A 56,715-nucleotide genomic window follows, 5' to 3' on the forward strand; every position below is an offset into this window, starting at 1 on the left:
ACGGGCCAACCCCCGGCACGGATGCCGTAACCCCAGCCGCAGCGACACCCGCCGGCCCGCGACGCACCCGCCACCACCACCGCGCCGCCCACCCGGCGCTCTGACCGCAGCGGTTCTCCGGACAGGTATCGACGACGAACTGGCGGGCCCAGAGGCGAACTTCACTGCCTAACCGACAGACGGCAGACGGCAGTCAACGGACGGCAGGCACGGACGACAGACTGCAGACATTCGGCGGCAGTTGACCACGGCGATCGGCTTCGACAGCCAGTGATCCGATGACCAAGTTCGCTGTGCTATCCGCTCAGCGGCCGTGGGTGCTCCGTATGCCCCAGCCCTGCCCGGCCGGCACCAGATCCGGAGATGAGCCAGGTCGTTTTCCGCCCGCCTGGCATACCGTCTGGCCTGCTGCCTGCTGCCTGCTGCCTGCTGCTGCCGCCTTACTGCTGCCGCCTGCCGCGACCCATCGGCCCGCCATGACCGTCCGCCGACACCCGGTCAACCGTCCGCCAGCCGCTCGTCAACCGTCCGCCGACCGATCTACCGGCCCGTCTGTCGGCGGTGTCCCGTCGGTCGCCCTCTCCGCTCCGCACCACGCGGCTCCGCACCACGCCGCTCTCGCACCTCGCCGCTCCGCACCACGCCGCTTCCCGATGCCGTGGCAGCGTCTCCTACCGTCGGCGCGTGTTCGCCAGCCTCTGCCTCATCCATGGCGTCAACGGCCGTTCCACCCAGTGGTGCAGCAGCCACGCCAGCATCAGCATCCCGGCGAGCGTTCCGGCGAACGTCGCGGCCGACGGCACTCCCCATGTCCGGTGCAGCACCTGCACCGTCACCCAGCCCAGATGCTCGTGCACCAGATAGAACGGATAGGTCAGCGCGCCCGCGACGGTCAGCCACCTCCAGTTCGCCCACCGGAGGTATCCCAGCGCAATCAGGCCGACCGCCACGAAACCGGCTGTGACGATCAGAACGATGACCAGTGACGACCGGTATGAGAAGGCCGGCACGTCCGCAGGGTGCCAGAGGTTGTCCACCGCGTACTTCTGGCCGATCAGCCAGCTGATGCCCACGACGCCCCACGCGACGGTGTCGCGACGGTCCCGGTACAGCAGGTACAGGCCGATGCCGCCGATGAAGAAGGCCGAGTGCTCCGGCATCAGCACGATGGCCGGCAAGGGCTCCCCGCTTGCCTCGGCCATCGCGGCCGCCAGCGTCCACGCGGCGCAGAACATCAGCACGCGTCCCCTCGTCGCCCCGGGCACCACCACGAACAGCGCGAAGAGGACGTAGAACCTCAGCTCCACCCAGAGAGTCCAGTCCACGCCCAGAACCCGCTCGGAGCCCAGCGGCTCCTGCAGCATCGTCATATTGACCAGCGCGTCACTGGGCGATACGGCGTCGTACCCCACCCACGGCAGCGCGAAGACCAGCGTGACGAGCACGACCGCCGCCCAGTAGGCCGGGTAGAGCCGGGCGACGCGGGAGGCGAAGAACGAGCGCAGGGGGCGCCCCCAGCCGCTCATGCAGATCACGAAGCCGCTGATGACGAAGAAGACCTGCACGCCGAGACTGCCGTACGCGAAGACCTGTGAGGCGCTGGGGAACTGCTCGGCGGGCGAGGTTCCCCAGGCGCGGCCGATGTCGCCGTCCCGGCCGCCGTAGTGGTAGCAGGCGACCATCAGGGCGGCGACGAGCCGCAGTCCGTCGAGGGCGCGCAGCCGGGGTTGCGGCCGTCCGCGCGCCCCCGCCCCGCCGCCCTCCAGTCCTGCGCCGGGCAGGGCGGCTTCGCCGGAGGCGCTGGGCCTGCCGGAGGCACAGGGCGTGCCGGAAGCGCTGGGCGTGCCTGAAATACCGCGCAGGCCGGACGGATCCGGGATGCCCGACGTGTTGGGGCTGCCGGGGGAATCCGGGCTGTCCGGCACCGCCGCCGGCCACGGGCTGTCCGGCACCGCCGCCGGCGCGGACGGCGCGGACGGCCCGTCCGCCGTCGGCGGCAGTGGTGCCGGGCGCAAGGCGCCGTTGTCGGTGCCTGTCACGTGCGCCCCGTCATCGAGCCCTGCCCCGCTTGCCCGTGATCCGGCGCTGCACCGTGCGTGCCCGCCGGACGGCCCGCCGGACCGCCGGATTGCGCGGGAGGAAGGCGAGTTGTGACGGGACCGCGCCGGGGAGCCCGAGCGCGGTGAGGCGGCGCCGTTTGAAGTACCGCCAGGTGTAACCGTCCAGGTGATCGCGGAGGTAGCGTTCCGCCACCGGCCGCAGTCCGGGGTGGAGCTGTGCCTGCATGGCGTATCCGACGGCCGTGACCAGATCGGTCAGCTGTTCTCCCGAGCGCAGCAGCGCGGGCGTGGTGGCACCGCGGAGCACGGCGCTGTCGGCGTCCAGGTCGGGCAGCAGCGCGTCAACGATGGTGACGGGCACCCGGTTGCTGTTCTGGTACGGGCTGAGCCGCTCCAGCAGCAGCTCCGTACCGGTGCGGGCGACCGGTAGCCGGTAGAAGGCCGCGGCGGTCAGCAGCGCGGTGGAGAAGCAGCCGGCGACGAGCGCGGGCCGCATGCGCTCGTAGAGCACCTCGGCGAGCACCGGGGTGTCCAGGACGGTCAGTTCCAGGCCGAGTTCACCGGCCTCCTTCTCCAGCATCCTCGACCAGCGCGCGGGCGCGGTCGGGTGCGGTTTGAAGACGACGTGGTGGTGGCCGAGTGCGGCCACCCCGCGCAGCATCCGCACGTGGAGCCGCTCCTCCTCCTCGGCGGTGAGGATGTCCAGCGCGGAGAGGTATTGCCCCAGCAGCAGAGCCGGACCACCGGCCTTCCCGGTCTCCCCGGCCTTCCCGGCCTTCCCGGTCTCCCCGGCCTTCCCGGCCTTCCCGGGGACAGCGCCGGAGAGCCGCAGGGGCAGCACATCGTCGTCCACGGCGGCGGCCACTTCGGCGAGTACGGAGGTGAAGGCCGCGGTGGGGACGATCCGCTGTTCGACCCCGAACTCGGTGAGCAGCAGCGGCCGCAGGCCCGGCACGAGGTCGAGGTGGAGCAGCCGGCGGATGCGGGTGCCGACGAGGGCGTCGATCTTGTTGCGGGTGGGCCCGTAGCTCATGAGACCGTCGGCGTACACGTCGACGGCGGCGTCCGGGAACAGTTGCGCCAGTGCCAGGGCGGGGTTCACCTGGATGGACTCGACCACGACCTCCACGTCGTCGTCGCCCAGGCCCCACAGCAGCCGCAACTGCCGCTCCCACAGCGGTACGTCGTCGGGGCGCGGGGCCCAACCGCTGGGGTGATAGGGGCTGATGGTGTCGTTCCAGGACAGCACCCGGTCGAAGCGGGACCGCAGGGGCTGGAAGCCGGGCATGGTGTCGAGCGGTGGGGCGGTCTCCGGGGTGGCGGCGTTGTTGCTGACGAGCAGCAGCCGGCGTCCGGACGGCTGGAAGCAGCCCGCGTCGAGGGCGGCGGCGAGCGTGGCGGCTCCGTAGAGGGTGGAGGCGACGAAGATCTGCGTCCGGCCCCGGGGGGAGGAGGCGCGGGGCGTGGTGCCGGCGTTCGCCGTGGTGGTGCCGGCCGGGGCGTCCGGGGCGTGTGTGCTGTACTCGGCGTCCGTGCCGCCATGGGCGTCCGTGCCGCCCATGGCGTCTGCGCCGCCCGTGGTGTCCGTAACGTCCTGGGCGTCCGTGCCGCCCGGGCTCCCGGAGGCGTCGCCGGAGCTGCCGGGGCCGGGGGCGGTCTCGTCGTGGTCGGCGGGGCCGGGCATCAGGCCGCCACCTCCGCGCCGGAGAGGGCGGCCCGCCGGCGCAGCCGCCGGAGCCGCGAGCCGCGCCGCAGGTCCATCGAGTCGAGGGCGTCCTTGAGGACGTCCTGCGGCATGCGCCGCAGGGCTGCGGCGCTCATCGAGCGCAACTTACGTGCCACGGCCGGTTCAAACCTCTCCATATTGCCGAGATGGTGGGCGATGATCGCGCAGTACGTCCGTACCGCCTTCGGGAGCAGCAGGTCCGCGTCCCGGTCCCGCGAGGTCTCCTCGACGACCTGGTCGAGCGCGCGGATGAAGTCCAGTTGCCGGACGTCCCCGATCTGCGTCAGGGAGGTGGCGATGCCGCGCCGGTAGAAGACGCCGTGCAGTCCGACGACGGCGAAGGACTCCGCCTCCCGGTGCAGCCGCCAGATCCACGGCCGGTCCTCGGCGGTGCGCAGGCCGTCATGGAAGCGGAGCACGCCGTTGTCCGCGAGGCGCCGGTGGTAGATGCCGGCCCACGCGTAGGCGTAGTCCACGGAGGTGGAGCGCTCCGCGGGCAGGATGGCGTCGCGCGGGTTCATGACGACGTGGCGCGGACCGTGCGGCACCCGGCGGAGGGAGCGGCTCCGGCCGGTGTTCTCGACATGGTCGGTGCGAACGAAGTCGCAGCCGAAGTCCTCGATGGCGGCGACGAGTTCCGCGTAGTGGCCGGGGGCGAGCCAGTCGTCGCCGTCGAGGAAGGTCAGGTACTCGCCGTGCGCCGCGTCGATACCCGTATTGCGTGCGGTGGCGAGCCCGCTGTTCTTTTCGTGCCGCAGCACCACGGAACCGGGAAGCTCGCGCTCGGCGCGGGCCAGGATTTCCGGCGTTCCGTCCGTCGAGCAGTCGTCGACGAGGATGAATTCGAAATCCTGTCGCGCGTTGGCGTGCAGACTTCTGAGTGCGTCGGGTGCGAACGCCTGGACGTTGTAAAAGGGCACGATGACGGAGAGCTTGACCACCCGGGCGACGTTAGGCGGAGGCCAGTCATTCGTCTTGTCCATCGGTGGGAATTCTGGTGAACGAAGCATGGCGGAACGGTTAACTCGACTTCTGTGCAGGCTGATTCGCCGTCCGGCGACTTCTTGTTAACCCTTTGTTGAGATGGCGTTGGGCCGGGAAACGAAAAGCCTTCCTAGCGTTTTCGACGTGCCAGCCAGTACCAGTCCTCGTCCGCGGGTCGCCGTACTCGCCGATTCCGATACGCGATGGAAATGGGGCGCGCTCACCGCGCACCGCATCGCGCCGGATCACCGGCTTGACGGCTTTCTCCTGCGCGGACGAGCCACGCCGACCGCCCGTCAACTCGACGAGGTGGGAGTCCGCGCGGACTCCCTCCGCGAGGTGACCACCGCCGGGTTCCTCCGCGCGGTCACCGGCGAGCCGTACGACGTGGTCGTCCTGGCGTGCGTCGGCGGGGCAGTCCAGGCGATGCTGCACGGCCTGGCCCGCGCCACGGCCGGCGCCGGCGAGGTGGAACGCGGCGAGGCCGGCCCGGGTGCCGCGGCCAACGGCACCACCCCAGCCCTCGGCACCGTCCCCGCCCCCGGCACACCCGCCCCCGGCACACCCGCCCCCGGGCCGGCTCCGGGGGAGCGGCCCCACACCGTCTGCTTCGCCGTCCAGCCGTCCGTACCGGACAACCGCGCGGGACGCGATTACCTGCTGCGCCGGGCCGCCGGGCACGCGCGGCTGCACCCCGACCGCGAGGTGCTGATCAAGCTGCGCAGCAAGCCCGGCGAGCACACCACGCACATCGAGGAACTGCCGTACCAGAAGCTGGTGTCCAGGCTGCCCGGCGGCCTGCCCGCCAACTGCCGCCTGGTCTACGGGCACATGGGCGAAGTGCTGGACCGCACGGACCTGCTGGTCACGGTCAGCTCCACGGCCGCCCTGGAGGCCCTGCACCGCGGGATCCCCACGGCCGTCCTCACCGACCTGGGCATCCGCGAGGCACTCGGCAACCACCATTTCCTGGGCTCCGGCTGCCTGGCCTCCTGGGACGAGCTGGACGCCGGGCACCGGCCGGAGCCGGACCGCTCCTGGCTCGCACGGCAGGGGGTGGCCGCCGACGGCCACTACGAGCACGCCTTCGACGCCGCCCGCGAGCGGATCGCCGAGCTGCTGGCCCGGCCCGCCCTGCCGCCCATCGCGCCGTACTACACCACCTTCACCGCGCCCGGTTACCTGCCCGGCATCCTCGCCCGTTACGGGCTGGACGTCCGCGGCGAGCCGACGGGCTCCGGCGCCGAGGACGACACGGCCGCCCGCGGCGTCCGGCAGGTCGTCAGGAGCGCCGTACGGGACGCGGCGCGCGGTGCCTACCGCCACGGGGTGCAGCGCGTGGCGCCCGTCATCCGCCGGCTGGGGGAGCTGTGAGCGGCCGCCGGGACACGGCCGCCGGCCCGCGCCCGCCCTCGTCGGGACCTGCCGAAGCCGCGTCCGCGCCTTCCGCACCCGCATCCGTGTACGCACCCGCACCCGCTCCCGGGGACCGGCGGCAGCCGCCGCACCGGAGCGAGCAGACCGGGGCCCCAGGGCCCTCCGAAGGAGCCACCATGCCGCAGCCCGGAGCCGAGGCCGCGGGCCGGCCCGCGAGCCGCCCCGGGAAGGACGGGCCGTCCGTACTGGCCGTCATCCCGGCCCGGGGCGGGTCGAAGGGCGTACCCGGCAAGAACCTCGCCGCGGTCGGCGGCGTGCCGCTGGTCGTGCGCGCCGTCCGGGAGTGCCTGGCGAGCCGTCATGTGACGGACGTCGTCGTCTCCACCGACGACGACGCCATCGCCGCGGCGGCTCTCGGCGCCGGGGCCGAGGTGGTGCGCCGCCCGGCCGGCATCGCGGGTGACACCGCCACGAGCGAGGCGGCCGTGCTGCACGCCATGGACGCCCACGAGGCGCGGCACGGCCGCGGTACGGACGTCGTCCTGCTCGTGCAGTGCACCAGCCCGTTCCTGCTCCGTGAGGACATCGACGGGGTGGCGGCGGCGGTGGCCGAGGAGGGGGCCGACAGCGCGCTGACCGTCGCGCCGTTCCACGGCTTCGTCTGGCGCGAGACCGGGGGAGCCGGCGGAGCCGGGGGAGCGGACGGCACCGGCGCTACGGACGGCACCGGCGACGAGACCGGCGCCGGCGGCATCGACGGCGTCGGCGTCAACCACGACAAGGCGCACCGCCCCCGCCGCCAGGACCGCCCGCAGGACTTCCTGGAGACCGGGGCCGCGTACGCCATGGACGCCGCGGGCTTCCGCGAGGTGGGCCACCGCTTCTTCGGCCGCACCGTGCCCGTGCGCACCGACCCGGCCCGGGTCCTGGAGATCGACGACCCGCACGACCTGGCCCGCGCCCGCGCCCTCGCGCCCCTGCTGGACGCCCCCTCGGGCACCGGCGAGGACGCCGCGACCCGGCCCCGGGCGCTTCCCACCCGCGACGACATCGACGCGGTGGTACTCGACTTCGACGGCACCCAGACCGACGACAGGGTGTACGTCGACTCCGACGGACGGGAGATGGTCGCCGTGCACCGCGGCGACGGGCTCGGCATCGCCGCACTCCGCCGCACCGACGGCCTGAAGCTGCTGATCCTGTCCACGGAGCAGAACCCGGTCGTGGCCGCCCGGGCCCGCAAGCTGCGGGTCCCGGTACTCCACGGCATCGACCGGAAAGACCTCGCGCTCAAACAGTGGTGCGAGGAGGAGGGCATCGCGCCCGAACGTGTGCTCTACGTCGGCAATGACGTGAACGACCTGCCCTGCTTCGGCCTCGTCGGCTGGCCCGTGGCGGTCGCGAACGCCCACGACGTCGTCCGCGGCGCAGCCCGCGCGGTGACGACGACCCGCGGGGGCGACGGCGCGATCCGCGAGATCGCCGGATGGGTCCTCGGCCCCACGCTCTGACTCCCACGCTCCCAACTGCCCACGCTCCCAACTGCCCACGCTCCGACTGCCCCACGACCCGCAGACCGCCCCGGGCAGACCGCCCCACGGCAGACCGCCCCACCGACCATCCCGCACAGCCCACCGCACAGCCCACCGCACGAACCCCGACCGAACACCCCGCAGACCACAGCCGAACAGCCCATCCCGGGCCGGCCGCCCGCTCGGGGTCCGCACCGGAACGCGCCACCCGGCCAACGCGCCACAGAGCACCGGAACGTTCCGCAGCACCCCAACACCGCGAGAACCCCGAGAACCCCCGAGAACCCCGAAAAAGAGGATCTTCCTGATGAGCACCACGTCCCGTCTTCGCACCCTCGGTGACCGCCTCGCCGGACCGGGCCAGCCCGTGTACATCACCGGCGAGATCGGCATCAACCACAACGGTGACCTGGAGAACGCGTTCGCGCTGATCGACGCCGCCGCCGACGCCGGCTGCGACGCCGTCAAGTTCCAGAAGCGGACCCCCGAGGTCTGCACCCCGCGCGACCAGTGGGAGATCGAGCGCGACACCCCCTGGGGCCGCATGACGTACATCGACTACCGGCACCGCGTCGAGTTCGACGAGGACGGCTACCGGCAGATCGACGAGCACTGCAAGAAGCGGAACATCGCCTGGTTCGCCTCCCCGTGGGACGAGGAGTCCGTCGCCTTCCTGGAGAAGTTCGACGTCCCCTGCTACAAGGTGGCCTCCGCCTCGCTGACCGACGACGGCCTGCTGCGCGCCATGCGCGCCACCGGCCGCACCGTCATCCTCTCGACGGGCATGTCCACCCCGAAGCAGATCCGGCACGCGGTAGAGGTGCTCGGCAGCGACAACATCCTGCTCTGCCACGCCACCAGCACCTACCCGGCGAAGGCCGAGGAGCTCAACCTGCGCGTGATCAACACGCTCCAGGCCGAGTACCCGAACGTGCCGATCGGCTACTCCGGCCACGAGACCGGTCTGCAGACGACCCTCGCCGCCGTCGCCCTCGGCGCCGCCTTCGTCGAGCGCCACATCACCCTCGACCGCGCCATGTGGGGCTCCGACCAGGCCGCCTCCGTCGAGCCGCAGGGCCTGCAGCGCCTGGTCCGCGACATCCGGGTCGTGGAGGAGGCGCTCGGGGACGGCGTCAAGAAGGTCTACGAGAGCGAGCTCGGTCCCATGAAGAAGCTGCGCCGGGTCGCCGGGGTCGTCGCCGAGGGCGCCGACCGCGAGCCCGCGGCGGTCTGAGACCGGGAGGCCAGCCGCTGTGAGCAGATCCCGTACGGACGGTGGGACGGACGGGGCGGCGGACGGCGTACCGGGTGGTGCGGCGGACGGCGTGACGGGCGGCAGGACGGGCGGCATGACGGCCGGCCCCACGGGCGGCGGCAGCGGCGCCCGTGACGGCCGGCCGGACCCGGCGGCGGAGCGCCCGCGCGGCCTCCGCCGCCGGTCCGCCCGGCGCGCCGCCACGGAGCCGGCCGGGCCCGGCAGCGGGGACACGCTCGCCTTCGTCGAAAGCCCCGTCCAGCTCCTGAACGTCCTGGAGTGGCTGTACGCGCACATCGGCCGGGGTGCCGGGGGGCCGGCCGAGGTCACGGTGGTGGTCCTGTCCAACAACGACCCCATGACCCGGGGTCAGCTGCGGCGGATGGCCGAACTCGCCCGCGAGGAAGGGGTCGGCGTCCGCTGGGAGGACGCGCGCGGCGGCGCCTCCGCCCCGCTGCGCACCGTGGGGTCGCTCTCCGGCGCGCTCCGGCGCGCGCGCCGGGTCGTCATCGGCGATCCGTTCTCGCGCTACGTGCAACTGCTGCTGACGCTCACCCGCGCGCCGGAGATCGTGGTCGTGGACGATGGGACGGCCACCATGGAGTTCGTCGCCCAACTGGCCCGCGGTGAGCGCCTGGTGCGCTGGCACCGGAGCGGCAGGGGCGGCATCGGGGGAGCGCGCGACGCCGTGTACGCGCCCGTCTCGGCCGCCGCCCGGCGGCGGCTCACCCCGGGCGCGGGCCGGTCCGTCGAGGTGTTCAGCTCGATGCCCGTCGAGGCGCCGGACGGGATGACGCTCCGCGCCAACGACTTCGCCTGGACGCGGCGCCGTTTCGGTCCGCCCGCGCTCACCCGGGGGGCCGACCTGGTCGGCACCAACCTGGCCGAGACGGGTGTGGTCGACACGGAGCACTACATCCGTGCCGTCACGGCCCTGGCCCGCGAACACGGCGCCACCCGCTACTTCGCCCACCGCCGGGAGAGCACGGAGAAACTGCACCGGCTGGCGGAGGAGGCGGGGCTGGAGATCGTCCGTCCCGAGCTGCCGCTGGAGCTGATAGCGCGCCGGGGTCCCATCGGGCGCAGCGTCGTCAGCTTCCCCTCCACGGTGCTGCACACCTTGCCGCTCGCGCTCGCGGGTACGGAGGTGCAGGTGTCGGCCTGCGACATCGACCCCGCGTGGCTGACGGAGGGCGCCTCGCCCCGGGCGGAGGGGTTCCTCGCCGTGGTCACCGGCACGGCCCGCGACGTGCACCGGCTGCGATCGGCTCCGTCGACCGGGCGGTGAACCGGGCGGGCGGTGAACCGGGCGGTGAGTGTGCCGGACGGCAGTGAGCCGATCCGGCAGTGAGCCGATCCGGCAGTGAGCCGATCCGGCAGTCAGCCGGGGCCGGGCGCCGGCCGGACACTGAGCCGGGCCCGGAAGGCCGACCGGGCCGCGGCGGCCGGCCGCGCCGTGCGGGCCGGTCGGACGAGGCCGGCGGCAGCCGGTGACGCACCTGATGCCGCACCGGGTGCCGTACCCGGTGCCGCACCGGGCCTCCGTTCACCCGCCCGGTCTCATATGCCGGGCAGCCGCCGCAGATGGGTATCAAAGCTGGCTACCCCCCAGACGCTGCGGTTATGCGGCGGAGACCCGGTTTTTCTTCGCCTGACGGGTGGAACTTTTGTTGATCGACAGGCGTCGGCGGGTCCAACAGCCGTACCCTGCACAGGGTGAACCACGTGATGTCCCCCGAGCCCGACGCCGAGCTGTCCGCGGACCACACCGCGGAACCCCACGCTCCGGGATCCGGAACGGTATCCACCGCGGCGGCCGTGTCCGCCCGGATCGCCGCCGGCGGCCCCCGGATGCCCGGCGCGCTGCCCGACTCCCTCTTCGCCGAGCTCGTCGCGTTCCGCCGGGACCTCCACATGCACCCGGAGCTGGGCAACCAGGAGTTCCGCACCACGGCCGCGATCAAGGCGCGGCTGGAGCACGCGGGTCTCGCCCCGAGAGTGCTCCCGGCCGGCACGGGGCTCGTCTGCGACATCGGTTCCGTCCCCCTTCCGGCCACCGCCCCGGCACCGGGCGGGGACGCCGCCGGAGCCGCGGCCGCCCGGGCGGCCGCGGACCGCCCCGTGCTGGCGCTCCGGGCGGACATCGACGCGCTGCCCATCCCGGACACCAAGACGGTGTCCTACCGTTCGACGATCCCCCACCGCGCCCACGCCTGCGGCCACGACGTGCACACCACGGTCGTCCTCGGCACCGGCCTGGTCCTCGCCGAGCTGGCCCGGGAGGGCCGGCTGCCGCACCCGGTCCGGCTGATCTTCCAGCCCGCCGAGGAGGTGCTGCCCGGCGGCGCCCCCGACGTCATCGAGTCGGGCGTCCTGGACGGGGTCGGCCGCATCCTCGCGGTGCACTGCGATCCCCGGGTGGACGTGGGCCGGATCGGTCTGCGCACCGGCCCGATCACCTCGGCCTGCGACCGGCTGGAGGTCTCCCTCGACGGCCCGGGCGGGCACACCGCCCGTCCGCATCTCACCACCGATCTGGTGACGGCCGCCGCGAAGGTCGCCACCGAGGTGCCCGCGCTGCTCTCGCGCCGGGTCGACACCCGCTCCGGGCTCGTCGTGACCTGGGGCCGGCTGGAGACGGGGCACGCCTGCAACGTCATCCCGCAGCACGCGGAGCTGTCCGGCACCGTCCGCTGCCTCGATCTGCCGGCCTGGCGGGCGGCGCCCGACCTGGTGCACGCCGCGATCGACGAGATCGCCACCCTCGGCGGGGCCAAGTCGGAGATCAACTACGTCCGCGGGGTGCCGCCGGTGGTCAACGAGCACGGCGCCACCGAGCTGCTGGCCGACGCGATGACCGCGCGGCGCGGGGCGGACGCGGTGGAGGACACCGAACAGAGCCTGGGCGGCGAGGACTTCTCCTGGTACCTGGAGCGGGTCCCGGGCGCCATGGCCCGGCTCGGGGTGCGCAAGATCGGGGACACCTCGCGCCGCGATCTGCACTGCGGCGACTTCGACGTCGACGAAGAGGCGATCCGGGTCGGCGTCGAGCTCTTCACGGCCGCGGCGCTCCTGGACGGCCACCGTCCGTAGCTGTGCGGGGCTGTGCGCGACCCGGGCGGTGCCACGCGGCCCGCACCCCTTCGCGGCGCCCCGTGCCCGGCCGCGGTGCTGCCGGACGGCCACCGTCCGTAGCCGGGCGGACGGCTGTGCGCACAGGGGCCCGCACCGCTTCGCGTCGATCCGATAACGGCTGCGGAAGAGGGGTTTTCCCGGCATCTACGCGCGTTACGATGCGAAAAAGCCAGCGCCGCTGCCAGGCGCTCGTCCTACACAGCGCCGCACAACTGCGCTCGTCCTAAGGGGAAGTCCTCGTGCGCCGGGTAACCAAGATCGCTGCCGCGGGTATGGCCTCCGCGGCCCTCATGCTCACCACCGCCGCCTGCGGTGAGTCCTCGACGGAGTCGGGTGGCAAGGAGAAGGGCGTCGGCCTCGCCTTCGACGTGGGCGGCCGTGACGACCACTCGTTCAACGAGTCGGCGGCCCGCGGTGTCGACAAGGCCAAGGACGAGCTGGGCGTCGACGCCAAGATGATGACGGCCAAGAACAACGAGACCGAGGCCGACCGCGAGCAGCGGCTGTCCTCCCTCGCGGAGGCGGGCTACAACCCGGTCATCGGTGTCGGCTTCAACTACGGCAAGTCGATCGAGAAGGTCGCCAAGCAGTTCCCGGACACCACCTTCGGCGTCGTCGACTCCGTGTCCGAGGGCAAGAACATCGACAGCATGGTCTTCTCCGAGCACGAGGGCTCCTACCTCGCCGGAGTCGCGGCCGCGCTCAAGTCCAAGACCGGCAAGGTCGGCTTCATCGGCGGCGTGAACAACGCGCTGATCCAGAAGTTCGAGGCCGGCTTCGTCCAGGGCGCGCAGGACACCAAGAAGGACATCGAGGTCTTCCCGGAGTACCTCTACCCGAACAACGACAAGGGCTTCAACGACCCGGCCGCCGCCAAGGCGAAGGCCAAGGGCATGCTCGACCGCGGCATCGACGTGATCTACACCGCGGCCGGCCAGTCCGGCGCCGGCTCGATCGAGGCCATCGCGGGCAAGAAGGGCACCTGGGCGATCGGCGTCGACTCCGACCAGTACCAGCAGCCCGGTCTGGCGAAGTACAAGGACTCGATCATGACCTCCGTGGTCAAGAACGTGGACGTGGCGGTCTTCGACCTCATCAAGAGCGTCGAGGACGGCAAGCCCCTGACCGGCGTCAACGCCTACACCCTGAAGAAGGACGGCGTCAGCCTCGCCACCTCCGGCGGGTTCATCGACGACATCCAGCCGAAGATCGACGCCGCCAAGGAGAAGATCGTCAGCGGCGAGGTCAAGGTCGACGAGCAGCCGAAGCGCTGACACCGGTTCCCGCCGCGGAACCCCGGGCCCGGGGAAGGTCCTCCTTCTCCGGGCCCGTGTACGGACCGGATGCTACGCGCGTAGCATGGAGGGGCGGGGTAGCTTCGCTACTGTCCCCCAGAACGCTTGTGTCCCTCCCATCTCGTCCGGCCGGTTCCGGCCGGCGCCCCCGTCCCGCTCCCTTCTCCGAGGAGAGTGCGCCATCAAAGCGTCCAGCAGCAGTTCACGTGCGGACAGCGCCCCCGCGGTCGAACTGCACGGCATCACCAAACGGTTCCCCGGCGTCGTCGCCAACCACGACATCGACATCACCGTCGGCCGCGGCACCGTCCACGCGCTCGTGGGTGAGAACGGCGCCGGCAAGTCCACCCTGATGAAGATCCTCTACGGCATGCAGAAGCCGGACGAGGGGACCATCACCGTCGACGGCGAGCAGGTGTCGTTCGGCAGCCCCGGCGACGCCATCGCCCGCGGCATCGGCATGGTGCACCAGCACTTCATGCTGGCCGACAACCTGACCGTCCTGGAGAACGTCGTCCTCGGCGCCGAGAAGCTGCACGGCATCTCCGGCCGGGCCCGCGCCCGGATCATGGAGATCTCGGACGCCTACGGCCTGGGCGCCCGCCCGGACGTCCTCGTCGAGGACCTCGGCGTCGCCGACCGCCAGCGCGTGGAGATCCTCAAGGTCCTCTACCGCGGCGCCCGCACGCTCATCCTCGACGAACCCACGGCCGTCCTCGTGCCGCAGGAGGTCGACGCGCTGTTCGACAACCTCCGCGAACTCAAGGCCGAGGGACTGACCGTCATCTTCATCTCCCACAAGCTGGGCGAGGTGCTGTCCGTCGCCGACGACATCACCGTCATCCGGCGCGGCACCACCGTCGCCTCGGTCAAGCCGGCCGACGTGACGCGGAAGCAGCTCGCCGAGCTCATGGTCGGCAGCGAACTCCCCTCGCCGGAGACCCGCGAGTCCACGGTCACCGAGGTCCCGATGCTGACGGTGGACTCCCTCAGCCTCTCGGCCACCGACCCCGACGGCGTGGTGCGGGCGGTGCTCGACGACGTCTCCTTCACCATTCACCGGGGCGAGGTGCTGGGCATCGCCGGAGTGGAGGGCAACGGCCAGGCCGAACTGGTCGAGGCCGTCATGGGGATGCGGATACCCGACGGCGGCACCGTCGTGCTGGACGGGGACGACCTCACCCACACCGCCACCCGCAAGCGCCGCGAGGGCGGCATCGGCTACATCCCCGAGGACCGGCAGCGGCACGGCCTGCTGCTGGAGGCCCCGCTCTGGGAGAACCGCATCCTCGGCCATGTGACCGAACGCCCCAACAGCAAGGGCGGCCTGCTCGACATCAAGGCCGCCCGCGCCGACACCCAGCGGATCGTCCGGGAGTACGACGTCCGCACCCCCGGCATCGACGTCACCGCGGCCAGCCTCTCCGGCGGCAACCAGCAGAAGCTGATCGTCGGCCGCGAGATGAGCCACGGCCCCAAGCTGCTGATCGCCGCGCACCCCACCCGGGGCGTGGACGTCGGCGCCCAGGCGCAGATCTGGGACGCGATCCGGGCCGCGCGCCGCGAGGGCCTGGCCGTGCTGCTGGTCTCGGCCGACCTCGACGAGCTGATCGGCCTCTCCGACACCCTGCGGGTGATGTTCCGCGGCCGCCTGGTCGCCGACGCCGACCCCGCGACCATCACCCCCGAGGAGTTGGGCTCGGCCATGACCGGCGCCGCCAGCGGCACCCTGCAGCCGTCCGCCGACCGTTCCGACCGTGACGGCGCACCGCACGAGACCCGTGGGGAGGAAGAGGCATGAGCACCACGACTCCCGCCCCGCAGGGGCCCGGAGGGACCGCCCCGGAGGCCGGACGGCGGGCCGCCGTCGACTGGCACCGGGTGGGCCTCGGCATCGCCGCCCCGCTGCTCGCCATCGTCGCGGCCCTGGTCATCACCTCGCTGATCTTCCTGACGACCGGTGACAACCCGTTCCGGGCCTTCTCGATCATGGTCGAGTACGGTTCCAAGAGCGACAGCCAGATCGTCATCATCAACAAGGCGATCCCGTACTTCCTGTCCGCGCTGGCCGTCGCCATCGGCTTCCGGATGAACCTCTTCAACATCGGCGTGGACGGCCAGTACCGCATCGCCGCGTTCTTCGCCGCGGTCGTCGGCGGGGCGCTGGCGCTGCCGGGCATCGTCCAGATCCCGGTGATCATGATCGTCGCGATGATGGTCGGCGCGCTCTGGTCCGGCATCGCCGGCCTGCTGAAGACCACCCGCGGCGTCAGCGAGGTCATCAGCACCATCATGCTGAACGCCATCGCCGGCGCGATCATCGGCTACTTCCTCCAGGACGGCCGGCTCGCGGTCCGCGACGGCAACATCATCCACACCGAGCCGATCCCCGAGTCCGCGCACTTCTTCGAGATCCCGACCGGGCAGGCCCCGGTCAACGGCTTCATCGTCGTCGCGGTGATCGTCGGAGTCCTGTACTGGTTCCTGCTGAACCGCACCCGGTTCGGCTTCGACCTGCGCACCGTCGGCCGCTCCGAGTCGGCCGCGCAGGCCGGCGGCGTCAGCGTCGGCCGCATGGTCGTCACCAGCATGCTCCTCTCCGGCCTCGTGGCCGGCCTGGTCGGCATGCCGACCCTGCTGGGCGAGTCGTACAACTACGGCACCGACTTCCCCAACGGCATCGGCTTCACCGGCATCGCCATCGCCCTGCTCGGCCGGAACCACCCGGTGGGCATCGCGCTCGGCGCGCTGCTCTGGGGCTTCCTGGAGCGCACCGGCGGCCGGCTCGAATTCGAGGGCTACGCCCAGGAGATCGTCGGCGTGATGCAGGGCGTGATCGTCCTCTGCGTCGTCATCGCCTATGAAGTCGTCCGCCGCTACGGCCTGCGGACCCAGCAGCGCAAGGTCGGCGAACGCCTCGCCGCCGAGGCCCGGAACAACGGGAAGACCGAGAAGGCGGAGGTGTCCGCATGAGCACGAACCTCACAGCCGCGGTCGCGAAGGGGCGCAGCGGCGGGAACGGGAAGCGGGACGGCAAGCGGGAGCGCGGCAGGCTGTCGTACCCGGTGGTCCTGCTGATCATCTCCGGGGTGCTGCTGCTCCTCTCCGTCCTGCGCGCCTGGACCGGCGCGGGCGACCTCACCTCCTCCGGCCAGTACGGGGGCGCGCTGATCGCCGCCGTGCCGATCGGCCTCGCCGGACTCGGCGGCCTCTGGGCCGAGCGCGCGGGCGTCATCAACATCGGCCTCGAGGGCATGATGATGCTGGGCACCTTCTGCGCCGGCTGGGCCGGCTACCAGTACGGGCCGTGGGCCGCCGCGCTGGCGGGTGTCATCGGCGGTCTCCTCGGCGGACTGATCCACGCCATCGCCACGGTCTCCTTCGGCGTGGACCACATCATCTCCGGTGTGGCGATCAACATCCTGGCGCTGGGCGTCACCCAGTACCTCGCCAAGCTGCTGTTCGGCGCCGAGGGCTCCGAGGCGGCCGCCGCGGGCGGCAACGACAAGCAGTCGCCGCCGATGGACGACATGTCGAGGTTCTCCGTCCCCCTGCTCTCCGACTGGCTGGGCACCCTGGAGAAGAAGGACTGGTTCCTGCTCTCCGACGCGGCGGGCATCCTCCGCGGCCTGACCACGGACGTGTCCTGGCTGACCCTGGTCGCCGCGGGACTCTTCGTCGGCACCTTCTTCGTCCTGTGGCGCTCCTCCTTCGGCCTGCGGCTGCGCTCCTGCGGTGAGAACCCGACCGCCGCGGAGTCGCTGGGCGTCAACGTCTACACGTACAAGTACGCGGCGCTGCTGGTCTCCGGCGGGCTCGCGGGCCTGGGCGGGGCGTTCATGGCCATCGGCGTGCACTTCTACTCCGACGGCCAGACCGGCGGGCGCGGCTACATCGGCCTCGCCACGATGATCTTCGGCAACTGGCGGCCGGGCGGCGTCGCGATGGGCGCGGGCCTCTTCGGCTTCATGGACAGCCTCCAGCTCCGCGGCGGCGGCGACACCGTCCACGCGCTGCTGCTGCTGGCCGTGGTGCTGCTGGTCGCCGTCACGCTGTGGAAGCTGCGTGTCACCAGCTACCGCACCGCCGCGATCAGTTCGGTCTTCGCGCTGCTGCTCGTGCTCTGGTACGCCTTCACGGAGACGGTGCCGCGCGAGTTCGTCGAGGCCACCCCGTACGTCGCGACCCTGCTGGTGCTCGCGCTGGCCGCCCAGCGGCTGCGGGTGCCCAAGGCCATCGGCAAGACCTACCAGAAAGGCCAGGGCAAGTAAGTGACCGCTGTCCCCGTCCGGGAAACCGACTGGGAGGCCCTGCGCGGCGCGGCCCGGGACGTCATGTCCCGGGCCTACGCCCCGTACTCCGGCTTCCCCGTGGGTGCCGCCGCGCTCACGGCCGACGGCCGTACCGTGACCGGCTGCAATGTGGAGAACGCCGCCTACGGGGTGGCCCTCTGCGCCGAGTGCGGTCTGATCTCGGAGCTCGTCGCGGGCGGCGGCGGCCGGCTCACCGCCTTCACCTGCTGCGGCCGGGACGGTGAACGGCTGATGCCGTGCGGCCGCTGCCGGCAGCTGCTGTGGGAGCACGGCGGCCCGGACCTGCTTGTGGACACGCCGTCCGGCATCCGTCCGATGACCGAGGTGCTGCCCGACGCCTTCGGCGCTGACGACCTCGGCCGTCACGGCAGCCGCACGGGCGGGGAACGGCACGGCGCGGGCGGGGAACAGCACGCCACCGGCGGGGAACAGCACGGCACAGCAGAAGGGCAGCACTGATGGAACCCATGGACGCCGTCTCCGTCATCCGGACCAAGCGCGACAAGGGCCGGCTGACCGACGCCCAGATCGACTGGGTCATCGACGCCTACACCCGCGGCACGGTCGCCGACGAGCAGATGTCCGCGCTCGCCATGGCGATCCTGCTCAACGGCATGGACCGCGCGGAGACCGCCCGCTGGACCGCGGCGATGATCGCCTCCGGTGAGCGGATGGACTTCTCCTCGCTGCCCCGCCCCACCGCGGACAAGCACTCCACCGGCGGCGTGGGCGACAAGATCACGCTGCCGCTCGCGCCGCTGGTCGCCGCCTGCGGCGCGGCCGTGCCGCAGCTCTCCGGCCGCGGCCTCGGCCACACCGGCGGCACGCTCGACAAGCTGGAGTCGGTCCCCGGCTGGCGGGCGTCGCTGTCCAACGCCGAGATGATGGCCGTGCTGCGGGACGTCGGCGCCGTCATCTGCGCGGCGGGCGACGGGCTCGCCCCGGCCGACAAGAAGCTGTACGCGCTGCGCGACGTCACCGGCACCGTCGAGGCGATACCGCTGATCGCCGCCTCGATCATGTCCAAGAAGATCGCCGAGGGCACGGGCTCCCTGGTGCTGGACGTGAAGGTGGGCTCCGGCGCCTTCATGAAGAACCTGGCCGACGCCCGCGAGCTGGCCACCACCATGGTCGGCCTCGGCACCGACCACGGCGTACGGACCACCGCCCTGCTCACCGACATGTCGGTGCCCCTCGGCCTCACCGCGGGCAACGCCCTCGAAGTCCGGGAATCGGTGGAGGTGCTGGCGGGCGGCGGGCCCGCGGACGTGGTCGAGCTGACCCTGGCGCTGGCCCGCGAGATGCTCGACGCGGCCGGGCTGCCGGACGCCGACCCCGCCAAGGCGCTGGCCGACGGCTCCGCCATGGACCACTGGCGCCGCATGATCGCGGCCCAGGGCGGCGACCCGGACGCGCCGCTGCCGGTCTCGCGCGAGCAGCATGTCGTGACCGCCCCCGCCTCGGGCGTGCTCACCGCCCTGGACGCCTACGCGGTCGGCGTGGCCGCCTGGCGCCTGGGCGCGGGCCGGGCCCGCAAGGAGGACCCGGTGCAGGCCGCGGCGGGCATCGAGATCCACGCCAAGCCGGGCGCGGAGGTCACGGCGGGTCAGCCGCTGCTGACCCTGCACACCGACACCCCGGAGCGTTTCGGCTACGCCGTCGAGGCCCTGGAGGGCGCGGTGGCCGTGCAGCCCCCGGGCACGCCGTACGAGCCGTCGCCGATCGTGCTGGAGCGCATCGCCGCGGACGCCTGAGAGACGGCCCCGGGACGCCCGGCGCGCGGGACGCGCCGGCGGTCGCCCCCCGGCTCGACGAGACCGCCCGCACGGGGCTGGGCCCCACCCCGCCCCGTACGGGTGAAAGGGACCGGTGGACCCGCACCGGTCCCTTTCGGCATGCTGGGATCGGTGACGCACCGATTGAGGAGACCGCCGTGAGCGCACTCACCGTCGACCACCAGCCCGGCAACGGCTACGAGTGGGCCGACCTCGTCCGCTTCTGGAAGGAGACGGACGCCCCCGAGGGCTGCAGGGTGGAGATCATCGAGGGGATCATCACCGTGTCACCGCCACCTGCCAACGACCACAACAACATCGCTGACGACATCCAGCGCCTGCTGTACACCGTGATTCCCCGGGAGTGGGGGATCTACCAAACCCAGGGTGTCTCCGTACCGGGCCGCAAGGGGCTCTTCATCCCGGATCTCGCGGTGATCCCGAAGGAGGCGCTCGACACCCCCGGCTATGAGATTCCCGCCGGGCATGCCCGGTTGATCGTGGAGATCACCTCGGAGAGCAACGCACGCACCGACCGGCTCAGCAAGCCGAGAGCCTATGCCTCGGCCGGCGTTCCGCTGTATCTGCTCGTGGACGCCTGGGCGCCGGGTGGGCCGACCGTGACCCTCTACGGGGAGCCGGTCGGTGATGTGTACCGGCTCCTCCAAGCGGGCAAGTTCGGTGACGGCATTCATGTGCCGGCGCCCTTCGATCTCGTGATCGACACGGGCGTATTCCCGGTCGCCTGAGGCCGCCAACTGGCCCGAGCTGTGCCGGGGCCCTTTCTCCCCTCGTAAGGAGAAGAAAAGGCCCCGGCACACCTCCTTATGAGGTCAGGACCGCGCGTACGCCGCCGGGTGTGCCGCCCGGCAGCGGCGCTCCGCCAAGGCCCTGCGGGTCGCGTACAGCGTGATGCCCGCCGCCGCGACCACGGCCACCAGCCCGAGAGCCACCGTGCCCGGCCAGCCCGCCGCGTGGTACGCCAGGGCGCCCACCGCGCCGCCAACGCTGGAGCCCACGTAGTACGCCGCCTGGTACAGCGCCGAGGCCTGCGCCCGTCCCGTGCACGCGGACCGGCTGACGGAGGACGAGGCCACCGCGTGGCCGGTGAAGAAGCCCGCCGTGACGAGCACCAGCCCGGCGAGCACCGCCGCGATCGCGTCGGCCAGGCTGACCAGCAGCCCCGCCGCCGTCGTCACCACCGCCGCGTAGAGCGCGCCGCGCCGCCCGAGCCGGGCGACCAGCCGGCCCGCCGCGGCGGATGCCACCGTCCCCACCAGGTAGACCAGGAAGACCGAGCCCGCGACCCCCTGGGGCAGCCCGAACGGCTCGTCGGCCAGCCGGTAGCCGATCACCGTGTAGACCGCGCCGAAGACGGTCATGAAGAGCGCGCCGATCGCGTACAGCCGGCACAGCAGCGGATCGGAGAGATGCCCGCCGACGGTCCGCAGCAGGGCCCGCGGGCCGGCCCCGGCCGGGGTGAAGTGCCGGGCCGGGGGCACCAGCAGCCGGAAGACGGCCGCGCAGACCACCGCCAGCAGGGCGAGCACGCCGAGCGCCGCCCGCCAGCCCCACAGCTGGGCGACCCAGCCGGTGACGATCCGGCCGGACATGCCGCCGACGCTGTTGCCCGCGACGAACAGCCCGACCGCCCCGACCAGCGCCTTCGCCCGGACCTCCTCGGCCAGGAAGGCCATCGCGGAGGCGGGCAGCCCGGCGAGCGCCACGCCCTGGACGGTGCGCAGTGCCACGAGCGTGCCGAGATCCGGGGCGAACGGGACCGCCAGCGCGATCAGTACGGCGACCGTCAGCGAACCGGTCATCAGCGCCCGCCGCCCGAAGCGCTCGGAGAGCGCGCTCAGCGGCAGCACCGCCAGCGCCAGCCCGAGGGTGGCGCCGGAGACGGTCCAGCTCGCCGCGTCGGGGGTGGCCCGGAGATCGGCCGAGATGGCGGGGAGCAGCGCCTGCGTGGAGTAGAGCAGGGCGAAGGTGGCCAGACCGGCGGCGAACAGGGCGAGGCTGAGCCGCCGGTAACCGGGGCCGCCGGGGCGGAGCCGGGTGGCGTCGGCGTCGGAGGCGGCCCCGGCGTGGCCGCCGACCCCGGCCGCGACGCGCGCCGCGGAGGTGGAGCCCGGGGAGGGCACGGAGGAGCTCGGGGAGGACGGCGAGGACGGGGACGTCGGGTGGGCGGCGCCCGCGCGGATCACGGCGGACGCCCCGGTATCGGCGGGAGACATACCGGAACCGTAGGCACGCGCGCTTTAATGCGTCCAATGCATGGAATCCGGGAAAACGATGCTCTGCCGCATGACGGCAGTTGAGGGGCGCGCGTGTCACCGAACAGGAACGAAAAAGACATGCCGGTGACAGCCGGGGGCGCTCCCGCCACCGAGGCCGCGGCCGCCGCCGGGCTGGAGGCCGGCTCCTGGCCGGCGCTGCTCGCCCCGCGCCTCGCCCAGTTCGCGGGGGTCGCCCGGTACGAGCACGTCACGCGGGCGGCGGAGGAGCTCGCCGTGCCGCAGTCCACCCTGAGCCGGGCCATGGTCCGGCTGGAGCGGGACCTCGGGGTCGCGCTCTTCGCCCGGCACGGCCGCACGGTGTCGCTCACCCCGGCGGGCCGCACCTTCCTGCGTTCCGTGGAACGGGCCCTCGCCGAGGTGGAGCGCGCCGCCGAGTCGGTACGGGCCGACGCCGATCCGGCCGCGGGCAAGGTCGCCTTCGGCTTCCTCCACACCCTCGGGCCGGAGACCGTGCCGGGCCTCATCCGGGCCTTCCGCGCCGACCATCCCCGGGTCCGCTTCCAGCTCGTGCAGAACTACGGGGAGGCGATGCTCGAACGGCTCCGCGCGGGCGAACTCGACCTCTGCCTCACCGCACCCGTGCCGGACGCCCCGGACCTGGTGGCCCGGCGGCTGGACGAGCAGCGGCTGCGGCTGGTCGTCCCGGAGGGCCACCGGCTGGCCCGCCGCAAGCGGGTGCGGCTCGCGGAGGCGGCCGAGGAGGTCTTCGTCACGCTCGAACCGGGGTACGGGCTGCGCCTCATCACCGACGCGCTGTGCGCGGAGGCGGGCTTCAAGCCGCGGGTGGCGTTCGAGGGGGAGGAGGCCGAGACCCTGAGGGGGCTGGTGGCCGCGGGCCTGGGCGTGGCGCTGCTGCCGCCACCGGCGGTACCGAGGCCGGGGGTGGCGGAGCTGACGGTCACGGCGCCGCGCGCGGTCCGGGAGATCGGCGTGGCCTGGCTGGACGGCCACCCGGACACGCCCCCGGTGGCGGCCTTCAAGCGCTTTCTCCTCTCCCGCCGCGGCCGTCTGCTGCCCCGCTGAGCGGGCCCGGCCGTGGAGGCCCGCCCGGAATGCCGCCCGGCCCGGAAGGCCGCGCCGCGCGGCGCGGCGGGGGCCCGGCGGCACGGCCTCACCCCCGCCGGAGCCGCCCCGCCCCGGTCCCGGCCGCCCGGAAGCCCACCGCGAGGGGCATCCGCAGCCCCAGCGGCGGCGGGGCCGCCAGCGCGTCCTCCACCGGCCGGGAGAACCCGCGCTCGAAGAGCGAGCCGAGGGTGAAGTCCGCTGCCAGAGCCCGGACTTCGGCACGGTGCTGCCGCAGCCCGTGCCCGTCCGAGTGGACCTCGAAGCGGCAGATGTCGCGGTTGGCCTTCTTGACGCGCTGCGCGTAGCGGTAGGACTGCTCGGGGTCGGCCCGCTCGTCGTTCGTCCCGTGCACCAGCAGCACCCGGCGCCCCGCCAGCTGCTTCACGGGGTCGGGGTCGGGCGCGTTCTTGCCCTCCGCCGGCAGCCACGGGGCCAGCGCCAGCACGCAGTTGACCGCCGGCCGGCCCGCGGCGAGCAGCGCGGCCCGGGCCCCCATGCCCGTCCCGGCGAGGCAGACGGGTATGTCGCCGTAGCGCCGGACAACCTCGTCGACGGCCCAGGCGGTGTCCTCCACCGGGTGGGCCGCGGAACCGTTCCAGCCCCGGCGGCGGTAGTGGACGGCGTGGACCACGAGCCCGTCGTCGTGCCCGGCGCGGGCGAGGTGGCGGGCGAGCGGCAGCACCGCCGAGGCCGTCACGGGGGACGGCCGCCCCGTGCCCTCCGGTGGACCGTCCGCGAGCACCAGTACGGCCCCGCTCACCGCCGTTCTCCGCCCGGTCGTCCCCACCGCCCGTCCCAACCGGGCACCCCGCGCCGGCACTGCTTGCTGAGCCATGACAGAACCTTGGCAGACGTCCGGGTGTACTCCACCGCACGGAAAGGTCACCGTTGTGCATCCATCACCGCGGTCACCGGCCGCGTCCCCGCCGGTCACGCCGGGACGGCCGGGAGGTCTACGCGTTCTACGCGCGTAGGAGTTAAAGTACGGAGATGACGGAGACGACGCACCAGACCCGAGGCAGGACCCCCGACGCGGACCAGATCCGCCGCGCCCCGAAGGCCCTGCTCCACGACCACCTCGACGGCGGCCTCCGCCCCGCGACCGTCGTCGAGCTCGCCGCCGAACAGGGCTACGACGGCCTGCCGGAGACCGACCCCGCCGCGCTCGGCCGCTGGTTCCGCGAGGCCGCGGACTCCGGCTCCCTGGAGCGGTACCTGGAGACCTTCGCCCACACCTGCGCCGTCATGCAGACCCGCGAGGCGCTCTTCCGGGTGGCCGCGGAGTGCGCCGAGGACCTCGCCGCCGACGGCGTCGTCTACGCCGAGGTCCGCTACGCGCCGGAGCAGCACCTCACCGGCGGGCTCGCCCTGGAGGAGGTCGTGGAGGCCGTCAACGAGGGCTTCCGCGAGGGCGAGCGCCGGGCCCGGGAGAACGGGCACCGCATCCGCGTCGGCGCCCTGCTGACCGCCATGCGGCACGCCGCCCGCTCCCTGGAGATCGCCGAACTCGCCAACCGCTACCGCGACCTGGGCGTCGTCGGGTTCGACATCGCGGGCGCCGAGGCGGGCTTCCCGCCCACCCGCCACCTCGACGCCTTCGAGTACCTCAAGCGCGAGAACAACCACTTCACCATCCACGCGGGTGAGGCGTTCGGCCTGCCGTCCATCTGGCAGGCGCTCCAGTGGTGCGGAGCCGACCGGCTCGGCCACGGCGTCCGCATCATCGACGACATCCAGGTCGCCGCGGACGGCACGGTGAAGCTCGGGCGGCTCGCCTCCTACGTCCGCGACAAGCGCGTCCCGCTGGAGCTGTGCCCGACCTCCAACCTCCAGACGGGCGCCGCGGAGTCGTACCGCGAACACCCCATCGGTGTGCTGCGCGACCTGTGTTTCCGCGCCACGGTCAACACCGACAACCGGCTCATGAGCGGGACGAGCATGAGCACCGAGTTCGAGCGGCTGGTCGAGGCCTTCGGCTACACCCTCGATGACATGCAGTGGTTCACGGTGAACGCCATGAAGTCCGCCTTCATCCCGTTCGACGAACGTCTCGCCATGATCAACGACGTGATCAAGCCCGGCTATGCCGAGCTGAAGTCCGAGTGGCTCTTCCGTGAGACGGGTGGTGGCGCGCAGGGCTGACGGTGAACGGGGCCGGCCGGCGGGGCGCCGGGTCTGCGGGGCGCTGGGGCCGGACCGCTGGGGCGCCGGGCCGGGACGGCGACCGGGGCGGGAGGACGCGGCGGCCCGCCCCGCCGGGCGTCCGGGGCCGTCCGCCCCGCCGGGCGGAGGACATGCGGAGGCCGCCGGGGCGACGCGCCCGGCCGTTGATTGCGGCCATCTCCGCAGGTGACTACGTTGCGCATGCGTTCGGTGGCGGAGCGTATGCGCAGGCTTCCGCTCGTCCGTCGAATCGCACCACCTCCCCCCAGCAGAGGATGTACGCGATGAAGCAGGTAACCTCCCGGATCTTCCGGGCCGCCGTGCTCGGTGTCGGCTTCGCCGTCGCCGGTGCCGCCGCCGCCGTGGCCGCGCCGGTCGGTTCCATGGCCCCCGCCACCCACCAGGCCCCGCAGCAGACCGATCGCGGCCAGAGCGGTGAGCACAACGGCCACAAGTGCGGTGGATGCCACCACGGCAAGGGTGAGCACCACAAGGGCAAGCACCACCACGGGCACAAGGGGCACCACAAGGGCAAGCACCACCACGGCCAGTGCGACCACCACAAGGGCGGGCACCACCACGGCGGTCACCACAAGGGCGACCACCACCACGGGCACCAGGGCGGCCACCACAAGGGCGGGCACCACTCGCACGGCCGCCAGGCTGTCGACCAGAGCCCCGACACCGCGTCGCGCCTCCCCGGCCGGAACGAGCAGGCCGGGATCGCTCAGGACCGTGAGGCCGCCCCGGGCATGAACGCGGCCATGGCTCCCGCGATGGGTCAGGCCGCGCCGCAGAGCCAGGCCGCGCCGCAGAGCCAGGCCGCGCCGCAGAGCCAGGCCGCGCCGCAGCGCCAGGCTCAGGACGACGCCATGCCGATGGCTCCCGAGCAGGGTCAGGCCGCGCCGGAGCGTCAGGACCGCGGCGAGGCCGCGCCCATGGCTCCCGCGCGGGGTCAGGCCGCGCCGGACCGTCCCGCTCAGGGGCAGGCCGGCTCGCCCCGCACCCTGCCCGCGCAGGACGGCCGGGCCCAGGAGACGGGCGGCATGCTGGACCGGCTGCTCGGAGGTCTGCCGCTCGGCTGACCCCCCGTCCCGCCCGCCCGGAACCGGGCGGCAGCCGGACGGCCGAGCCGCGGAACCGCCGCGGAAACGGCGAGGAGGGGGCGCGCACCCGCTTCAGGGGTGCGCGCCCCCTCCTCTCGTGTGTCCCGGCCGGGTGTCCGGCCTCGGTCTCGGTCCCCCTGCCCGGGGCCGGGTCCCCGGGAGCTCGCCGCCGTGACGCCGGTCCGTCGGGAGACTCACCAGGCCTGCCGGCCGTGGCTCTTCTCGGACGGCAGGAACACCCACAGCGCCAGGTAGAGCAGGAACTGCGGACCGGGCAGCAGGCACGAGGCCAGGAAGATCACCCGCATCGTGGTCGGGGTGGTGCCGAAGCGCCGTGCCAGCGCGGCGCACACCCCGGCGATCATGCGGTTGTCGGTGGGGCGGACCAGGGCGCTCATGGGGACTCCTTCGTGAGGTGTCGAGGACGTCGTGCGATATCTCGACCGTATGCCCAGGAAGGGGACGAAACATCCGCCCAGGGGACCGCACCGACCCCGGGAATCCTCAGGGACGCCCCCTGAGACGTCTCCTCCCCCGGGACACCGCCGGGGCCGCCCGGGGCGGCGGGTACGGACGGTGACGCCCGGCGGGCCCGCTCGCACAGCCGCCGCAGCCATCCCCGGAGCGTCGGCACCAGGGCCAGATGGGCCAGGGCGATGCCCAGCACGTGCAGCACGAGGGAGTCCACGTCGAGCGTCCGTCCCGACAGATTGGTCTGGAGCAGCGCGAGGCCGAGCGACACCATGACGCCGGAGAAGACGGTGCGGGTGAGCGATGCCAGCAGCGGCGCCTCCAGCCGCCCGGCTGCCCAGGGCAGCAGGACGCCGAGCGGTGCCAGCAGCAGCAGCGCCCCGCCGAGATGCTGCACGGCGGGCCAGAAGCCGAGCGCCAGTTCGGCGCGGACCGTCGCCAGCGGCTGCAGATGGGCGGCTGTCACCCAGGGCAGCGACGGCGGGCGCAGCGCGGTCCATGCCACGTACAGCAGGTGGGCGAGCAGGAGGACGAGTCCCGTCGCGCGGAAGCGGAAGGCGGCACGGGCGCCGCAACCATGACGCTGCACGCGGGGGAGGACGCGGCGGCGGGTCCGCGCGGTTCCGGCGCCCGCACCGGGGTGTTCGTTGCCCCGGTCACACCGCTCCGTCACACCGCTCCGTCACGCCGGCTCCGTCACGCACCGCTCCGTCTGCGCTGTCCCGGTCACGTGCCGTCCCGGCCGGGTGCCCGTCCCGGTCGGCTGACGTCTCCGTCACCCACCGTCCCGGCGCACCGTCCGCCGTGGCGGCCCGGTGCTCCGCCGGCCGCGCGTCCCTGCCCGCGCACGGGCTCAGGTCACCGGTACCCCCGTCGTCTGCGCGGCCTCCGGGCGGGCGCGCAGTTCCTCCGTGCACGGGAAGCGCTTCAGCGGATCGTCGCCCGGCCCGCCGAGGACGACGGACTCGTCACCCGCGACGGCGGCGGTGCCCGCGAAGGTGCAGACGAGCTGGGCCAGCGCGTACGCCGGGAGCTCGTCCGGGATGCGGCTCAGCCGGAGCGCGCTGCCGGGGTCCCCGTCCCGCGGTGCCCCGACCTCCAGGCCGTCGGGCACCTCGCTGGAGAAGCCGCCGTCGTCCTCGGCCCGGGAGGGCGGGGTCTGGAGCTCCGTGAGGAGGGCCCGGGCCAGACGCAGCCGGTCCTCCTCCGTCCGCCCCTCCGTGCGCGGCACGACCCGCTTCACCGGCATGATCTGGGCCCCGCACACGAGGTGGACGTCGGTCTGGGCCTCCTTGCCCGAGTCCGGCACGGGGGCGGGGCCGTCCGGGACGCGGCATGACGCCCGGGAGGGCGCCGGGCCCGCGTCCACCGGCACGGAGGTGCCGCGGATGCCGCAGCCCGTGCCGCCCGCGAGGACGAGGACCGCCAGGGCGGCGGACAGCGGGCCGCGCAGGCGGCGGGAACCGGCCGCGGGGGCCGGTGTCGGGGTGGCGGGTATCACGCGGTGTCCTGTCCGTGGCCGTGGCCGTGGCCGTGGCCGTGGCCGTGTTCGTGTCCGGGCCCGTGCTCGTCCGTTCCGGGGCCGGCGGCCTCGGCGTCCATCGGCAGGCGCAGCCGGAACACGGCGCCGCCGTCGGGGTGGTTGGCGACGGCGATGTCGCCGCCGTGGATGTGGGCGTTCTCCAGGGCGATGGAGAGGCCCAGGCCGCTGCCCTCCGAACGCGGCCGGGACGCGCTCGCCTTGTAGAAGCGGTCGAAGACGTGCGGCAGGACGTCCTCGGGGATGCCCGGCCCGTGGTCGCGCACCTCCACGGTCAGCCAGGAGTCCTCGGGCCGGACCGTGACCCGCACCGGCGACCCGCCGTGCTTGAGCGCGTTGCCGATGAGGTTGGCCAGGATGACGTCGAGCCGGCGCGGGTCGAGGCGGGTCACGATGCCGCGCTCGGCGTCGAGTTCGACCGCGTCGAGCCAGGCGCGGGCGTCGATGCAGGCGGTGACCATGTCGGCGACGTCCACGTCGTCGAGCACCAGCCGGGCCGTGCCGGCGTCGAACCGGGTGACCTCCATGAGGTTCTCCACGAGGTCGCCGAGGCGCCGGGTCTCGTCCACCACCAGCCGCACCGCGGGGGCGATCATCGGGTCGAGGTTGTCGGTCTCGTCCTCCAGCACCTCCGTGACGGCGGTGATGGCGGTCAGCGGGGTGCGCAGTTCGTGCGACATGTCGGCGACGAAGCGGCGGCTCGCGGCCTCCCGCGCGCTCAGCTCCGCGACCCGCTTCTCCAGGGAGGCGGCGGCCCCGTTGAACGTCCGGGAGAGTTCGGCCAGTTCGTCCGTCCCGGAGACCTGCAGCCGGGTGTCGAGCTTGCCCTCGCCGAGCCGGCGGGCCGCCTCCCCGAGCCGCTGCACGGGCCGCAGCACGGTGCCGGCCGCGGCCTGGGCGAGCAGCGCCGAGCCGATCAGCGCCAGCGCCGTGGCGATGCCCAGCGACCAGGCAAGGGAGTTGAGGTCCTCGCGCTCGGTGGAGAGCGACTTCAGCATGTAGCCGGTGGGCCCGCCGCCGATCACCTTCGCCCCGCCGACCAGATAGGGGTCGCCGTCGAGGGTGATCCGCTGCCAGTACAGGTGGTACGGCAGCCCGTCGCCCACGTCGGCCGGGCGCTCCTCGTTGACCGCCGTCCGCAGCGTGTCGGGCACCGTCCGCAGCGTGAAACCGCCGGCCCGGGACACCGCGGCGCAGGACCTGTCGTCCCGGTCCCGGTCGACGAGGACCACCTCGTAGCGCTGGGTGCTGTCGGCCATGCGCTCCGCCGCGTGCCGCAGTTGGTCGCACCGCGGGCGCAGGGGCAGCGAGCCGGTGTTGTCGGCGAGCGACTGGCGGAAGTCGTTGAGGGCGGCGTTCTGGGTGCGGGTGAGCACGGCGTCCCGGTTCAGCCAGTACGCGATGCCGGAGGCGGACACGGCGGCGGTGAGCGCGACGAGCGCGAAGACGACCACGAGCCGCAGCCGCAGGCTGGTCAGCCGGAGCAGGCCGGAAGCCCAGCCGCGCACGCGGCCGGAGGGCTGGGTCACTGCGGGGTGTCCAGCCGGTAGCCCACGCCCCGCACGGTGCGGATCAGGGTCGGGGAGGACGGCACGTCCTCGACCTTGGCGCGCAGCCGCTGCACACAGGCGTCCACCAGGCGCGAGTCGCCCAGGTAGTCGTGCTCCCACACCAGCCGCAGCAACTGCTGGCGGGACAGCGCCTGGCCGGGCCGGCGGCTCAGCTCCAGCAGCAGCCTCAGCTCGGTCGGGGTGAGCTGCAGGTCCTCGCCGTTCTTGGTGACCGTCATCGCCGAGCGGTCGATGACGAGGCTGCCGAATGTCGCCGCGTCGTTGTTCTCCCGCTCCCCGCGCCGCAGCACGGCGCGGATCCGGGCGTCGAGGACCCGCGGCTGGATGGGTTTGACGACGTAGTCGTCCGCCCCGGACTCCAGGCCCACCACCACGTCGATGTCATCGCTGCGCGCGGTGAGCAGGATGATCGGGAGCTGGTCGGTGCGGCGGATCCGGCGGCACACCTCGAAGCCGTCGATCCCCGGCAGCATCACGTCCAGCACAATCAGATCCGGCCGCTGCTCGCGCAGCAGTTTCAGGCCGTCCTCGCCCGTCGCCGCGGCCACCACACGGTGGCCCTGGCGCGACAGGGAGAGTTCGAGGGCCGTACGGATGGCGTCATCGTCCTCGATCAGCAACAGGAAAGGCACGTTGGTCATTCTGTCCCACGGAGGGCCGATAGTTCGAGGGTCAAAGGGTCCGGGCCCGGTCCGGACCCCGTCCGGGCCGGGGTTACTGCCCCAAAGGCCCCTGTGACACGGCTGTGACAGGCGGCGGACAGGGCGATGAAACTGGGCGGCCAGTCTGGTGTGCACCGGGCGGGGAGAACGGCCCGGACAGCCAACGGACGTCAGCAGGCTCCGAAGACGGGGGGCGCGGGATGAACACACTGCACACCGGATCCACCAGCGCAGTTGTCACGCGCCTGCATGCCGCCGGCCGGGCCTTCGGACGCGACCGGGTGGAGTCCGGGGGAGAGAAGTCCGGTGCCGTGAGCGGGCGGGGGTGCGCTCGCGGCACCGGGCGGCAGATCCGGCAGCAGAAGCACACGCCGGTGACCGGCACGGTCACGGGGGCCGGCGGGGGCGGCTCCCCGCGGGGGACCGGCGCGTACGGGGAGACGGGGGAGCGGCACGGCCTGCCGGAGGCGGAGTTCACCGCCTACGTCCGGGAACGCCGCGCCTCCCTGTACGCGACGGCCTACCACCTGACCGGTGACCGGTACGAGGCGGAGGACCTGCTGCAGAGCGCGCTGTTCTCCACCTACCGGGCCTGGGAGCGGATCAGCGACAAGGCCGCCGTCGGCGGGTATCTGCGGCGCACCATGACGAATCTGCACATCAGCGCCTGGCGCCGGCGCAAGCTCAACGAGTACCCGACCGAGGAACTGCCGGAGACGGCCGGCGACCACGACGCGATGCGCGGCACCGAACTGCGCGCCGTGCTGTGGCAGGCGCTGGCCCGGCTGCCCGAACTCCAGCGCACCATGCTGGTACTGCGCTACTACGAGGGCCGCACCGACCCGGAGATCGCCGACATCCTCGGCATCAGCGTCGGCACGGTCAAGAGCAGCATCTGGCGCTCGCTGCGCCGGCTGCGCGAGGACGAGGCGCTCAGCTTCGGCCGGGACCAGGAGGAGTCCTTCGGCGAGCTGGTCGCCTGAGACCCACCGGCGGCGGGGGCCGCCGACGGGACACGGGGGAACGGGGTCACGGGGGCCCACGGGGGAACAGCACGGGGGAGCAACGGGGGCCTGCCCATCGGGGGACGGGCAGGGCAACGGGGGTCACCGCTTCGGGGAGCGGTGGCAGAGGCGGGACCGAGCGGCCGGGGGGTCTGTTCGGTCCCGCTTCGCCGTGTCCGGGGGTGCGGGAGCCGGGTGTTGGGGGCGCCGGGCCGGCCGCGTGTCCGCGTGTCCGCGCGGCGCCGTGCCCGCGCGGCCGAGCGCCCGCGGCGGCCGGGCTGTTCCGTGGCGCGCCCGGCCTGATGCCCGCCGGTTCGTCCGACTCCCGGCACCGCCGTGACCGAGCGCTTCCGGTGAACGCCGTTACGCCCCGGGGCCCGCCGTGGCCGTGGAACGGGCCGGTGCCGGGCGCTGGGCCGGGATGGCGGGGGTTCCGGCGGCGGTTGCCGGGGAGGCGGCCCGCACGGCCGCCGGGACGCGGTGCGCCGCGGCCGCCGTGATCCGGGCGAGCGCCTCGTCCCGGCCGCAGGGGTGGGCGCCGAGCGCCGACTGGCGGTCCACGATGCCGCGTTCGGCACGCATCAGCCGCCAGCCGCGCCGCAGCAGGACGGGAACGGACTTGCGCCCCTCCCGCAGGTCGCGGAGCAGCCGCCGCCGGAAGGTGGTGGACGGCCGGCCGCGCAGGCACAGGGCGTCCGCCAGCATCCCTTGCGCGCGGCAGCGTTCGATGATGTCGGCGGCGAAGATGCCCTCCGCGACGAACAGGGGCGCGTCACCGATGCCGAGCGTCTCCTCGCCGGTACGCGAACTCGTCGCGATGTCGTACACCGGGACGACCGCCCGGCCCGTGCGGCACAGCGCGGTCACCGCGGCCACCGCCGCGTCCGCGTCCCAGGAGAGCGGTGAGTCCCAGTCCGTGCCGCCGCCGTCGGGGAGTTGGGGCAGGGCCGGGTCGCCGGTCTCGCGGTAGAAGTCGTCGAGGCGCAGGACGGGCAGGCCGGTGCGGGCGGCGAGGGACGATTTGCCGGAACCGGAGGGCCCCGTCAGGAGGACGACTCGGGCGAGCGGGTGCGGTTGACGGTTCACGGAACGCCATTCTCCCGCATGGCACGGCGTACGCGGCAGGGGGACGGGGCCCGGACTTTCCGTCGCGCCGGGATCACCCGGCGTGCCCGGAACCGGAACCGCGGCGGGGGTGTGCCCAGTGGGGCACGGAGGGCGACGCACGGGACGGCGGCATGGTGCGGGGGGTGAGGTCCTGGTGCGGGGCGATGGCCGGGCAGCAGGACGGCACGGCGGCAGGGTGGCACGGTCCGGCTGCACGGCTGCACGGCTGCACGGCTGCACGGCTGCACGGCAACAGGACGGCACGACGGCAGGACGGCCTCGTGCGGGATGACGGCATCGCAAGGCCAACGGCCTCGCGCGACAGGCCCCGGCGGAACCGGAAAAGCGGTTCCGCCGGGGCCTGTTGAGCCTGCCTGCCCGCGGTGGGCACGCGGGCACGGGTGCACGCGAGCACAGGGGGCACGCCGGACGGGCGTGGGACCCCGTCCGGGTCAGACGCCCATCGGGTGCCAGACCGTCTTCGTCTCCAGGAAGGCCAGCAGCCGCTCCGTGCCCGGGTCGGCCGCCCAGTCCGTACCGGCCGACGGGCGGAGCACCCGCTTGAGGTTGTCGGCCGCGGCCGTCTCCAGCTCCTTCGCCAGGGCGGCGTCCGCCCCGGCCAGGTCGATCGCGTTGACATCCTGGTGGGCGGCGAGCGGTGCGGCGATCTCCGCGGTGCGGCCGGAGAGGAGGTTGACGACCCCGCCCGGCAGATCGGAGGTGGCCAGCACCTCGCCCAGGGAGAGCGCCGGGAGCGGAGCGCTCCCGGACGCCACGACCACGGCCGTGTTGCCGGTGACGATCACCGGGGCGAGCACCGACACCAGCCCGAGGAAGGAGGAGTCCTGCGGGGCCAGCACCGCCACGACCCCGGTCGGACCCGGCGTGGAGAGGTTGAAGTACGGGCCCGCGACCGGGTTGGCCGCGCCGGCGATCTGGGCGACCTTGTCGGACCAGCCCGCGTACCAGACCCAGCGGTCGACCGCCGCGTCCACCCGGGCCGCCGCCTTCGCCTTCGACAGCCCTTCCGCGGCGGCCACTTCGGCGGTGAACTGCTCGCGCCGGCCCTCCAGCATCTCGGCGATCCGGTAGAGGATCTGGCCCCGGTTGTAGGCCGTGGCGCCGGACCAGCCGGGGAAGGCCTTGCGGGCCGCGACGACCGCGTCCCGCGCGTCCTTGCGGGAGGACAGGGGCGCGTTCGCCAGCCAGTTGCCCTTGCTGTCGGCCACCTCGTACACCCGTCCGCTCTCGGAGCGGGGGAACTTCCCCCCGACGAACAGCTTGTAGGTCTTGAGCACGTTCAGCCGCGCGGCGCGCTCCGCGGCGCCCCCGCCGGCGTTCCCGGACACACCGGTCGCGCCCTTCGCACCCTTCGCATCGGTCGCATCAGACATCGAGGTACGCCTCCAGGCCGTGACGTCCGCCCTCGCGGCCGTAGCCGGACTCCTTGTAGCCGCCGAACGGCGAGGTGGGGTCGAACTTGTTGAACGTGTTGGCCCAGACGACGCCCGCGCGGAGCTTCTCGGCCGTCCACAGGATGCGGGAGCCCTTCTCCGTCCAGATGCCGGCGGAGAGCCCGTACGGGGTGTTGTTGGCCTTCTCCACGGCCTCCGCCGGGGTGCGGAAGGTCAGCACCGACAGCACCGGGCCGAAGATCTCCTCGCGGGCGATGCGGTGCGCCTGGGTGACTCCGGTGAACAGGGTCGGCGCGAACCAGTAGCCGGAGGACGGGAGTTCGCAGGACGGGGACCAGCGCTCGGCGCCCTCCCGCTCGCCCGCGTCGGCCAGGGCCCGGATCCGGGCCAGCTGCTCGGGGGAGTTGATGGCGCCGATGTCGGTGTTCTTGTCGAGCGGGTCGCCGACCCGGAGGGTCGCCATCCGCCGCTTGAGGGCGTCCAGCACCTCCTCCGCCACCGACTCCTGCACCAGCAGCCGCGAGCCCGCGCAGCAGACATGGCCCTGGTTGAAGAAGATGCCGTTCACGATGCCCTCGACGGCCTGGTCGACGGGCGCGTCGTCGTAGACGATGTTGGCGGCCTTGCCGCCCAGCTCCAGGGTGAGCTTCTTCCTCGTCCCGGCGACCGTGCGCGCGATGGCCTTGCCGACCTCGGTGGAGCCCGTGAAGGCCACCTTGTCGACGCCCTCGTGACCCACCAGCGCGGCACCGGCCGTGCCGTCGCCCGTCACGATGTTGACGACACCGCGCGGCAGACCGGCCTGCCGGCAGATGTCCGCGAAGAACAGCGCGGACAGCGGGGTGGTCTCGGCGGGCTTCAGGACGACCGTGTTGCCGGTGGCCAGCGCCGGGGCGATCTTCCACGCCAGCATCAGCAGCGGGAAGTTCCACGGGATGACCTGCCCGGCCACGCCCAGCGGCTTCGGGGCGGCGCCGTAGCCGGCGTACGCCAGCTTGTCGGCCCAGCCCGCGTAGTAGAAGAAGTGCGCGGCGGCCAGCGGGAGGTCGGTGTCGCGCGACTCGCGGATCGGCTTGCCGTTGTCGAGCGACTCCAGCACGGCCAGTTCGCGTGAGCGCTCCTGGATGATCCGGGCGATGCGGAACAGGTACTTGGCCCGCTCCGCGCCGGGCAGCGCCGACCAGGGGCCGAAGGCCCGGCGGGCGGCCGCCACGGCCGCGTCGACGTCCTCCGGGCCGCCCAGGGCGACCTCGGAGAGCACCTCCTCGGAGGAGGGGGAGACGGTCGTGAAGACCTTGCCGCCGGCCGCCTCGCGGAACTCGCCGTCGATGAAGTGGCCGTAGGCCGGCGCGATGGTGACGACCGAGCGCGACTCGGGCGCCGGCGCGTAGGCGAACGCGCCCCGGGGCGCCTGCCGCGCCGCCTGCTTGTCCACGGGCTGGGTGTCCTCGGTCCTCTGGGGGGTGTCCTGGGGGGTGCCCCGGTTCGGGGTCGTGGGATCCGTCATGGGGCTCAGTCCACCGTCACATAGTCGGGGCCGGAGTAGCGCCCGGTGCTCAGCTTCTGCCGCTGCATCAGCAGATCGTTGAGGAGGCTGGAGGCGCCGAAGCGGAACCAGTCCGCGGTCAGCCACTCCTCGCCCAGCGTCTCGTTGACCATCACCAGGTACTTGACCGCGTCCTTGGTGGTCCGGATGCCGCCCGCGGGCTTCACGCCCACCCGCACCCCGACGGCCGCGCGGAAGTCGCGCACGGCCTCCAGCATGAGCAGGGTGACGGGCGGGGTCGCGTTGACGGCGACCTTGCCGGTGGAGGTCTTGATGAAGTCGGCGCCCGCGAGCATCGCGAGCCAGGAGGCCCGGCGCACGTTGTCGTACGTCTGCAGTTCGCCCGTCTCGAAGATCACCTTGAGGTGGGCGGCGGTGCCGTCCTCGCGCCGGCAGACCTCCTTGACCTGCCGGATCTCCTCGAACACCTGGAGATAGCGGCCGGAGAGGAAGGCGCCGCGGTCGATCACCATGTCGATCTCGTCCGCGCCGGCCGCCACCGCGTCCCGGGTGTCGGCCAGCTTCACGGGCAGCGCGGCCCGGCCCGCCGGGAAGGCGGTGGCGACGGAGGCCACGCTGATCTCCGGAGCCCCGGCGTCGAGCAGTGCCGCCTTCGCGGTGGCCGCCATGTCCGGGTAGACGCAGATCGCCGCGACCCTCGGGACGGTCCGGTCCAGCGGGTCCGGGTGGGCCCCCTTGGCGCAGAGCGCCCGGACCTTGCCCGGGGTGTCCGCGCCCTCCAGGGTCGTCAGGTCAATCATGGAGATGGCCAGGTCGATGGCGTAGGCCTTCGCCGTGGTCTTGATCGAGCGGGTGCCGAGGGCCGCCGCGCGGGCCTGCAGGCCGACGGCGTCGACACCCGGCAGGCCGTGCAGAAAGCGGCGCAGCGCGGCGTCGGAGGCGGTCACGTCCGCCATCGACGCCAGACGCTCCGGGGCCTCGCTGCCGTACGCGGGTACTGCGGGCTTGGGAAGCATGGTCACCAGGTGAGCATATCTACGCGCGTAGCGACTGTCACCCCCGGGGAGGGTGGTTCCGGACACCTCCCGGACGCCCGGCCCCGCACCGCACCGCCCTGCCGGGGCGGGCGGGCGGCGGGCCCTCTTGGCGGACCGGCCCGGGAGGTGCGGGCTGCCGCGGCCCCGTCAGCCCCGCGCCCGGTCCGGCCGGTGTCCTGCCGCGTACCGCCGGGGTTCCGGCGGCGGCCGTCCGCGGAGGCCCGGGCGGAGCCGGGCGGACATGCCGCCGGACAAGGTGCTACCGGGCCGGCCAACGCGCCGCCGGGGCGGACATGCCGTCGGCGGTGTTGACGGCGGTGTGACGGCGGCGGTGTGACGACGGCGGTCGTGTTGCGGCGGCGGGCCACCGGCGCCACGCCGCCCATGGTGCCACGGACGGCCCCACCGGCCGGCCCGGCGGACGCCCGCCGACCCGGGACGTGTGTCCCGCCCGGCCCGTCGGGCACAATCGCCCCCATGACGAGCCCGGACATCCCCTCCTCCCCGCAGCCCGAGACCGGCCCGGGGTACGCCGACCGCATCTACCGCTCCGGCGCCGCGCTGGCCGGCGGCGCGCTGCTGCTCGGCCTGGCCGGCTGGCTCGGCATCGACGCGATGATCCGCGGCGAGGGGCGCACCCCCTGGTTCGCGCTGGCCGGACTGCTGCTCGCGGTGCCACTCATCGTCGCGTTCACCTTCCGGCCCGCCGTGTTCGCGGGCGAGGACCGGATGCGGGTGCGCAACCCGTTCCGCACCATCACGCTGCCCTGGGGTGCCGTCGAGGGCGTGCGCGCCGGCTACTCCAGCGAAGTCTTCGCGGACGGGAAGACGTTCCAACTGTGGGCGATCCCGGTCTCGCTGCGGGCGCGGAAGAAGACGGCCCGGCGCAGCGCCCGGAGCGCCGCCGCGGACGACGTCCGCGGAGCCGCGCCCGCCGGCGCGGGCCCGGACCGCGCCCCCGCCGACGAGGCCGTGGCCGAACTCGCGGAGCTGGCCGAGCGGCACGCGCGCCGCGAGACGGCGCAGGGGACGGCCGAGGTGCGCTGGGCGTACGAGGTGCTGGCCCCGGCGGCGGCCGGTGCCGTCCTGCTGGCGGTCCTCGCCCTGCTGGGCTGACGCGGCGCGCTCAGCCGGCCGGGCCCGCCGTCCGCCGGCGGAGACGCGGGGCGGACCGGAGCCGGGCGGGACCGGAGCCGGCTCCGCAGGCCGGGTCACAGCCCGGCGGCCGCCGAGAAGTCCACCTTGAGCGCGGCCAGGACCGCCTCCGCGGTGATCCGGGCATCGCTCAGCGCGTCGGGGGCCTCCACCGGGACGACGACCTCCAGGTAGCACTTCAGCTTGGGTTCCGTGCCGCTCGGCCGGACGACGACCCGGGCCGACTCGACCCGGCAGCGTCCGGCGGCCACGGAGCCGCCCGCGAGCGTGTAGCGCAGTCCGTCCGTGGGCGGCAGCTTCGCGCTGCCCCCGGCCAGGTCCTCGGCCCGGGTGACGGGGAGCCCGGCGAGCGTCCCGGGCGGCTGGGCCCGCAGCCGCTCCATGGCGTCGGAGATCACCGACAGATCGGTGACGCGCACGGACAGCTGGTCGGTGGCGTGCAGGCCGTGCTCCAGGGCGAGGTCGTCCAGGAGTTCGGTGAGGTCGCGGCCGGTCGCCTTCAGTTCGGCGGCCAGTTCGGCGATGAGCAGGGCGGCGGTGATGCCGTCCTTGTCGCGTACGCCCTCCGGGTCGACGCAGTAGCCGAGCGCCTCCTCGTAGGCGTAGCGCAGCCCGTCGACGCGGGCCAGCCATTTGAAGCCGGTCAGCGTCTCGTCGTACGGCAGTCCGGCCGCCGCGGCGATCCGGGAGAGCAGGGAGGAGGAGACGATCGTGGTGGCGAAGGAGCCGGACGCCCGCTTGTGCACCAGGTGCTCGGCCAGCAGGGCGCCGACCTCGTCGCCGCGCAGCATCCGCCAGCCGGCCTCGGTGCCGGGCGCGGGGACGGCCACGGCGCAGCGGTCCGCGTCCGGGTCGTTGGCGATGATCAGGTCCGGGGCCGGGGAGGCGGCGCGGGCGGTGGCGAAGGCCAGGTCCATGGCCCCGGGCTCCTCCGGGTTGGGGAAGGCCACGGTGGGGAACGCCGGGTCGGGATCGCCCTGTTCGGGCACGACCACGGGGGCCGGGAAACCGGCCCGCTCGAAGGCGGCGAGCAGGGTGTCGCGGCCGACGCCGTGCAGCGGGGTGTAGACGACGCGGGCGTCCCGCGGGGAGCCGCCGGTGAGCACCGCGTCGGTGCGGGCCAGGTAGGCCTCGACGATCTCGTCGCCGAGCGTTTCCCAGCCGGTCTCCGCGCGGGGCACGTCCGCCAGGCTCCGCACCGCCGCGATCCGGGCCGCGATCTCCGCGTCCGCCGGGGGCACGATCTGCGCGCCGCGCCCGGACTCGCCGCCGAGGTAGACCTTGTAGCCGTTGTCGCGCGGCGGGTTGTGGCTCGCCGTGACGGTCACGCCGGCGACCGCCCCCAGGTGCCGTACGGCGAAGGCCAGGACGGGCGTGGGCAGCGGACGGGGCAGCAGTGCGGCGCGCAGCCCGGCACCGGTCATGACGGCGGCGGTGTCACGGGCGAAGTCGGCGCTCTTGTAGCGGGCGTCGTAGCCGATGACGACGAGGCCGGGACCGCCGTCCGAGGACGCGGCCCGCTCGCGGAGGTACGCGGCGAGGCCGGCGGCGGCACGGATCACCACCGCGCGGTTCATCCGCAGCGGACCCGGGCCCAGCTCGCCGCGGAGGCCGGCGGTGCCGAACTGCAGCATGCCGCCGAAGCGGTCGGCGAGGGCCGCGGTGTCCTCCGCGTCGATGAGCGCGCTCAGCTCCTCGCGGGTCTCGGGGTCAGGATCCTCGGCCAGCCAGGCGCGGGCCTGCCGGATCAGCTCCGCTGTGTCGCTTGCCACTGCCACGTGACGCTCCTGCTGTGTCGTGGACGGCCGGCCCGGTGGACGCGGGCCGCTCGCCCGGGGCTGCGGCCCCTCCGCGCCGGTGCGCGCGGCGGGGCCGGTTGACGGATCTGCGGTGAACGGGTGCTGCACTCCGGGAACCGCACCCGCCGGAACCAGTACCCGGCTTGATCGTCCTCTACCGGTCGGCGGGGGAGCGGAAGGAACCGGGCCGCGCGCGTCGGCTGCTCCGGCGCACGGGTTCCGGCCTGCCCGTGATGAACCGCGCCGGGGAGCTCCGTCCGGGAGAACACCCGCCCGGTTCCCGTCCCAGCGGGCTCGTGCCGCCGGGGCTCGTACGACCGGGGCTCGCGCCGCGAGGGCCCGCGCCCGGGGATCGTGCCGTCCGAGCTCGCGCCCGGGGCTGTGCGGCCGGCCCCGGAGGCCGCTCGGTCCGGACGCCTCTCCGGCCCCGGCCGCGGCTGCCCGACTGTGCGCCGGCGTGTACGGCACGGCTCAGAGGCGGCCGAGGACCTGGGCGAGCAGGCTGCCCATGCGGGTGGCCGAATCACGACCGGCCTGGAGGACCTCTTCGTGGTTGAGCGGCTCGCCGGTCATCCCGGCGGCCAGATTCGTCACCAGGGAGATGCCGAGCACCTCGGCGCCCGCCTCGCGGGCCGCTATGGCCTCCAGGGCCGTCGACATGCCCACGAGGTCGGCGCCCAGGGTGCGGATCATGTTGATCTCGGCCGGGGTCTCGTAGTGCGGGCCGCGGAACTGCGCGTACACGCCCTCCTCGAGGGTGCTGTCGATCTCCCGGCACAGGGCCCGGAGGCGGGCCGAGTAGAGGTCGGTGAGGTCGACGAAGTTGGCGCCCACGATCGGCGACGCCGCCGTGAGGTTGATGTGGTCGCTGATGAGGACCGGCTGGCCGGGGCGCATGCCGGCGCGCAGACCGCCGCAGCCGTTGGTCAGGACGATGGTCTTGCAGCCGGCCGCCACGGCGGTGCGGACCCCGTGGGAGACGGCGGCGACGCCGAGGCCCTCGTAGAAGTGGGTGCGGCCGAGGAAGACCAGTGCCCGCTTCTGCCCGATCCGGTAGGAGCGGATCTTGCCCGCGTGCCCCTCGACGGCGGGCGGCGCGAAGCCGGGCAGCTCGGTGACGGGCACTTCGCACTCCGGCGTTCCCAGCGCGTCCGCGGCGGGGACCCAGCCGGAGCCCATCACCAGGGCGACGTCATGGCTCTCGGCACCGGTCAGCTCGCGCAGGCGGGCGGCGGCGGCGGTGGCGTCGGGCGCGCCGGGGGACTGCGGGGAAGTCTCTGAAGCGTTCACGCGGACGAGGGTAACCCGGTTTGGCCTACGCGCGTAGACGTACGGGGGAGACCCGGCGAAACTCGGCCACCCGGCGAGGGTCCGCACCGCGCGCCGGGGCGCCTCCCGGAAGCGGGCCCGGGAACGCGTGAGAGGGGGCGTGACGCCGTCGGGCGCAGCTGTTCCGGCCGTCCGCGGGCGGCGTGCCCCGTCCGCTCCCGCGCCGGGCCCCGGACACGGGCCCCGGACCCCCGCCGGAGGCGTTCAGCAGGGACGCTTCCGCAGCTCCATCACGTAGTCGTGCGGCGCCCCCGCCGACTCGGCCGCGTCCGCGATCTCCCCGAGGTAGCGCGCGGAGGGCAGTCCGCCCTCGTAGCCGTTGAGGACGTAGATCCAGGCCGCCTCCTCGCCGTCGAGGGTGTGCACCCGCACCCGCATCCGGCGGTATATGTCGAGGCCGACGCCCTCCCAGCGGTCCATGGAGTCCTCGTCCATGGGGGCGATGTCGTAGAGCGCGACGAAGGTCTGCGCGCGCGGTGCCTCGACGATCGTGGCCAGGGCGCCTTCCCAGCCCATCTGCTCCCCGCCGAACGTCAGCCGCCAGCCCGAGAGCCAGCCCGTACCGCGCAGCGGTGAGTGCGGGGCGCGGCGGGACATCAGCCGCGCGTCGAGGTTGCCGGCGTACGCGGCGTAGAGCGACATGACCACGAGGGTACGGGAGGCGGGCCGCGGGTTCGCGGCTTCGTCCCCCTCTCCGCGGCCCGTCCGCACGCCCCGTCCGCCGACCCCCGCCGGGAGGTCTGCGGACGGGTGGGCGACAATGGGACACGTGACTCGGATCGTGATCATCGGTGGCGGACCAGGCGGCTACGAGGCGGCGCTGGTGGCCGCGCAGCTCGGCGCGGAAGTGACCGTCGTGGACACCGACGGTCTCGGCGGCGCGTCGGTGCTGACCGACTGCGTGCCGTCCAAGACGCTGATCGCGACCGCCGAGGTGATGACGACCTTCGACTCCTCCTACGAGGAACTGGGCATCATCGTCGCCGACGACACCCCGCACGTGGAGCAGGCGGCCCGCGTCGTCGGGGTGGACCTCGGCAAGGTCAACCGCCGGGTGAAGCGCCTCGCGCTGGCCCAGTCCCACGACATCACCGCCTCCGTCACCCGCGCCGGCGGCCGGGTGCTGCGCGGCCGGGGCCGGCTGGAGCCCACGCGGGCCGCGGACGGCTCCCGCACGGTGACCGTGCGGTTCGCCGACGGCAGCGAGGAGGCCCTCGTCGCGGACGCCGTGCTGGTCGCCACCGGCGCGCACCCGCGCGAGATCCCCGACGCCCGGCCGGACGGCGAGCGCATCCTCAACTGGACCCAGGTGTACGACCTGGAGGAGCTGCCGGAAGAGCTGATCGTGGTCGGCTCGGGTGTGACCGGCGCCGAGTTCGCCGGCGCGTACCAGGCGCTGGGCTCGCGGGTCACCCTGGTCTCCAGCCGGGACCGGGTGCTGCCCGGCGAGGACCCGGACGCGGCGGCGGTCCTGGAGGATGTCTTCCGGCGGCGCGGCATGAACGTCATGGGCCGCTCCCGCGCGGCCGCCGTGCAGCGCACGGACGACGGGGTCGAGGTGCGGCTGGCCGACGGCCGGACCATCACCGGCTCGCACTGCCTGATGGCGGTCGGCGCGGTCCCCAACACCGGCGGCATCGGCCTGGAGGAGGCCGGGGTCCAGCTCAAGGACTCCGGGCACATCCGCACCGACCGGGTGTCCCGCACCAGCGCGCCGGGCGTGTACGCCGCCGGCGACTGCACGGGCGTCTTCGCGCTGGCCTCCGTGGCGGCGATGCAGGGCCGGATCGCGATGTACCACATCCTCGGCGGCGCGGTCGCGCCGCTGGACCTCAAGACCGTCTCGGCGAACATCTTCACCGACCCCGAGATCGCCACGGTCGGCTACTCGCAGGCCGACATCGACAGCGGCCGCATCGAGGCCCGCTCCGTCAAGCTGCCGCTGCTGCGCAACCCGCGGGCCAAGATGCAGGGCATCCGGGACGGCTTCGTGAAGCTGTTCTGCCGCCCGGGCACGGGGATCGTCGTCGGCGGTGTGGTGGTCGCCCCGCGCGCCAGCGAGCTGATCCACCCGATATCGCTCGCGGTCGACAACAACCTCACCGTGGAGCAGGTCGCCAACACCTTCACGGTCTATCCGTCGCTGTCCGGCTCCATCGCCGAGGTGGCGCGGCAGTTGCACACCCGGAAGAGCGCGGGCGAGGCATAGCCCGGGCGGGTGGAGGATCTCGTATAGCAGGTGGGGAAGCTGCTTGCGGGCAACTTCTGCTATTCGGTGAAAACTGCTGAAAGCAGTTGGTCGATGGCGTTACTGTCAGTTTCGTGTTCGCTGCAGAACGTCGCCAATTGATCCTTGAAATGGTGCGCGCCAACGGAGCGGTGTCGCTCCGGGAGCTCGCCCGCGTCGTCCAGACCTCCGAAGTGACCGTACGGCGGGATGTGCGGGCACTGGAGGCAGAAGGGCTGCTCGACCGCCGCCATGGCGGTGCGGTCCTGCCCGGGGGCTTCAGCCGGGAGTCCGGCTTCCCGCAGAAGTCCCACCTCGCCAGCGCCGAGAAGACCGCCATCGCCGATCTCGCGGCGAGCCTCGTCACCGAGGGGGAGGCGATCGTCGTCGGCGCCGGCACCACCACGCAGGAGCTGGCCCGCCGGCTCGCCCGCGTGCCCGGTCTGACCGTCGTCACCAACTCCCTGCTCGTCGCCCAGGCACTCGCCCACGCCAACCGGGTCGAGGTCGTCATGACGGGCGGCACCCTGCGCGGCTCGAACTACGCCCTGGTCGGCAGCGGGGCCGAGCAGTCCCTGCAGGGGCTGCGGGTCTCCCGCGCCTTCCTGTCGGGCAGCGGGCTGACCGCCGAGCGCGGGCTCTCCACCTCCAACATGCTGTCGGCCAGCGTGGACCGGGCGCTGGTCCAGGCGGCCGGCGAGGTCGTGGTCCTGGCCGACCACACCAAGCTGGGCACCGACACCATGTTCCAGACGGTGCCCACCGAGGTGATCACCCGGCTGGTCACGGACGAGCCGCCCGCCCACGACGACCGGGCCGCCACCGAACTCCAGGCCCTGGCCGACCAGGGCGTGCAGATCGCGGTGGCCGGAGCGGCGGGCGGCGGCGCGGAGAGCGGCGGGCAGACCGGCCGAAGACCGCGCCGGATGGCCTCCCCACCGCCCGTCGCCGCCACGACGGACGACCTGCCACTCCCCGGGCAGCGCCGGGCCCACCCGGCGGGCGGCCCGCCGCCCCAGCTGCGCAGCGCCGCCTCCCTGGCCGAACAGCCGTCGGGCAACGGCCGGGTGGCGGACCTGCGCCGCCGCTGAGCGGCGGGCACCGACGCCGTACGGTGCCCGCCGCCCGGCGCGCGGCGTATGTCAGGAGGCCGGGCGGAGGCCGTGGAGGGTGAGGGTGAGCAGCCGGTCCGCCAGGCCGGTGTCGTCCGGGCTCTCCTCGGCGGCGATCGCGATGGCGTTGGTCAGCTGCAGCAGATCACCGATGCCCACCTCGGGCCGTACGCTTCCGGCCCGCTGGGCCCGGGCCAGCAGGGCGCCGCCCGCGGCGCGCACCGGCACGCTGCAGGAGGAGAGTTCGCAGCTGCCGTCGGGGGAGGCCGTCATCAGGGTGCGGGAGAGGCCGCGGTAGGTGACGGCGTGGCCGATGAGGGCCCGCAGCCAGTCGAGCAGCGCGGCGCACGGCTCGCCGGCGTCCAGCAGCTCCCGCCCGCGGGCCACCAGGGCGTCGGCCTCGCTCTGGAAGACGGCGCTGATCAGCGCGCGGCGGCTGGGGAAGTGCCGGTAGAGGGTGCCGACGCCGACGCCCGCGCGGCGCGCCACGTCCTCCAGCGAGGTGTCCGTGCCGTGCTCGGTGAAGGCCGACCGGGCCACGCTCAGCAGCCGCTCGTGGTTCCGCCGCGCGTCCGCGCGCATGGGACGCCCCGCCGTCCGGGCCGTGTCCGCCGTCATCGCCGCCGGTCCTCCCCTCACTCTGCCGGCCGTGTGCGTCCCAGGATGCCACCGCCGGGCGGGTGCGCGACGGCCGAACGCCCCGGCCGGTGGTCCCGGTGGCCGTCCCGTACGCCGTCCCGGAGGGCCGTCCCCCGCGCCCCGGCCCGGCCCGGTCCGTGGTGCGGCGCCGGCGCCCCCGGGAACGCCGCAGCCCCGGCCGTCGGGCCGGGGCTGCGGCGTGCGCTGGATCCGCCGTGCGGGGCGGGGTCAGTCCTTGATCTCGCAGATGACGGCGCCGGAGGAGAGCGCCGCGCCGACCTCGGCGGCGAGGCCCTTGACGGTGCCGGAGCGGTGCGCGTTGAGCGGCTGCTCCATCTTCATGGCCTCCAGGACGACGATCAGGTCGCCCTCGTTGACCTGCTGGCCCTCCTCCACGGCGACCTTGACGACCGTGCCCTGCATGGGGGAGGCGAGGGTGTCGCCCGAGGCGGCCGCGCCGGCCTTCTTCGCGGCCTTCCGCTTGGGCTTCTTCTGCCCGGCGGCCGGGGAGGACGCCACGCCGAGGGAGGCCGGGAGGGAGACCTCCAGGCGCTTGCCGCCGACCTCGACCACGACCGTCTCGCGGCTCTCGGCCTCGGCGTCGTCGGAGCCGGGGGCCGCGAACGGCGGGATCTCGTTGGTGAACTCGGTCTCGATCCACCGGGTGTGGATGGTGAACGGCTCGGCGGACCCGTCCAGTTCGGGGGCGAAGGCCCGGTCCTCGACCACCGCGCGGTGGAAGGGGATCGCGGTGGCCATGCCCTCGACCTTGAACTCGGCCAGCGCGCGGGCGGCCCGCTGCAGGGCCTGCTGCCGGGTGGCGCCGGTGACGATCAGCTTGGCGAGCAGGGAGTCCCAGGCCGGGCCGATGACCGAGCCGGACTCGACACCGGCGTCCAGCCGGACGCCCGGGCCGGACGGCGGGGCGAAGGTGCTGACGGTGCCGGGCGCGGGGAGGAAGTTGCGCCCCGGGTCCTCGCCGTTGATGCGGAACTCGAAGGAGTGGCCGCGCACGGCCGGGTCCCCGTAGCCGAGCTCCTCGCCGTCGGCGATCCGGAACATCTCGCGGACCAGGTCGATGCCGGTGACCTCCTCGGTGACCGGGTGCTCGACCTGGAGACGGGTGTTGACCTCCAGGAAGGAGATCGTGCCGTCGGCGCCGACGAGGAACTCGACGGTGCCCGCGCCGACGTAGCCGGCCTCCTTGAGGATCGCCTTGGAGGCGCGGTACAGCTCGGCGTTCTGCTCCTCGGAGAGGAACGGCGCGGGGGCCTCCTCGACGAGCTTCTGGTGCCGGCGCTGGAGCGAGCAGTCACGGGTGGAGACGACCACCACGTTGCCGTGGGTGTCGGCGAGGCACTGGGTCTCGACGTGCCGCGGCTTGTCCAGGTAGCGCTCGACGAAGCACTCGCCGCGGCCGAAGGCGGCGACCGCCTCGCGCACCGCGGAGTCGTACAGCTCGGGCACCTCTTCCAGGGTGCGGGCGACCTTCAGGCCGCGGCCGCCGCCGCCGAAGGCGGCCTTGATGGCGATCGGCAGGCCGTGCTGCTCGGCGAAGGCCACGACCTCCTCCGCGCCCGAGACCGGGTCGGGGGTGCCGGCCACCAGGGGCGCGCCGGCCCGCTGGGCGATGTGCCGGGCCGCGACCTTGTCACCGAGGTCGCGGATGGCCTGCGGGGGCGGGCCGATCCAGGTCAGGCCCGCGTCCATGACCGCCTGGGCGAACTCGGCGTTCTCCGAGAGGAAGCCGTACCCGGGGTGGATGGCGTCCGCGCCGGACTCGGCGGCGGCGTTGAGCACTTTGGACATGTCCAGATAGCTGGCCGCCGGGGTGTCACCACCCAGCGCGTAGGCCTCGTCGGCCGCGCGGACGTGCAGAGCGTCCCGGTCCGGATCGGCGTAGACGGCTACGCTCGCGATCCCGGCGTCCCGGCAGGCGCGGGCAACGCGGACAGCGATTTCGCCACGGTTGGCGATGAGCACCTTGCGCACGATGGCTCCCTCCTTGAAACAAGGCGAGTTTAGGGACTGCCGACACGCCATGCCGAGGCGCCCCAGGGGGTGAGCTTCCCCACACGCAGGGTCAGGCCACCGGTGTCCAACTGCTGAAAGTCCTTGTCGTGCAAGGATAAGCGGCCCCCGCCGGGGTCGTGGCCGAGTGCCGGTGTGGGCAAGGTCTCTGTCGGTGCCCCAGGTGACCGGGTGGATTTTTTTGTGGGATCCCTACGAAGCCCGGCGGGAAACTTTGCCGGGTGATCCTTTCCTCGCGGCTGCCGCCGCAGACCCCTTGTCCTACGGCATTACCCGTTAGTAGCGTGCCGCACGTCGTCTGATACTCGAGGTAACAGACCGAGCGGTGGGAAATGGGGTGGGTTCGGTGGCTCGCAGACCGGTGGCGCTCGTGGCGGCGGTGGTGCTGATGGCCGAGGCGCTGGGCATCGTCTGGCTGCACTGGTTTCTGGGGAAGGTCGTGGCCGGCCAGCGCATGTCGCTCGCCGGCCTCGACCCGGACCACATGTCGACCGGCACCCTGGCGCTGGGCATCGGCTTCGGGCTCTACCTGTTCACCTGCGGGGCGGTCCTGCTGCTCAGCGCGGTGCGCGACCGGGCGCCGGGCCGCTTCTTCCGCGTCCTGCTGATCGCCTGCGCGGTGGTGCACGCGCTGCTGGGCGCGCTGACGGTCGGCCTGGTCGGCTGGGGCGCGTTCGCCTTCATGATGCTGGTGTTCGGGCTGGTCGTGCTCGCGCTGATCGCCTACGGGGAGCCGGGCCGCGGCCGGGCCGCCAAGGGCGGCGCCGCGGGAGCGGGCGGCGGCGGAGCCGGCGGGCCGGCCGGACCCGCCGGCGCGGGACCCACCGGCACGGTGCCGGGTCCCCAGCCGCCGTTCGTGCCGGGCGGCGCCGGACCAGCCTGAGCGAACCGGCGTCCCGGGCCGTCGGATGCCGGCGCTGTCGGTGCCGGCGCCGAACGTCGCGCCACGGTGAGGAGTGCGCTGCCTTCGGCCGGCGTCCGTCGCAGGGCCCCGGCGTCCGCCGCCCGGCGCGGGACCGCGGAGGCGCGGTCCGTCCCGTGCGGTCCCGCCTCGCGGCTGCGTCCGGCCCTGCGGCATGCGGCTCCGGAGGGCCGGCTCAGGCGGCCGGCGGCTCCGGCTCCCGGACCCACAGGTCCGTAATCCGCAGGTCCAGGTCGGCGAGGAGCGCGCGCAGGGTCGGCAGGGACAGTCCTATGACGTTGCCCGGATCGCCGTCGATACCGTCGATGAACGGCGCCGACCGCCCGTCGAGTGTGAACGCGCCCGCCACGTGCAGGGGTTCACCGCTGGCGACGTAGGCGGCGATCTCCTCGTCCGACGGCTCGCCGAACCGTACGGTCGTGGACGCGGTCGCCGAGACCTGCCGTCCGCTCACCGTGTCGATGACGCAGTGCCCGGTGCGCAGCACGCCCGAGCGGCCCCGCATGGACTTCCAGCGGGCCGTCGCGTCCTCCGCGCCGTCCGGCTTGCCGAGCGCCTGCCCGTCCAGGTCCAGCACCGAGTCGCAGCCGACGACGAGCGCGCCGGAGGCCTCGGCCCGGCCGGCCACCGCGGCGGCCTTGGCCTCCGCCAGCAGGCGGGCGAGTTCGCCCGGGGTCGGCGCGGTCAGCGCGTCCTCGTCCACTCCGCTCACGATGACCTCGGGGGCCAGCCCCGCCTGCCGGAGCAGGGCGAGGCGGGCCGGGGAGCGGGAGGCGAGGACGAGCGTGCGGCGGGCGGCGGATGCGTTGTTCGGCATGCGCGACAGCGTATAGAAGCGGCTCCGCGTCAGCCCTGGAAGCCCAGGAGGAGCAGCAGGACCACGACGACCGCGACGGCGAGCACCCCTCCGGCCCGCCGCAGCATCTCCTCGGTGTCGCGGAGGTCCCGGGGCGGTTCGTCGGAGGGGTCGGACCAGAGCATGCATTCGATGATCCGGCCGAAAAGGCGGTGCCGCCTGAGTACGGATACTCAGGCGGCACCGCCCCGTTGCGGCCCGGCCGGGCCTCAGCGCGGCCAGTACGAGCTGCGCCAGGCCGTGGGGCCCGGATGCGGCAGCCTGCGGCCCGGCACGTTCCTCGCCGGGTCGGCCCACTCGTCCAGCTGCTCGGGCGCCTCCGCGGCGGACGAGGCCGCCGAGGCGCGTGCCTGGACCACCGCCAGTGCGGCGGCCAGCTCCTCCGGGGTCGGATTGCCCCGTACCACCTTGAACATCGCCGGCCTTCCCTTCCGTTGACCCGTCGACCCGTCGACCCGGTGACCCGTTGGTTCCCTTGTTCCCTGCCCGTTCCGCGTGTGCCCGGGACGGCTACAGCGGGATGTTGCCGTGCTTCTTCGGCGGCAGGGACTCGCGCTTGGAGCGCAGGGTGCGCAGGCCCCGGGTGATGTGGCGGCGGGTCTCGGACGGCATGATCACCGCGTCCACGTAGCCCCGCTCGGCCGCGACGTATGGGTTGAGCAGCGTGTCCTCGTACTCGGCGATGAGCCGCTGCCGCAGCTCCTCCTGCGCCTCGGGCGTCTCGGCGGCGGCGAGCGTCCTGCGGTGCAGGATGTTCACCGCGCCCTGGGCGCCCATCACCGCGACCTGGGCGGTGGGCCAGGCGAGGTTGAGGTCGGCGCCGAGGTGCTTGGAGCCCATGACGTCGTACGCGCCGCCGAACGCCTTGCGGGTGATGACCGTGATCAGCGGGACGGTCGCCTCCGCGTAGGCGTAGATCAGCTTGGCGCCGCGCCGGATGATGCCGCCGTACTCCTGCTCGACGCCGGGGAGGAAGCCCGGGACGTCGACGAAGGTGATCACCGGCACGTTGAAGGCGTCGCAGGTGCGCACGAAGCGCGCGGCCTTCTCGGAGGCGTCGATGTCCAGGCAGCCGGCGAACTGCATCGGCTGGTTGCCGACGATGCCGACGGGGTGGCCCTCGACCCGGCCGAAGCCGGTGATGATGTTCGGCGCGAAGAGCGCCTGGGTCTCCAGGAACTCGCCGTCGTCCAGGACGTGTTCGACGATGGAGCGCATGTCGTACGGCTGGTTCGCCGAGTCCGGGATGATCGCGTCCAGCTCGCGGTCCTCGTCGGAGGTCTCCAGGTCGGCCTCCTCGGGGAAGGCCGGGGGCTCGCTGAGGTTGTTCGAGGGGAGGTAGGACAGGAGCGCCTTGACGTACTCGATGGCGTCCTTCTCGTCACCCGCCATGTGGTGCGCCACGCCCGAGGTGGAGTTGTGGGTGCGGGCGCCGCCCAGCTCGTCGAAGCCGACGTCCTCGCCGGTGACCGTCTTGATGACGTCCGGGCCGGTGATGAACATGTGCGAGGTCTGGTCGACCATCACCGTGAAGTCGGTGATCGCGGGGGAGTAGACCGCGCCGCCCGCGCAGGGGCCGACGATCAGGGAGATCTGCGGGATCACCCCGGAGGCGTGGGTGTTGCGGCGGAAGATCTCGCCGTAGAGGCCGAGGGCGCTGACGCCCTCCTGGATGCGGGCGCCGCCGGAGTCGTTGATGCCGATGACCGGGCAGCCGTTCTTCAGCGCGAAGTCCATCACCTTGACGATCTTCTGGCCGAAGACCTCGCCGAGGGCGCCGCCGAAGACGGTGAAGTCCTGGGAGAACACGGCCACCGGGCGGCCGTCGACGGTGCCGTAGCCCGTCACCACGCCGTCACCGTACGGGCGGTTCTTCTCCAGGCCGAAGTTGGTGGAGCGGTGCCGGGCGAACTCGTCCAGCTCGACGAACGAGCCCTCGTCGAGCAGCAGGTCGATCCGCTCCCGAGCCGTCAGCTTGCCCTTGGCGTGCTGTTTCTCGACGGCGCGCTGCGAGCCGGCGTGCGTGGCCTCGCCGATGCGCCGCTGCAGGTCCGCGATCTTTCCCGCGGTGGTGTGAAGGTCGATTTCCGGCTCGGACATCGGGATGCGGCTCCTGCTCGTCCTGGTGGGGGTTACCTGGGTTACCGCCTCGTAGGGTATCGGCGACGCTGTGTCCCGCGAGTGCGGCGTTGGCCACATCTCCGCAGGCCGGGTACCGCGCGCGGAGGGGCGCGCGGGGCGAGCGGGCGGTCAGCGCGCGCTCCCGGTGCGCGGGGGCGCGGCGGGGTGTGGGCGATCGCACAGGGGCGGGCGGAGCGTGTTGAGGACGCGACGGGCCGTCCTCCCGCCCGCCGGCACGCCGGCCGGCCGTTCCCTGCCTACGCTGGCCCCATGACTGCCACACCGTCCGGCGGATCCGCGCCGGAGCCGTCCGGCCGCTGGTCCGACCTGGAGCGGCCGCCGCTGAACGCCACCGCGCTGCGCCGCGCCCTCGTCCGCCCCGGCGGGCTGTGGACCTCGCTGGACGTCGTCGAGGTCACCGGCTCCACCAACACCGATCTGGCGGAACGGGCCGCGGCCGGGGACGTCCCCGAGGGCGCGGTGCTCGTCTCGGAGGAGCAGTCGGCGGGCCGCGGCCGGCTGGACCGCCACTGGGTGGCGCCGGCCCGCTCCGGGATCTTCGTCTCCGTCCTGCTGCGGCCGGGCCCCGCCGTGCCCGTCACCCGCTGGGGCTGGCTGCCGCTGCTCGCCGGGGTGGCGACGGCGACCGCCGTGTCCCGCGCCGGGGGCACCGACACCGCGCTGAAGTGGCCCAACGACCTGCTGGTCACGGTGGACGGGGAGGAGCGCAAGGCCGGCGGCGTGCTCTCCGAGAGCGTCGGCGAGGGAGGCGTCGTCCTCGGCATCGGCCTCAACGTGTCGCTGGGCGCGGCCGAACTCCCCGTGCCCGGCGCGGGCTCCCTCGCCCTGGCCGGAGCAATCTCCACGGACCGCGACCCGATTCTGCGGGCCGTCCTCCGGTCACTCGAACAGTGGTACGGCGACTGGCGCGCGGTTGACGGCGACCCGTCGCGCAGCGGACTCCTGGAGGCATACACGGCCGGCTGCGCCACCCTCGGCCGGGCGGTCCGCGCCGAGCTGCCCGGCGGCCGGGAGATCAGCGGTGAGGCGGTCGCCCTGGACGAGGACGGACGGCTGGTGCTGCGGACCCCGGAGGGCGGCCGGGAGGCCGTCGGCGCGGGTGACATCGTGCACCTGCGGCCCCGCGGGTGAGGCGGCCGCCGGAGAGAGTGAGCCAGCACACACCTGACGTATCGTTGAGGCGGCCGGGGACAGCGTCCCGGGCCCGTCCGGGTGGCGGACCCGGACGGCGCGGCGAGATGTGATCGGAAGGCCTGTGCGCAGGGATCGGACAGGGGGCGGGCAGTGATCGTCGACGACGCGGGCGCCGGCGAGGGCTCGGAAGGACCGGATGCCGGCGGGGCCCCCGGCCGCGGCGCGGGCACGGCCGGCGGCGAGCGGACCGCCGCGGGCCCCGGCGGCTCGGAGGGCTCGGAGGGCTCGGAGGGCTCGGACGAAGGTCCGCCTCCCGGCGGGGAGCGGCCGGACGCGGCGGGCGCGCCCCCGGTGCCGCCCGGGGCCGGGGCCCCGTACACCGCGAACGCCTTCGCGGGCTCCCACGACTCCGACGAGGTGGAGGAGACCGAGGACAACCCCCTCGCGATCCGCCTGGAGCAGCTGATCCTGGGCGCCGAGCGGCAGTACACCCCCTTCCAGGCGGCCCGCAGCGCCGGGGTCTCGATGGAGCTGGCCTCCCGCTTCTGGCGCGCCATGGGCTTCGCCGACATCGGCCAGGCCCGGGCGCTGACGGAGGCCGACGTGCTGGCGCTGCGGCGGCTGGCGGGCCTGGTGGAGGCGGGGCTGCTCAGCGAGCCGATGGCCGTCCAGGTCGCCCGTTCCACCGGCCAGACCACGGCCCGGCTCGCCGATTGGCAGATCGAGGGCTTCCTGGAGGGCCTCACCGAGCCGCCCGAGCCGGGGATGACCCGCACCGAGGTCGCGTATCCGCTGGTCCAGCTGCTGCTGCCGGAGCTCCAGGAGTTCCTGGTCTATGTGTGGCGGCGGCAGCTCGCGGCGGCCGCCGGGCGCGTCATCCAGACCCAGGACGACGAGGAGATGGTGGACCGCCGGCTGGCCGTCGGCTTCGCGGACCTCGTCGGCTTCACCCGGCTCACCCGGCGGCTGGAGGAGGAGGAACTCGGCGAGCTCGTCGAGGCGTTCGAGACGACCGCGGCGGATCTGGTCGCGGCCCGCGGCGGACGGCTCATCAAGACCCTCGGAGACGAGGTGCTGTACGCGGCGGACGACGCGGGCACGGCCGCCGAGATCGGGCTGCGGATGATCGAGACGCTGGCCAGCGACGAGACCATGCCGGAGCTGCGGGTCGGTATCGCCTTCGGCACCGTCACCACGCGCATGGGGGACGTCTTCGGCACGACGGTGAACCTCGCGAGCCGCCTCACGTCGATAGCGCCGAAGGACTCGGTGCTGGTGGACGAGGCGTTCGCGGCGGAGCTGATGCGGTCCGGAGACGCGCCGGAGTCGGAGGCCGAGGCGGCCGCGGCGGAGAAGGAGGGCGCGGAGCCGCCGCACCCGTACCGCTTCGCGCTCCAGCCGATGTGGCAGCGTCCGGTCCGCGGCCTCGGCGTCGTCGAACCCTGGCTCCTCACCCGCCGCCCCGGGTGACGGACGGGGCACCGGCCGGCGGAGCCGCAGCGGGGCTCGACCGCGCGGCCCGACCGCTCGCAGCCGCGGCGGAGCCGGAGTATCGGGCGGAGCCCGTCGGGGACGGGCGGCGGGGCGCGGGGCATCCGGTGCCGTACGCGGCCCGGCGGGAGGCCGTGGCGCGCGGGACCGCCGGCGACACCGCACAGGGCGGAGCCGCCGCACCGGGATCCGGGGAAGCCCGTACCCGGGGAAGCCTCCGCCTCAGGGGGGAGCCCGTCCGAGAGCGGCAGGACCCGCGCCGGAGGGTCACCGGCCGCGGAACCGCCGTCGTTCCGGGCCCGGGGCCGGAGCCGCCGGCGAGGCGTCGGCCATCCGTACGACCGGGTCGTCCGGGCCCTCGTCCCCGGCCACGACCGGTCCCTCCGCCCGGGCCGCCTTCGCCCGGTACTGCGCCGCGTCGGCCAGCCGGAACAGCCGCCGCGCGGACGCCACGGGCCCGATCGGCTGCCCCGTCGAGGCGACCCCGCAGGCGACGCCCTCACCGAGATCCAGCTTGGCCGCGCGGTGGCACAGCTCGGTCGCGGCCCGCACCACCTCCTCGGTGGGCGGACCGACGGCGACGAGGCAGAACTCGTCACCGCCCAGCCGTGCCGCCAGCGCCCCGGGGAGCATCGCCCCGCACATCGACAGCACGGAGCCGAAACGCTCCAGCAGCCGGTCGCCGACCGCGTGCCCCAGGGTGTCGTTGACCTGCTTGAGCCCGTTGATGTCGCAGACCACGAGGCTCACCACGGTGCCGTCCGCCCGGTGACGCTCCAGCGCCTCCTCCAGCGTGACGTCCACGGCCCGGCGGTTGGCCAGGCCGGTCAGCGGGTCGGTGAAGGCGAGCCGGCGGGCCTCCGCCAGCCGCTCGGTCTGGGCGATCCCGGAGGCGGCCACCGCGGCGAGGACCGTGGCGAAGCGCGCGTCCTCCCGGCCGAAGACGGAGGCGCCGGCGGGCCGGGCCACGTACAGCTCGCCCCAGGCGCGGCCGTGCAGCACGATCGGCGCGACCACGCAGCAGCCCCGGCCGCGCCGCCGGAGCGCTGCGCGGCGCTGATGGCAGTACGAGCCGGGCCCGCGGTCGCAGGGCGGGCCGTCCGCGGTCTCCACCCAGGCGTCGGTCTCGCCGCCGCCCGCCCAGCGGTCGTGCAGGAATTCGGCGATCTCGGGGAAGTCCCGGACGGGATACGACTCGTCCTGAGGGAACTCCTCCTCGCCCGGGGTGAGTTCGCCGACGTTCACCAGGACCCGGAGCCGGCCCTTCTCCCGCTCCCACGCGGAGATCGCGGCGAAGGACCCGCCGAGGGCGCCGCACGCCCCGAGGGCCGCGGCGCGTGCCGTCTCGCGGGGGGTCTGGGCGGCGGCCATCGCCTGGGCCAGCGCCACCACGGCGGCCAGCCGTGCGTCGCCCCCGCCGTCACCAGCCACCCGGCACCTCGCGTTCCGTCACTGTGGGCACACCGTTCACCCCAGACTAGGAACATTTCCCGGTGAGCGCCCTCCTGGGGAGGGCTTCTTCTCCGGTCCGAGACCCGCCCGATGCCGCTCCGCCGCCGGCCGGCGCGGAAGCCGCCGCCCGGACCCGCCGCGGAGCCGGCCGGCGCCGGCCCGGATCACTCCCCGGGCCAGTCCGGAGTCCGCTTCTCGTTGAAGGCCGCGACGCCCTCCGCGCGGTCGCCGGAGAAGGCCACCGTCCGCCAGGCGCCGTCCTCCACGTCCAGACCGGTGCGCAGATCCAGCCCGTGCCCCAGCCGCAGGGCGCGCTTGGCCGCGCGCAGGCCGACCGGGGAGTTGGCGGCGATGCGGGCCGCGAGGGCGAGGGCCTCCTCGCGGTCCCGGCCCTCGTCCGCGAGCTGGTCGACGAGGCCCAGGGACAGTGCCTCGGCGGCGGCCACCCGCCGCCCGGTGAAGATCAGTTCGGCGGCCCGCGCGGCACCGACCCGGCGCGGCAGCAGCTGCGTGCCCCCGCCGCCCGGGATCACGCCGACGGACACCTCCGGGAGCCCGACCACGGCCGTGGGGTCGGCGACGATCAGATCGCAGGAGAGGGCGATCTCGAAGCCGCCGCCGAGGGCGAAGCCGTGCACGGCGGCGATCGTGGGCACCGGCAGTTCCAGGACGCCGGTGTAGGCGGCCCGGTTGACCGGCCGCTGGCGCAGCAGTTCGGCGTCCGTGAAGGAGTTGCGCTCCTTCAGGTCGGCGCCGACGCAGAAGGCGCGCTCGTGGCTGGAGGTCAGCACCACGGCCCGCGCCGAGGGGTCGGCGGCGAGGGCGTCGCAGGCCTCGGTGAGGCGGCGGGCCAGCTCGGTGGAGACGGCGTTCATGGCCCGGGGGCGGTCGAGGACGAGCTCCGCCACATGGGTGCCGTGCCGCCGGACGGCGATCCACTCGCCGTACCGCACCTCGTCCGCCGCGCCGCTCATGGCCGTCTCCTGTTCCCGTCGCCCGTCGTTCACCGTGTTAACGATCGTTCATCCGATCATGTCAGGGAAGGGGCGGACGGACCAGACCGGTGCCGGGCGGCTGTGCGGGCGTGCCGGTGGGCATGGCGTGCGGGTCCGCGTTCCGCGTCGTGACAGAACATGATTCAGAACTTAGGGTGCCTGAATATGACTATGCACACCGTGGTGCTGGGAGACTCCGGCACCGGCGCGGACGACGTGATCGCCGTGGCCCGCGGCGGGGCCCGGGTCGAGCTGTCCGCCGGAGCCCGCGACGCGCTCGCCGCCTCCCGGCGGGTCATCGACGCCCTCGCCGCCCGCCCGGAGCCCGTGTACGGCGTCTCCACCGGCTTCGGCGCCCTGGCCGTCCGCCACATCAGCCCCGAGCTGCGCGGCCGGCTCCAGCGCAACATCGTCCGCTCGCACGCCGCGGGCATGGGCCCCCGCGTGGAGCGTGAGGTCGTCCGGGCCCTGATGTTCCTGCGGCTCAAGACCCTGGCCTCGGGGCGTACGGGGGTGCGGCCGCTCGTCGCCGAGACCATGGCCGCACTGCTCAACGCCGGCATCACCCCGGTCGTCCACGAGTACGGCTCCCTCGGCTGCTCCGGCGACCTGGCACCGCTCTCCCACTGCGCCCTGGCCCTCATGGGCGAGGGAGACGCGGAAGGGCCCGACGGCACCGTGCGCCCGGCGTCCGAACTGCTCGCCGAGCACGGCATCGCCCCGCTCGACCTGCGCGAGAAGGAGGGGCTGGCACTCCTCAACGGCACCGACGGGATGCTCGGCATGCTCGTCATGGCCAATGCCGACCTCGCCCGCCTCCTCACCTCCGCCGACATCACCGCCGCCCTCTCCCTGGAGGCGCTGCTCGGCACCGACCGGGTCCTCGCCCCGGAGCTGCACGCCGTCCGCCCGCACCCGGGCCAGGCCGCCAGCGCGGACAACATGCTGCGGATGCTCGCCGGCTCGGGACTCACCGGCCACCACCAGACCGGCTACGACGGCCTCCGGGCAGCCCCCCGCGTCCAGGACGC

Annotated in this window: 48 protein-coding genes (1 of these 48 only partly in view); 23 read left to right on the forward strand and 25 right to left on the reverse strand. The window is 73.9% G+C overall.

The genetic code is table 11. The features are described from left to right. Nucleotides 1-671: 671 nt before the first annotated feature. The 3 genes from IF83_RS0125320 to IF83_RS0125330 all read right to left on the reverse strand — a co-directional run bounded on the left by IF83_RS0125320 (nucleotide 672) and on the right by IF83_RS0125330 (nucleotide 4,727). Complete coding sequence (locus IF83_RS0125320; protein WP_030547989.1) at nucleotides 672-1,781, reverse strand: acyltransferase family protein; 1,110 nt, start codon at nucleotides 1,779-1,781, stop codon at nucleotides 672-674. A 268-nt stretch (nucleotides 1,782-2,049) separates the two neighbouring features. Continuing rightward, nucleotides 2,050-3,744: an alpha-2,8-polysialyltransferase family protein gene (locus IF83_RS0125325; RefSeq protein WP_244177202.1), complete on the reverse strand. Its 1,695-nt coding sequence runs from the start codon at nucleotides 3,742-3,744 to the stop codon at nucleotides 2,050-2,052. Then, nucleotides 3,744-4,727: a glycosyltransferase family 2 protein gene (locus tag IF83_RS0125330; RefSeq protein ID WP_030547992.1), complete on the reverse strand. Its 984-nt coding sequence runs from the start codon at nucleotides 4,725-4,727 to the stop codon at nucleotides 3,744-3,746. Before IF83_RS0125330 ends, IF83_RS0125325 begins: the two co-directional genes overlap by 1 nt. 187 nt (nucleotides 4,728-4,914) lie before the next feature. Here IF83_RS0125330 and IF83_RS0125335 point away from each other — a divergent pair, with 187 nt between their 5' ends. From IF83_RS0125335 to IF83_RS0125390, 12 genes are all read left to right on the forward strand, one after another. Beyond that, a complete protein-coding gene (locus tag IF83_RS0125335; protein WP_030547993.1) occupies nucleotides 4,915-6,144 on the forward strand; it encodes a DUF6716 putative glycosyltransferase in 1,230 nt (409 codons plus the stop codon). A gap of 179 nt (nucleotides 6,145-6,323) precedes the next feature. Further along, nucleotides 6,324-7,658, forward strand: coding sequence for an acylneuraminate cytidylyltransferase (locus IF83_RS0125340; protein WP_051723378.1), 1,335 nt, complete (start codon nucleotides 6,324-6,326; stop codon nucleotides 7,656-7,658). Nucleotides 7,659-7,986: 328 nt separating this feature from the next. Then, entirely contained in the window at nucleotides 7,987-8,913 is a 927-nt protein-coding gene (locus IF83_RS0125345) for an N-acetylneuraminate synthase family protein (protein WP_030547995.1), read from the forward strand. Nucleotides 8,914-9,028: 115 nt separating this feature from the next. Beyond that, the gene (locus IF83_RS0125350; RefSeq protein WP_030547996.1) at nucleotides 9,029-10,222 is read left to right on the forward strand and encodes a hypothetical protein; all 1,194 of its coding nucleotides are present in this window, start codon (nucleotides 9,029-9,031) and stop codon (nucleotides 10,220-10,222) included. A gap of 563 nt (nucleotides 10,223-10,785) precedes the next feature. Then, the gene (locus tag IF83_RS0125355; RefSeq protein WP_051723392.1) at nucleotides 10,786-12,027 is read left to right on the forward strand and encodes an amidohydrolase; all 1,242 of its coding nucleotides are present in this window, start codon (nucleotides 10,786-10,788) and stop codon (nucleotides 12,025-12,027) included. 281 nt (nucleotides 12,028-12,308) lie between these two features. After that, nucleotides 12,309-13,343 (forward strand): BMP family lipoprotein, encoded by a 1,035-nt coding sequence (locus tag IF83_RS0125360; protein ID WP_030547998.1) that lies wholly within the window; start codon nucleotides 12,309-12,311, stop codon nucleotides 13,341-13,343. Nucleotides 13,344-13,428: 85 nt separating this feature from the next. Further along, nucleotides 13,429-15,165: an ABC transporter ATP-binding protein gene (locus tag IF83_RS0125365; RefSeq protein ID WP_078843858.1), complete on the forward strand. Its 1,737-nt coding sequence runs from the start codon at nucleotides 13,429-13,431 to the stop codon at nucleotides 15,163-15,165. Next, a complete protein-coding gene (locus tag IF83_RS0125370) occupies nucleotides 15,162-16,337 on the forward strand; it encodes an ABC transporter permease (RefSeq protein ID WP_030548000.1) in 1,176 nt (391 codons plus the stop codon). The genes IF83_RS0125365 and IF83_RS0125370 overlap by 4 nt, the downstream gene beginning before the upstream one ends. Then, nucleotides 16,334-17,635 carry an ABC transporter permease gene (locus tag IF83_RS0125375; protein WP_030548001.1) on the forward strand — a complete coding sequence of 434 codons (1,302 nt, stop codon included), beginning with the start codon at nucleotides 16,334-16,336 and terminating at the stop codon, nucleotides 17,633-17,635. The genes IF83_RS0125370 and IF83_RS0125375 overlap by 4 nt, the downstream gene beginning before the upstream one ends. Before the next feature lie 63 nt (nucleotides 17,636-17,698). Then, nucleotides 17,699-18,136, forward strand: a complete 438-nt coding sequence (locus tag IF83_RS0125380) for a cytidine deaminase (protein WP_078843866.1) — start codon at nucleotides 17,699-17,701, stop codon at nucleotides 18,134-18,136. Between the two features lie 8 nt (nucleotides 18,137-18,144). Beyond that, complete coding sequence (locus IF83_RS0125385; RefSeq protein WP_030548003.1) at nucleotides 18,145-19,431, forward strand: thymidine phosphorylase; 1,287 nt, start codon at nucleotides 18,145-18,147, stop codon at nucleotides 19,429-19,431. A 179-nt stretch (nucleotides 19,432-19,610) separates the two neighbouring features. Next, nucleotides 19,611-20,201: a Uma2 family endonuclease gene (locus IF83_RS0125390; protein ID WP_030548004.1), complete on the forward strand. Its 591-nt coding sequence runs from the start codon at nucleotides 19,611-19,613 to the stop codon at nucleotides 20,199-20,201. Between the two features lie 84 nt (nucleotides 20,202-20,285). Here IF83_RS0125390 and IF83_RS0125395 read toward each other — a convergent pair whose 3' ends face one another. Beyond that, the gene (locus IF83_RS0125395) at nucleotides 20,286-21,689 is read right to left on the reverse strand and encodes an MFS transporter (RefSeq protein ID WP_030548005.1); all 1,404 of its coding nucleotides are present in this window, start codon (nucleotides 21,687-21,689) and stop codon (nucleotides 20,286-20,288) included. Between the two features lie 120 nt (nucleotides 21,690-21,809). On the opposite strand from IF83_RS0125395, the gene IF83_RS0125400 reads away from it, so the two are divergent. Then, nucleotides 21,810-22,775: a LysR family transcriptional regulator gene (locus tag IF83_RS0125400; protein ID WP_078843859.1), complete on the forward strand. Its 966-nt coding sequence runs from the start codon at nucleotides 21,810-21,812 to the stop codon at nucleotides 22,773-22,775. Nucleotides 22,776-22,863: 88 nt separating this feature from the next. On the opposite strand, the gene IF83_RS0125405 is transcribed toward IF83_RS0125400, so the two are convergent. After that, nucleotides 22,864-23,652, reverse strand: a complete 789-nt coding sequence (locus tag IF83_RS0125405; RefSeq protein WP_030548007.1) for a prolyl oligopeptidase family serine peptidase — start codon at nucleotides 23,650-23,652, stop codon at nucleotides 22,864-22,866. 155 nt (nucleotides 23,653-23,807) lie between these two features. Between IF83_RS0125405 and IF83_RS0125410 the strand changes: the two genes are divergently transcribed. Together IF83_RS0125410 and IF83_RS33870 are read left to right on the forward strand one after the other, a co-directional pair. Then, nucleotides 23,808-24,959, forward strand: a complete 1,152-nt coding sequence (locus IF83_RS0125410; RefSeq protein ID WP_030548008.1) for an adenosine deaminase — start codon at nucleotides 23,808-23,810, stop codon at nucleotides 24,957-24,959. A 305-nt stretch (nucleotides 24,960-25,264) separates the two neighbouring features. Further along, complete coding sequence (locus IF83_RS33870; protein ID WP_030548009.1) at nucleotides 25,265-26,065, forward strand: hypothetical protein; 801 nt, start codon at nucleotides 25,265-25,267, stop codon at nucleotides 26,063-26,065. A 215-nt stretch (nucleotides 26,066-26,280) separates the two neighbouring features. Here IF83_RS33870 and IF83_RS0125420 read toward each other — a convergent pair whose 3' ends face one another. The 5 genes from IF83_RS0125420 to afsQ1 form a co-directional block, all read right to left on the reverse strand. Beyond that, nucleotides 26,281-26,484, reverse strand: a complete 204-nt coding sequence (locus tag IF83_RS0125420) for a PspC domain-containing protein (protein ID WP_030548010.1) — start codon at nucleotides 26,482-26,484, stop codon at nucleotides 26,281-26,283. Further along, entirely contained in the window at nucleotides 26,481-27,146 is a 666-nt protein-coding gene (locus IF83_RS0125425; RefSeq protein WP_051723398.1) for a VanZ family protein, read from the reverse strand. Before IF83_RS0125425 ends, IF83_RS0125420 begins: the two co-directional genes overlap by 4 nt. A 264-nt stretch (nucleotides 27,147-27,410) precedes the next feature. Further along, a complete protein-coding gene (locus IF83_RS0125430) occupies nucleotides 27,411-28,058 on the reverse strand; it encodes a hypothetical protein (protein WP_244177204.1) in 648 nt (215 codons plus the stop codon). Then, nucleotides 28,055-29,626, reverse strand: a complete 1,572-nt coding sequence (locus tag IF83_RS0125435; protein ID WP_051723379.1) for a sensor histidine kinase — start codon at nucleotides 29,624-29,626, stop codon at nucleotides 28,055-28,057. Before IF83_RS0125435 ends, IF83_RS0125430 begins: the two co-directional genes overlap by 4 nt. Next, complete coding sequence (afsQ1, locus tag IF83_RS0125440) at nucleotides 29,623-30,300, reverse strand: two-component system response regulator AfsQ1 (RefSeq protein ID WP_208605941.1); 678 nt, start codon at nucleotides 30,298-30,300, stop codon at nucleotides 29,623-29,625. Before afsQ1 ends, IF83_RS0125435 begins: the two co-directional genes overlap by 4 nt. Before the next feature lie 230 nt (nucleotides 30,301-30,530). Here afsQ1 and IF83_RS0125445 point away from each other — a divergent pair, with 230 nt between their 5' ends. Beyond that, entirely contained in the window at nucleotides 30,531-31,313 is a 783-nt protein-coding gene (locus IF83_RS0125445; RefSeq protein WP_030548015.1) for a SigE family RNA polymerase sigma factor, read from the forward strand. Nucleotides 31,314-31,697: 384 nt separating this feature from the next. Here IF83_RS0125445 and IF83_RS0125450 read toward each other — a convergent pair whose 3' ends face one another. From IF83_RS0125450 to deoC, 4 genes are all read right to left on the reverse strand, one after another. Continuing rightward, on the reverse strand, nucleotides 31,698-32,420 hold the full coding sequence (locus IF83_RS0125450; RefSeq protein ID WP_051723381.1) for a hypothetical protein: 723 nt from the start codon (nucleotides 32,418-32,420) through the stop codon (nucleotides 31,698-31,700). Nucleotides 32,421-32,893: 473 nt separating this feature from the next. Next, entirely contained in the window at nucleotides 32,894-33,835 is a 942-nt protein-coding gene (locus IF83_RS0125455; protein WP_078843860.1) for an aldehyde dehydrogenase family protein, read from the reverse strand. Continuing rightward, nucleotides 33,828-35,363 (reverse strand): aldehyde dehydrogenase family protein, encoded by a 1,536-nt coding sequence (locus IF83_RS0125460; RefSeq protein ID WP_078843861.1) that lies wholly within the window; start codon nucleotides 35,361-35,363, stop codon nucleotides 33,828-33,830. Before IF83_RS0125460 ends, IF83_RS0125455 begins: the two co-directional genes overlap by 8 nt. A 5-nt stretch (nucleotides 35,364-35,368) precedes the next feature. Beyond that, entirely contained in the window at nucleotides 35,369-36,379 is a 1,011-nt protein-coding gene (gene deoC / locus IF83_RS0125465; protein ID WP_030548019.1) for a deoxyribose-phosphate aldolase, read from the reverse strand. Nucleotides 36,380-36,877: 498 nt separating this feature from the next. Here deoC and IF83_RS0125470 point away from each other — a divergent pair, with 498 nt between their 5' ends. Further along, on the forward strand, nucleotides 36,878-37,516 hold the full coding sequence (locus tag IF83_RS0125470; RefSeq protein ID WP_030548020.1) for a PH domain-containing protein: 639 nt from the start codon (nucleotides 36,878-36,880) through the stop codon (nucleotides 37,514-37,516). A 95-nt stretch (nucleotides 37,517-37,611) separates the two neighbouring features. Here IF83_RS0125470 and IF83_RS0125475 read toward each other — a convergent pair whose 3' ends face one another. The 3 genes from IF83_RS0125475 to IF83_RS0125485 all read right to left on the reverse strand — a co-directional run bounded on the left by IF83_RS0125475 (nucleotide 37,612) and on the right by IF83_RS0125485 (nucleotide 41,325). After that, the gene (locus IF83_RS0125475; protein ID WP_030548021.1) at nucleotides 37,612-39,327 is read right to left on the reverse strand and encodes a phospho-sugar mutase; all 1,716 of its coding nucleotides are present in this window, start codon (nucleotides 39,325-39,327) and stop codon (nucleotides 37,612-37,614) included. Nucleotides 39,328-39,825: 498 nt separating this feature from the next. Continuing rightward, complete coding sequence (locus IF83_RS0125480) at nucleotides 39,826-40,644, reverse strand: purine-nucleoside phosphorylase (RefSeq protein WP_030548022.1); 819 nt, start codon at nucleotides 40,642-40,644, stop codon at nucleotides 39,826-39,828. A 243-nt stretch (nucleotides 40,645-40,887) separates the two neighbouring features. After that, nucleotides 40,888-41,325 (reverse strand): gamma-glutamylcyclotransferase, encoded by a 438-nt coding sequence (locus IF83_RS0125485; RefSeq protein WP_030548023.1) that lies wholly within the window; start codon nucleotides 41,323-41,325, stop codon nucleotides 40,888-40,890. Nucleotides 41,326-41,443: 118 nt separating this feature from the next. Here IF83_RS0125485 and IF83_RS0125490 point away from each other — a divergent pair, with 118 nt between their 5' ends. Both IF83_RS0125490 and IF83_RS0125495 read left to right on the forward strand, forming a co-directional pair. After that, nucleotides 41,444-42,892 carry an NAD(P)H-quinone dehydrogenase gene (locus tag IF83_RS0125490; RefSeq protein ID WP_030548024.1) on the forward strand — a complete coding sequence of 483 codons (1,449 nt, stop codon included), beginning with the start codon at nucleotides 41,444-41,446 and terminating at the stop codon, nucleotides 42,890-42,892. Nucleotides 42,893-43,041: 149 nt separating this feature from the next. Further along, nucleotides 43,042-44,001 carry a DeoR/GlpR family DNA-binding transcription regulator gene (locus tag IF83_RS0125495; RefSeq protein ID WP_030548025.1) on the forward strand — a complete coding sequence of 320 codons (960 nt, stop codon included), beginning with the start codon at nucleotides 43,042-43,044 and terminating at the stop codon, nucleotides 43,999-44,001. Nucleotides 44,002-44,052: 51 nt separating this feature from the next. On the opposite strand, the gene IF83_RS0125500 is transcribed toward IF83_RS0125495, so the two are convergent. After that, nucleotides 44,053-44,640 (reverse strand): TetR/AcrR family transcriptional regulator, encoded by a 588-nt coding sequence (locus tag IF83_RS0125500; protein ID WP_030548026.1) that lies wholly within the window; start codon nucleotides 44,638-44,640, stop codon nucleotides 44,053-44,055. 249 nt (nucleotides 44,641-44,889) lie between these two features. Next, the gene (locus IF83_RS0125505; RefSeq protein ID WP_030548027.1) at nucleotides 44,890-46,653 is read right to left on the reverse strand and encodes an acetyl/propionyl/methylcrotonyl-CoA carboxylase subunit alpha; all 1,764 of its coding nucleotides are present in this window, start codon (nucleotides 46,651-46,653) and stop codon (nucleotides 44,890-44,892) included. 385 nt (nucleotides 46,654-47,038) lie between these two features. On the opposite strand from IF83_RS0125505, the gene IF83_RS30670 reads away from it, so the two are divergent. Continuing rightward, nucleotides 47,039-47,575, forward strand: coding sequence for a hypothetical protein (locus tag IF83_RS30670; protein ID WP_167343625.1), 537 nt, complete (start codon nucleotides 47,039-47,041; stop codon nucleotides 47,573-47,575). 214 nt (nucleotides 47,576-47,789) lie between these two features. On the opposite strand, the gene IF83_RS0125515 is transcribed toward IF83_RS30670, so the two are convergent. The 4 genes from IF83_RS0125515 to IF83_RS0125530 form a co-directional block, all read right to left on the reverse strand. Continuing rightward, nucleotides 47,790-48,431 (reverse strand): nucleoside triphosphate pyrophosphatase, encoded by a 642-nt coding sequence (locus tag IF83_RS0125515; protein ID WP_030548029.1) that lies wholly within the window; start codon nucleotides 48,429-48,431, stop codon nucleotides 47,790-47,792. Nucleotides 48,432-48,460: 29 nt separating this feature from the next. Beyond that, nucleotides 48,461-48,595: a morphogenic membrane protein MmpB gene (gene mmpB, locus IF83_RS35375; protein WP_279617232.1), complete on the reverse strand. Its 135-nt coding sequence runs from the start codon at nucleotides 48,593-48,595 to the stop codon at nucleotides 48,461-48,463. 84 nt (nucleotides 48,596-48,679) lie between these two features. Beyond that, nucleotides 48,680-48,886, reverse strand: a complete 207-nt coding sequence (locus tag IF83_RS0125525) for an acyl-CoA carboxylase subunit epsilon (protein WP_030548030.1) — start codon at nucleotides 48,884-48,886, stop codon at nucleotides 48,680-48,682. A 94-nt stretch (nucleotides 48,887-48,980) separates the two neighbouring features. After that, on the reverse strand, nucleotides 48,981-50,570 hold the full coding sequence (locus tag IF83_RS0125530; protein WP_030548031.1) for an acyl-CoA carboxylase subunit beta: 1,590 nt from the start codon (nucleotides 50,568-50,570) through the stop codon (nucleotides 48,981-48,983). Between the two features lie 291 nt (nucleotides 50,571-50,861). Here IF83_RS0125530 and IF83_RS0125535 point away from each other — a divergent pair, with 291 nt between their 5' ends. Next, a complete protein-coding gene (locus tag IF83_RS0125535; protein ID WP_030548032.1) occupies nucleotides 50,862-51,743 on the forward strand; it encodes a biotin--[acetyl-CoA-carboxylase] ligase in 882 nt (293 codons plus the stop codon). Nucleotides 51,744-51,896: 153 nt separating this feature from the next. Next, nucleotides 51,897-53,216: an adenylate/guanylate cyclase domain-containing protein gene (locus IF83_RS0125540; protein WP_078843863.1), complete on the forward strand. Its 1,320-nt coding sequence runs from the start codon at nucleotides 51,897-51,899 to the stop codon at nucleotides 53,214-53,216. A 288-nt stretch (nucleotides 53,217-53,504) separates the two neighbouring features. On the opposite strand, the gene IF83_RS0125545 is transcribed toward IF83_RS0125540, so the two are convergent. Both IF83_RS0125545 and IF83_RS0125550 read right to left on the reverse strand, forming a co-directional pair. Beyond that, the gene (locus IF83_RS0125545; RefSeq protein WP_051723403.1) at nucleotides 53,505-54,608 is read right to left on the reverse strand and encodes a sensor domain-containing diguanylate cyclase; all 1,104 of its coding nucleotides are present in this window, start codon (nucleotides 54,606-54,608) and stop codon (nucleotides 53,505-53,507) included. A 245-nt stretch (nucleotides 54,609-54,853) separates the two neighbouring features. Continuing rightward, nucleotides 54,854-55,663: an enoyl-CoA hydratase/isomerase family protein gene (locus tag IF83_RS0125550; protein WP_030548035.1), complete on the reverse strand. Its 810-nt coding sequence runs from the start codon at nucleotides 55,661-55,663 to the stop codon at nucleotides 54,854-54,856. Between the two features lie 192 nt (nucleotides 55,664-55,855). On the opposite strand from IF83_RS0125550, the gene hutH reads away from it, so the two are divergent. Continuing rightward, nucleotides 55,856-56,715: the 5' portion of a histidine ammonia-lyase gene (gene hutH / locus IF83_RS0125555; RefSeq protein ID WP_030548036.1), read on the forward strand. 697 nt of this gene lie beyond the right edge of the window; 860 of the gene's 1,557 nt are visible here — the first part of the coding sequence; its start codon is at nucleotides 55,856-55,858; its stop codon lies beyond the right edge, outside the window.

It is taken from the genome of Streptomyces albus subsp. albus (assembly GCF_000719865.1).
GTDB lineage: Bacteria > Actinomycetota > Actinomycetes > Streptomycetales > Streptomycetaceae > Streptomyces > Streptomyces albus_E.

Excerpts from the sequence above, each read along its gene's own strand:
- IF83_RS0125325 (WP_244177202.1), bottom strand. The coding sequence starts at position 3,744 with ATGCCCGGCCCCGCCGACCACGACGAGACCGCCCCCGGCCCCGGCAGC.
- IF83_RS0125340 (WP_051723378.1), top strand. The coding sequence starts at position 6,324 with ATGCCGCAGCCCGGAGCCGAGGCCGCGGGCCGGCCCGCGAGCCGCCCC.
- IF83_RS0125345 (WP_030547995.1), top strand. The coding sequence starts at position 7,987 with ATGAGCACCACGTCCCGTCTTCGCACCCTCGGTGACCGCCTCGCCGGA.
- IF83_RS0125350 (WP_030547996.1), top strand. The coding sequence starts at position 9,029 with ATGACGGCCGGCCCCACGGGCGGCGGCAGCGGCGCCCGTGACGGCCGG.
- IF83_RS0125355 (WP_051723392.1), top strand. The coding sequence starts at position 10,786 with ATGCCCGGCGCGCTGCCCGACTCCCTCTTCGCCGAGCTCGTCGCGTTC.
- IF83_RS0125365 (WP_078843858.1), top strand. The coding sequence starts at position 13,429 with ATGGAGGGGCGGGGTAGCTTCGCTACTGTCCCCCAGAACGCTTGTGTC.
- IF83_RS0125370 (WP_030548000.1), top strand. The coding sequence starts at position 15,162 with ATGAGCACCACGACTCCCGCCCCGCAGGGGCCCGGAGGGACCGCCCCG.
- IF83_RS0125375 (WP_030548001.1), top strand. The coding sequence starts at position 16,334 with ATGAGCACGAACCTCACAGCCGCGGTCGCGAAGGGGCGCAGCGGCGGG.
- IF83_RS0125380 (WP_078843866.1), top strand. The coding sequence starts at position 17,699 with ATGTCCCGGGCCTACGCCCCGTACTCCGGCTTCCCCGTGGGTGCCGCC.
- IF83_RS0125385 (WP_030548003.1), top strand. The coding sequence starts at position 18,145 with ATGGACGCCGTCTCCGTCATCCGGACCAAGCGCGACAAGGGCCGGCTG.
- IF83_RS0125395 (WP_030548005.1), bottom strand. The coding sequence starts at position 21,689 with ATGTCTCCCGCCGATACCGGGGCGTCCGCCGTGATCCGCGCGGGCGCC.
- IF83_RS0125400 (WP_078843859.1), top strand. The coding sequence starts at position 21,810 with ATGCCGGTGACAGCCGGGGGCGCTCCCGCCACCGAGGCCGCGGCCGCC.
- IF83_RS0125405 (WP_030548007.1), bottom strand. The coding sequence starts at position 23,652 with ATGGCTCAGCAAGCAGTGCCGGCGCGGGGTGCCCGGTTGGGACGGGCG.
- IF83_RS0125410 (WP_030548008.1), top strand. The coding sequence starts at position 23,808 with ATGACGGAGACGACGCACCAGACCCGAGGCAGGACCCCCGACGCGGAC.
- IF83_RS33870 (WP_030548009.1), top strand. The coding sequence starts at position 25,265 with ATGAAGCAGGTAACCTCCCGGATCTTCCGGGCCGCCGTGCTCGGTGTC.
- IF83_RS0125420 (WP_030548010.1), bottom strand. The coding sequence starts at position 26,484 with ATGAGCGCCCTGGTCCGCCCCACCGACAACCGCATGATCGCCGGGGTG.
- IF83_RS0125445 (WP_030548015.1), top strand. The coding sequence starts at position 30,531 with ATGAACACACTGCACACCGGATCCACCAGCGCAGTTGTCACGCGCCTG.
- IF83_RS0125455 (WP_078843860.1), bottom strand. The coding sequence starts at position 33,835 with ATGTCTGATGCGACCGATGCGAAGGGTGCGAAGGGCGCGACCGGTGTG.
- IF83_RS0125460 (WP_078843861.1), bottom strand. The coding sequence starts at position 35,363 with ATGACGGATCCCACGACCCCGAACCGGGGCACCCCCCAGGACACCCCC.
- deoC (WP_030548019.1), bottom strand. The coding sequence starts at position 36,379 with ATGCTTCCCAAGCCCGCAGTACCCGCGTACGGCAGCGAGGCCCCGGAG.
- IF83_RS0125470 (WP_030548020.1), top strand. The coding sequence starts at position 36,878 with ATGACGAGCCCGGACATCCCCTCCTCCCCGCAGCCCGAGACCGGCCCG.
- IF83_RS0125485 (WP_030548023.1), bottom strand. The coding sequence starts at position 41,325 with ATGTCGCTCTACGCCGCGTACGCCGGCAACCTCGACGCGCGGCTGATG.
- IF83_RS0125490 (WP_030548024.1), top strand. The coding sequence starts at position 41,444 with ATGGGACACGTGACTCGGATCGTGATCATCGGTGGCGGACCAGGCGGC.
- IF83_RS0125495 (WP_030548025.1), top strand. The coding sequence starts at position 43,042 with ATGGTGCGCGCCAACGGAGCGGTGTCGCTCCGGGAGCTCGCCCGCGTC.
- IF83_RS0125500 (WP_030548026.1), bottom strand. The coding sequence starts at position 44,640 with ATGACGGCGGACACGGCCCGGACGGCGGGGCGTCCCATGCGCGCGGAC.
- IF83_RS0125515 (WP_030548029.1), bottom strand. The coding sequence starts at position 48,431 with ATGCCGAACAACGCATCCGCCGCCCGCCGCACGCTCGTCCTCGCCTCC.
- mmpB (WP_279617232.1), bottom strand. The coding sequence starts at position 48,595 with ATGCTCTGGTCCGACCCCTCCGACGAACCGCCCCGGGACCTCCGCGAC.
- IF83_RS0125525 (WP_030548030.1), bottom strand. The coding sequence starts at position 48,886 with ATGTTCAAGGTGGTACGGGGCAATCCGACCCCGGAGGAGCTGGCCGCC.
- IF83_RS0125530 (WP_030548031.1), bottom strand. The coding sequence starts at position 50,570 with ATGTCCGAGCCGGAAATCGACCTTCACACCACCGCGGGAAAGATCGCG.
- IF83_RS0125535 (WP_030548032.1), top strand. The coding sequence starts at position 50,862 with ATGACTGCCACACCGTCCGGCGGATCCGCGCCGGAGCCGTCCGGCCGC.
- IF83_RS0125545 (WP_051723403.1), bottom strand. The coding sequence starts at position 54,608 with ATGGCCGCCGCCCAGACCCCCCGCGAGACGGCACGCGCCGCGGCCCTC.
- IF83_RS0125550 (WP_030548035.1), bottom strand. The coding sequence starts at position 55,663 with ATGAGCGGCGCGGCGGACGAGGTGCGGTACGGCGAGTGGATCGCCGTC.